We start from the raw sequence: 55441 nt of genomic DNA, 5'->3' as shown, positions 1-55441 counted from the left end.
GCTTTTCAGCGGCGAGGCCAAGTCGTTCGGCCGAAACTCGATAAAATGAAGGTAACTACGGTTCGGTCATTCCGCAAGTGGGCACGCGTCGCTGTTTTGATCAGGGTGCGGAGCATCGTTTCGCGCTACGCCGCCTCCGGAAACGCCACAGGCCCTACGCCGCCTTCTTGCTGTGCGCGAGCTGCGCCAGCTGCCGCATGATCTCCGTGGTGCCGGCGAGACGCTCCTCCGGCGTTTCCCAATCCTGTAGGAACACCACCTTCATGTCAGGCCGCACCTTCGCGGCCTGGCCGTGGCTGCGGATGAACGTCACCAGGCGATCGGGATGGGCAAAGGAATTGTCGCGGAAGGCGATGACGGCGCCCTTCGGGCCGGCATCGATCTTCCCGACATTGGCCTGGCGGCAGAATGCCTTGATCGCGGCGACCTTGAACAGATAGCGCACCTCGTCCGGCAGCACGCCGAAACGATCGCGCATCTCGGCGCCAAAATTCTCGATCTCCTCCTCGCTGTCGAGATCGGCGAGGCGCCGGTAGAGCGACAACCGCACCGAGAGATCGCCGACATAATCCTCCGGAATGAGCACGGGCATGCCGATCGTGATCGAAGGCGACCAGCGGTCGGCCGCGGGCTCGGAGACGCCGGCCTTGAGATTGACGATCGCCTCCTCGAGCATCGACTGGTAGAGTTCGAAGCCGACTTCCTTGATGTGGCCGGACTGCTGCTCGCCCAGGATATTGCCGGCGCCGCGGATATCAAGGTCGTGCGAGGCGAGCTGGAAGCCCGCGCCTAGCGTCTCCAGCGATTGCAGCACGGTGAGGCGACGCTCGGCCTGCGCGGTGATCTTCTGCTGCGCCGGCAGCGTGAACAGCGCATACGCCCGCAGCTTGGAGCGGCCGACCCGGCCGCGGAGCTGATAGAGCTGGGCCAGGCCGAACATGTCGGCGCGATGCACGATCAGCGTGTTGGCATTGGGGATGTCGAGGCCGGATTCCACGATCGTGGTCGACAGCAGGATGTCGAACTTGCCGTCGTAGAACGCGGTCATGATGTCCTCGATCACGGCGGGCGGCATCTGCCCGTGCGCGACCGCGACCTTCATCTCCGGCACGTTCTTGTCGAGGAAATCCTTGACCTCGGCGAGGTCGTCGATGCGCGGCACCACGTAGAACGCCTGGCCTCCGCGATAGCGTTCGCGCAGCAGCGCCTCGCGGATCATCAAGGGATCGTGCGGGGCGACGAAGGTGCGCACCGCGAGACGGTCGACCGGGGGCGAGGCGATGATCGAGAGCTCGCGCACGCCAGTCAGCGCCAATTGGAGCGTACGCGGGATCGGCGTCGCCGAGAGCGTCAGCACGTGCACCTCGGAGCGGAGTGCTTTCAGCCGTTCCTTGTGGGTCACGCCGAAGTGCTGTTCCTCGTCGACGATCAGCAGGCCGAGGTCGCGGAACTTGATCGATTTGCTGAGCAGCGCATGGGTGCCGACGACGATGTCGACCGAGCCGTCGGTGAGACCGTTCTTGACCAGATTGAGCTGCTTGGTCGGTACCAGCCGCGAGGCCTGCGCGACCTGCACCGGAAAACCCTTGAAACGCTCGATGAACGTCTTGTGGTGCTGGCGAGCCAGCAGCGTGGTCGGCACCACGACCGCGACCTGCTTGCCCTCGAGCGCCACCGCGAAGGCGGCGCGCAGCGCCACCTCGGTCTTGCCGAAGCCGACGTCGCCGCAGATCAGCCGGTCCATGGGACGGCCGAGCTCGAGGTCCTTCAGCGTGGACTCGATCGCGCCAAGCTGGTCCTCGGTCTCGTCATAGGGGAAGCGCGCGCAGAATTCGTCATAGAGGCATGGCTGCACCGGCAGCTTTGGCGCCTCGTGCAGATGCCGCTCCGCGGCGATCTTGATCAGCTCGCCCGCGATCTCGCGGATGCGGTTCTTCAGTTTTGCTTTTCGGGTCTGCCAGCCGGAGCCGCCCAGGCGATCGAGCTCGACCGTGGTCTGGTCGGAGCCGTAGCGCGACAACAGCTCGATGTTCTCGACCGGCAGGAACAGCTTTGTCTCGGCGGCATAATGCAGCTCGAGGCAGTCATGCGGCGCGCCGGCGACGTCGAGCGTCTGCAGGCCGATGAAGCGGCCGATGCCGTGATCGACGTGGACGACGATGTCGCCGGCGGCAAGGCTCGTCACCTCCGAGATGAAATTGTCGAGCTTGCGGCTCGCCTTGCGCGGCCGGACCAGGCGGTCGCCTAAAATGTCCTGCTCGCTGATCAGCGCGATCTCGTCGGTCTCGAAACCGCTTTCGAGGCCGAGCACAGCGAGCATGGTCTCGTTGCGCGGGGTCGCCTGCACCGTGCGCCAGCTGTTGACGCTGGTGGTGTGGGTCAGCTTGTGGTCGCGCAGCATCGAAATCATGCGGTCGCGCGAGCCTTCGCTCCACAGCGCGATCACGACCTTCTTGCGCTGGGCGTGCAGCGCCATCACGTGACTGACGACGGATTCGAACACATTGACGGTGGTGTCGTTGCGTTCGGGCGCGAAGTCGCGGCCCTTACGCGCACCGGCATCGACGACACTCGTACCATCGGCCGGAACCGAGAACTGCGTCAGCCGCACCAGCGGCATATCGCCTTCGCGCCTGGTCCATTCCTCGTCGGTCAAATAGAGCCTGTCAGGCGGCAGCGGCTTGTAGATGGCGCCGCCGCCCGGATGCTCCATCGCATCGCGGCGGGCCTGGTAATAGTCGAGGATCTGCTTGAAGCGCTCGCGGACGGCGTTCTCGGCCTGCGGCTCGATCGCGACGGCCGCGCCTTGCAGATAGTCGAACAGCGTGTCCATCCGGTCCTGGAACAGCGGCAGCCAGTGCTCCATGCCGGGATGGCGGCGGCCCTCGCTGACGGCCTCGTACAGCGCATCGTCGCGCTCGGGCGCGCCGAATTCGGCGACATAGCCCATGCGGAAGCGGCGGATGGTGTCGGTGACCAACTGGAATTCGGAGATCGGAACGAGGTCGAGCGCGCGCATGTCCAGCAGCGTGCGCTGGGTCTCGGCGTCGAAGGTGCGGATCGATTCCAGGCTGTCGCCGAAGAAGTCGAAACGCACGGGCTGGTCGAGACCGGCAGGAAACAGGTCCAAAATGCCGCCGCGCACGGCGTATTCGCCGGGTTCGCGCACGGTCGAGGAGCGGTTGTAGCCGTTGTGCTCGAGCCAGGCGATGATGGTGTTCATCGGCACGACGTTGCCGGGCGCGACGGACAGCGCCTGCGCCGCGACGAGATCGCGCGAGGGCACGCGCTGCACGGCGGCATTCACCGTAGTCAGCACAATCAGCGGCTTGTCGCTGCCGGTCAGGGACGCCAGCCGTGCCAGCGTGGTCAGGCGCTGGGCGAGGACGCCACCATGCGGCGAGACGCGGTCATAGGGCTGGCAGTCCCAGGCCGGGAAGGTCAGCACCGGCAGGTCGGGCGCGAAGAATTGGAGCGCGCGTTCGAGCTGCTGCATCCGCGGCCCGTCGCGGCAGATCACCGCGAGACTGACGGCCGGCTTCTTCGGCCGTGCCGCGATGGCGCGCGCGAGATCGGAGACGACGAGACCCTCGGCGCCCTCGGCGACATTGGCAAGCGTCAGCGCGCGGCCGGGCGTGAGCAGCTCGGCCGGAGATTTCATCCCCTGCTTCATACGTCGCTGTCCGCGATCGGGTAGGCCTTGATGCGGGCAAACAGCGCGCCGGTGACATCAGCCGGCAGCACCTTGTCGCCGATAATGGCGGCATAGAGATCGGGATCGTTGACCTCGAGCAGGATCTCGAGCTGCGTCAGTTCGTCATCGGACAGATTGCCGATCTCGGCATCCGCGAAGCGGCCGAGAATAAGGTCCATCTCGCGCGTGCCGCGGTGCCAGCAGCGGAACAGAAGCCGCTTGCGGCGGTCGTCCAGGCCGTTGCTCGATCGTGTCGTGCCCGTCATGTCTTTATTCCAGTCAAACGCCGAAAGCCCGGACGTGCCGGGCGGGGGTGGTATAACCACTCGGACCGTCCATGTCAGCCCTCGATTTATCATGGCCCGCTGCCCGCGCAGGGATGCGAAAAAAGACGTGGATGCCTTACATAAAGCCGGGCATGACGGGTCGAAACGATCCTAGATTCGCCTGATGCGCCCCAGCCTGCTCAATCCGCTGTTTGCCCCCGTGACCAGCCTGCCCGGCGTCGGTCCGAAGCAGGACAAGCTGCTGCAGTACCTGCTCAGCCGCAACGAGACGCCGCGGCTGGTCGATCTGTTGCTGCATTTGCCGAGCCAGGTCATCGACCGCCGCGCGCGGCCGAAGGTTCGCGACGCCGTTCAGGGAACCATGGTGACGCTGGAGGTCACCGTCGACCGCCACCGCCCGCCTCCGCCCCGCAATGCGCGCGCGCCCTACCTCGTCTACGCCAGCGACGACACGGGCGACGTCGTGCTGACCTTCTTCCGAGCCAAGCCAGGCTATATCGAAAAGCTGCTGCCGGTGGGCGAGAAGCGCTACGTCTCGGGCACGCTGCAGATGTATGACGGCATCCCGCAGATCGTGCATCCCGACCGGGTGCTGGACGAGGAGGCGGTTTCAAAACTCTCGGGCATCGATCCGGTCTATCCGCTGACGGAAGGGCTGGCGCTCGGCTCGCTGCGTCGCGCGGTCGCGCAGGCCCTGCAGAAGCTGCCGGCGCTGCCGGAATGGATCAGCCCCGAGGTGCTGCGCCGCTGCAGCTTCCCGCCGATCGCTGAGGCGCTCACCCGCGTGCATCAGCCGATCGAACTCAGCGACATTCTGCCTGACCAGCCGTTCTGGTCGCGCCTCGCCTTCGACGAACTCCTGGCCGGACAACTCGCGCTCGCCCTGATTCGCGCGCAATTGCGCCGCCCGGCCGGCGTGCGCAACGCCGGCGACGGGCACCTCCGCAACAAGATCATCGACGCCCTGCCCTATGCGCTGACAATCTCCCAGCGCGATGCCGCGGCGGCCATCGCCGAGGATCTGCAACAACCGGTGCGCATGCTGCGCCTGCTGCAGGGCGACGTCGGCTCGGGCAAGACCGTGGTCGCGCTGCTGGCCGCCGCCGCCGTCACGGAGGTCGGCAAGCAGGCGGCGCTAATGGCGCCGACCGAAATTTTGGCGCGCCAGCACATCAAGACCATCGCCCCGCTCGCCGAGCGCGCGGGAATGCGGGTCGCGATCCTCACCGGCCGCGAAAAGGGCAAGGAGCGGCGGGAGCTGCTGGCACAACTCGAAGCCGGCGAGATCGACCTGCTGGTCGGCACCCACGCGTTGATCCAGGACGATGTGATCTTCAACGACCTCGCGCTTGCCATCGTCGACGAGCAGCATCGTTTTGGCGTGCGCGAGCGGCTGGCGCTGACGTCAAAGGGCGCAGCCGTCGACGTGCTGGTGCTGAGCGCCACGCCGATCCCGCGCACGCTGGTGCTGACCTATTTCGGCGACATGGACATCAGCGAATTGCGCGAAAAGCCGGCCGGCCGCCAGCCGATCGAAACCCGCACCATATCGATGAGCCGTATCGAGGAGGTCACCGATAGCATCGGCCGCGCGCTTCTATCAGGCAAACTGGTCTACTGGATCTGCCCGCTGGTCGAGGAGTCCGAGGCCGAGGGCACTGAACACCTGACCAATGCGACCAAGCGTTTCGAAAGCCTGCAAAAGCGGTTTGGCGACCGCGTCGGCCTCGTCCACGGCCAGATGAAGGGTACCGAGAAGGACCGCGTGATGGGCCAATTCGCCGCCCACGAGATCGGCCTGCTGGTCGCGACCACCGTCATCGAGGTCGGCGTCGACGTGCCGGCGGCGACGATCATGGTCATCGAGAATGCCGAACGCTTTGGCCTCGCCCAGCTCCATCAATTGCGCGGCCGTATCGGCCGCGGCTCGGAGGCCTCGACCTGTCTCCTGCTCTACTCCGAGCCGCTTGGCGAGATGTCGAAGGCGCGGCTGAAAGTGATCCGCGAGACCACTGACGGTTTTCGGATCGCCGAGGAGGATTTGAAGCTGCGCGGCGAAGGCGACGTGCTTGGCGTGCGCCAGAGCGGCCTGCCCGGCTACCGCATCGCCCGCCCGGAGGTGCACGGCCAGCTCATCACGCAGGCCCGCGACGAGGCGCTCCGCATCCTGAAGGACGATCCGAAGCTCAAGGGCGAGCGCGGCGAGGCGCTGCGATCCCTGCTGTATCTGTACGAACGGGACGAGGCGATTCCGTTGATCGGAGCGGGTTAGCTGGCCGCTCTCTGCCGCCCAACCTCATAGGCCGCCACATGCGCGCGCGCTAAATTCAATAGCGGCGTATCGATACCCAGCGCACGAGCCCGGTTGGCCATATCGCCGAGGATATGTTCCGCCTCCGTCGCGGAGCCGCGCTCGATGTCCCGCAGCATCGACGCCTTGAGCGGAGAGTTCGCCGTTGTGAAAAGCTTCCGATCGAACTCGATGAACGGCGCTCGTGGCTCAAAACTTGAGGCCGTCGCCACGGCACAGCATTCCGCAAACAGACGGAAGATGGACTCCTCGCCCTTCGGCACCGTCAGAATGTCTCCGATGCTTGCACGCATCAGGCAGGTGATACCGGCGAGTGTGCTCAGCTGGACGAATTTCTCCCACATGTCCTGCATGATCGATTCGCTGGCGCGCACGTCGATACCGGGGATCTTGAGCAGTGACTGCAGCGCGAGCACGCGCTCACTGAACGATCCCTCGATCTCACCGAATACGATGGTCTGATTGGCCATGAACTGAACGACACGACCATCCGCATCGAGCCCGGCACTGACGTTCGCCAGCCCGCCGAGGACCTGCGCGGCGCCGAACCGCGCAGTCAGGGCGTCGATATGTTTCAACCCGTTGAGGATCGGCAAAATCATCGTGCTGGCGCCAACGGCCGGTGCAAACTCGCTCATCGCGTCATCGAGCGAGTAGGATTTTACGCCGACGAGCACGACGTCAAAGGGGTCCTTGAGATCGTTTGCGAGGACCAGCTTCGGCTGTACGGCAAAGTCGCCGTGCGGGCTCACGATCCTCAATCCATCGCGCCGCAATTGCTCCGCCCGCCCGGACCGCACCAGGAAGGTCACGTCAGCGCCCGCTCGGACCAGGCAAGCTCCGTAATAGCCTCCGAGCGCTCCCGCGCCGATCACCAGCACTCTCATTCGAACTCCCGCGTGAAATCACATGTCATGCTTCGCGCATTCAGCCATCGCCCACTTGGCAGGGCAAGCAGATTTCGCTTCAGCCCAGGCCCGCTTCAGTGCGGCGTCGACCTTCTCCTGAATGTACCAGCAAAAACCTGCCGTGCTCGGCTTCGGTCGCCTCGTTGGCGGGGAACATGCACTCGAGCCGTAGTTCCTCTGCAGTGACCGCCTGCGGCGTTCCGACCGTCGTGATCAAGGAGAAATAGTCCAGCGTCACACCGTCCTTGACGAAGGACAGCGGGATCATCGGCATCGCATCGGAGGCCGAGGGCGCACGCCATTCCGGCTTCACCCCGGGGTACTGCGACAATTCCTCCAGCAGCGCCTTCGTCCTGATATCGACGACGTGCCCGACCGCCTCGCGATACACCCGTGCGAGCAGTCCGCGGGCAGTCTGCGGCCAGTTCGCGATGAAGGGACGCATGCCGTCCGGATCGAACATGAGATGCAGCAGGTTTCGTGGCGTCGGCCGCGCCGACATGTCGACGAAGCAATTGAACAGAAGCGGCGCAGCCTCGTTGGTCATCAGCACGTTCCAATATCGGTCCATGACGATGGCGGGAAACGGCTCGTGCTGACGCAGCATGCGTCGCAGAGCATGGTTGATGCTCGTCATGGCCGGCGTGTCGAACGCTGGATCAGCATAGGACGGCGCGTAGCCGGCGGCCAGCAGCAGCTCGTTTCGCTCACGCAGCGGGACGTCGAGGGCTTGCGCAAGATCGAGCAGCATCTGGCGGCTCGGAACGCTGCGGCCGCTCTCGACGAAGCTGATGTGCTTCTGCGAAACACCGGCGTCGAAGGACAGGTCGAGCTGCGTCTTGCCGCGAATGTCTCGCCATTGACGCAGGAGAGCGCCCGCCGAATTGGCGCGTGTCTTGAGGGCGCTGGCCATCGCTTTCATGGTCGGTCGGTCCTTCCCGTCGATCTGCGGTATCGTCAACACCCATGGGCGGCGGTGCGTCGGTATACCCGAGGCGCCGCCGCCGCTAGTAGCAGGTTCGAGGCGATCAACCGAAGGCGACCGGGCCCATGGCGCCGACCCAGTGCCGTACCTTGGTAGCGTCCGTCTCGTCCATGTAGAAGAAGTGCGTCATCGTGGGATGCACCGCCTTCATCGAGGGATCATCGGGTGTCATGTCGACGACGCCGCGAAACACCTTCAGGGAGCCTGCATCCCAATATTCGGTGACGCGATGCAGCGCGGTGAAGCCGCTGTCGATGAAGGCCTTCAGATTGGCGCGGATCGCTTCCCGCCCCTTCCAATCGGCGACGCCGAGATTGCAGACGGCATCCTCCGCAAAACAGTCGAAACCTCGTCCGAAGGTCTTGTCGTCGATCTCCTTCCACATGTCGAGCAACCATCCCGGCGGCTCCGTTCGCGTAAACACGACTTGCATATCTCTCTCCTCATGCACCGACACACGCGCGACAGGAGGCTTGATAGGACGGCTTCCTGTCGGGTGAATAACGTGGAGAGTAGTCAAGCTGCGAATTGGCTCAATTACATCCGAGGTAATAAAGCGGGTTCAGAAGCCGTCCTCTTTCCCAGAGCCCGACTTTATGGAACCCTGCGGCAATGCGCCGGATCATCGTCGTTGGCTGCCAGGGTAGTGGAAAGACGAGCCTCTCCCGGAATCTCGGGCAAAGGCTTGGGCTGCCCGTGATTCATCTCGACGTGCTCTACTGGCGGCCGGGCTGGAAGCCATCCGACAAAACGAGCTTTCGAACGCGCGTAACTGACGCGATCGCGGGCGATGCGTGGGTTGTCGACGGCAGCTTCTCGGGACTTACCTTCGATCTCACGCTCGCGCGCGCCGATACACTGGTCGTCATCGACCGCCCGCGCTGGCTCTGCCAGTGGCGCATTCTCCTGCGCTCCGCCTTCGATCGCGACACAACACGGCCTGACCTCCCAGAGGGGTGCCCCGAACAATTCGACTGGAAACTGATGCGCGAGGCTTGGCGCTACGACACCGAGCGCGCGCCTGTCATCGAGGCCGAACGTGCGCAGTATGGCGCTGACGTCCCGGTCGTGCGATTGAGACGCGACCGGGACATCCAGGGTTTTCTGGATTCGGTGCACGGCATATGATCGACGGCCGTAATGTGAGACCGGACGATCAGGCTTTCTTCTGCGCGATACGCGCGGCGAATGCCTTCATCAAGTCGGCATCCGCCGCCTCGCCTTTCGCGTCCTCGGCGAGATGCTCGAACCAGCGCGCAAAGCCCTCGTAAATCTGGCTGGCCGGATGATCGGGTCCGAGGAAACCGGAAATCTCCCGCATCTCCGCGACCCAGCGATAGGCCTTCGGGATCATATCCGGCAGCGCGACTTCGAGCCGGGCAAGGACCGCGGGTTGGCTCATTGCGAGCTCGTCACGCAGCGCATCGGCCGCGCCCGCTTTCGTTGCCGCGACCACCATCGCCGCGCCGATGCCGGCGAGTCCCTTGACGATGCCGGCATAGGACATTTTCAAAGCCGAGGCTGCGCCGACCGGGCCCTCGACGATCCGCACGTCGAGCCCAAGGTCTTTGAGAACAGCGACGTCGCCGGCATGCTCGCCGGACATGTAGAAGGCCGGGCTCTTGCCGCCGGGCTGCGGCGGGAATCCGATGATGCCGGCATCGACGAATGGCGCCTGTGCCGAGCCGATGATCTCCTCGATCCTCATCACGGTATCGACGTTGACGGCGTTGCAATCGACCACGACCGGTTTCTTCTCGCGCCGGACGATCAGTCCCGCCAGCCGCTCGGCGAGCGCCACAGCTTCGCCCGGCGGCACGATCGAAAGGATAATGTCGGCGTCGGCGATCTCATCGTCCTCGGCGCCGATCATGCCGGCATCCGCCGCGCGCTTGCGCGTCGCCTCGCTCCGCCCTTTCAACGACGTCAGCACGCGCGCACCGTGCTCGCCAAGGCGGCGGGCCACGGCGCTGCCCATGGCACCGGGCGCGAGGATCGCAATGGTCTTTGACGTCGTTTTGGACATCATGCACTCCAGATCGAATCCGAGCGACGCGCTCAGTTCAACCGGAGACTAGCAGAGGACGCGGACGCCCGCGTCACCGGCGGCCATCCCTGGGAGGAATGGCTCTACTCCACCTTCGCAGGCTGGGCCTGGAGCGCCGAGGCGTTGGCAATGCGCGCGGCGTTCGCCATGCCCGCGAGCGCGGCGGCCTTCTTCGGGTCGGGCGTAGAGCCCGGCTGCACCACGCCAGCCGACATAATCAGGGTCGCGGCATCCTCGGTGCTCATGTCGACCTCGACGATCTTGCTCTTGGGGACGTAGAAGAAGAAGCCGGTGGTTGGGTTCGGCGAGCACGGCAGGAACACCGAGACGTGCTCCTCCTGACCCGGCAGGCTGCGAGAGACGTCCTCGTTCGGCGATTGCGAGATCAGCACGATCGACCACATGCCCGGCGAGGGAAACTCGACCAGGCCGACTTTGCGGAAGCTCGAGCCCTTGCCCGAGAACAGCGTCTCGAATACCTGCTTCAGGCCGCGGTAGATGGCGCGCACCGCCGGGATCCGGCCAAGGAAGGTCTCGCCGACATCGACCAGGGTCCGGCCGATGAGATTGGCCGCGAGGAAGCCGACCAGAGTCAGCGTGAAGAATGCGACAATCAGTCCCCAGCCGGGGATGACATACGGCATGTAGGTTTCAGGCCGATAGGCCAGCGGCACGAACGGCCGCACCACGCCATCAACCCAGGTGACGAACCACCAAACCAGATAAAAGGTGATCGCAACCGGTCCCGTCACCACGAGGCCGGTGAGGAAATAATTGCGGAAACGGCCCATCAGGCCGGTATGCGGTTCCGGCGCGGGATCAAGCGGCGCAGGCGCGTCGTCGCGGGGGGTCATTCGGGTTCCAGGTCGGTCGCAGCACACAAGCTAGGGTCTTCTAGCAGGTTTTGGAAGACCACGAAGCGACCGACCGATATCCCTTGTGTCTATTATCCCTTGTGCCTATTCCACGGTTGCCTATTCCACGGTCACCGATTTCGCGAGGTTGCGCGGCTGGTCGACGTCCGTGCCCATGACGACAGCCGTGTGATAGGCGAGCAGCTGCACGGGGACGGCATAAACCATCGGCGTAAAGGCTGCCGCCATATCAGGCATCACAATGGTGACGAGGGACTCGACGGTCGCCTCTTCCGCGCCTTTGGCGTCGGTCATCAGGATGATGTTGCCGCCGCGGGCGGCGACCTCCTGCATGTTTGAAACCGTCTTCTCGAACACGCGGTCGTAAGGCGCGATGACGACGACCGGCATGGTCTCGTCGATCAGCGCGATCGGGCCGTGCTTGAGCTCGCCGGCGGCATAGCCCTCGGCGTGAATATAGGAGATCTCCTTCAGCTTCAGCGCGCCTTCGAGCGCGAGCGGGAAGCTGGTGCCGCGGCCGAGATAGAGCACGTCACGCGATTTGGCGATCTCGCGTGCGAGCTTCTCGATCTGGGGCTCGGTGGTGAGCGCATCCGTCATCAAACGCGGGATCTCGACCAGGCCATGGACCAGCTTGGTCTCGTCCTCGTCGGACAGCTCGCCGCGGGCCTTGCCGGCCGCGATCGCAAGATTTGCCAGCACCATGAGCTGGCAGGTGAAGGCCTTGGTCGAGGCCACACCGATCTCGGGCCCGGCGAGCGTTGGCAGCACGGTCTCGCTCTCGCGCGCGATGGTCGAGGTCGGCACGTTGACGACGGCAACCGTGTGCACGCCCTCGGCCTTGGCATAGCGCAGCGCGGCCAACGTGTCGGCGGTCTCGCCCGATTGCGAGATGAAGATGGCGAGATCGCCCTTGCGCAAGGGCGCCTCGCGATAGCGGAATTCGGAGGCGACATCGACCTCGACCGGCACGCGCGAGAAGCGCTCGAACCAGTATTTTGCGACGAAACCGGCGTAGCTCGCGGTGCCGCACGCCGTGATGTTGATGCGCTGGATGTCCTTGAAGTCGAACGGCAGCTTGACCGGCAGCGACACGCGCTCGGTCGCCATGTCGACATAGCGCGCCAGCGTGTGGCCGACCACTTCAGGCTGCTCGTGGATCTCCTTCGCCATGAAGTGGCGGTAATTGGCCTTGTCGACCAGCGACGTCGAGGCCGCGTGTCTGATCTTGTCGCGCTGGACGGCATGGCCGTCCTTGTCGAAGATGTCGGCGCTGTTGCGGGTCAGCACGACCCAGTCGCCATCCTCGAGATAGCTGATCGTATCGGTGAACGGGCCGAGCGCGATGGCGTCGGAGCCCAGATACATCTCGCCGTCGCCATAGCCGATGGCAAGCGGCGGACCGTTGCGAGCGCCGATCATGAGGTCGTTGTCGCCGGCGAAGATGAAGCCGAGCGCGAAGGCGCCGCGCAGCCGCGCCAGTGCCAGCTTCACCGCCTCGACCGGCTTGTTGCCACGCGTGAGCAGATCGTCGACCAGATGCAGCACGATCTCGGTATCGGTCTCGGTGTGGAACACCGCGCCGTTCTTCTCGAGTTCCTGGCGCAGCTCGCGAAAATTCTCGATGATGCCGTTGTGGACGACAGCGACGCGCTCGGTCGCATGCGGATGGGCGTTGTTCACGGTCGGCTTGCCGTGGGTGGCCCAGCGCGTATGACCGATGCCGGTCGTGCCCTTCAGAGGCTCCGCTTCGAGCCGCTTCTCCAGATTCTTCAACTTGCCCTCGGCGCGGCGGCGCTCGAGGTGTTTGCCTTCGAGCGTGGCGACGCCCGCGGAGTCGTAGCCGCGATATTCAAGACGTTTGAGCGAATCCACCAATTGCTCTGCAACCGGTTCGCGCCCGAGAATGCCGACAATCCCGCACATGCGGCTCACTATCCCCCAAATCGTCGAAAAATCGCCTAAACGATACGCTCGGTTTTTAGCGAAGTTCCTAAACAACCAGATACTCAATATTTATTGCTGATTGAGACAGCGCCTCGTCACGCCTGCTTCGACTGCGTCGAATTGGCCGGCGTTAAACCGCGTCCGTTAACTTCTTGTCAACAAATTTGGCCAACGATTTCCCCTCCGGGAGATAAGGCCATGAAAGGCTCGTCCGACCGCAAAGGTCTGTCATCGACATTCGTGCACGCCAGCGAGACCACAGGCACGCACCTTGCGCATTGGCCACCGCCCCAGCGCGCCATGGAGCGAGGCAAGGAAAGTAAGCCTGTCCTCGCCACGCAGGCCACCGGCGAACCGGCAAAGCGCGCCAGGCCGCGCGGCTGGCGCTTGAAGCGAGCGATGTTCTCGGACGTCGCCGACGACGACTAGCGGTGCGCCTTACCATCCCAGCACCACGGCAAACACTCGGCCCTCGGCCGCTCATTTTTCCGGCTTCTTGCTGCGCGTCTTGATCTCGCGGTAGCGCGCAGCGCCGCCTTCCCTGATAGTCTGCGGGCTGCGCTCCAGCGCCATGGCATCGTCCGGCACGTCGCGCGTGATCACCGAGCCCGAGCCGATATAGGCGCGATTGCCGATCGTCACCGGCGCGACCAGCGAGGAGTTGGTGCCGACGAAGGCACCCTGCCCGATCACCGTCTTGTGCTTCTTGAAGCCGTCGTAGTTGCAGGTGATGGTGCCGGCGCCGATGTTGGAATTGGCACCGATGGTGGTATCGCCAATATAGGAGAGATGGTTGACCTTGACGCCGGCCTCCAGGGTCGCGGCCTTGGTCTCCACGAAATTGCCGATGCGCGCGCCGTCGCCGAGCGAGGTACCGGGGCGCAGCCGCGCATAGGGGCCGATCGAAACGTTCCTGCCGAGCGTGGTCTGCACGATATGCGAGAACGAGTGGATCACCGTGCCGTCGGCGATCGACACGCCGGGACCGATCACCACGAACGGCTCGATGGTGACGTCCTTGCCGAACACCGTGTCGGCCGCGAGAAAGACGGTCTCGGGCGCGATCAGCGTCACCCCGGCTTCCATCGCAGCCTTGCGCAGCCGTGCCTGCATCACGCTTTCGGCCTCGGCGAGCTGCGCTTTTGTGTTGATGCCGCGCACTTCGTCCTCGCTGGTTTCGATCACCACGGCATCCCATCCCTGTTCGCTGACAATGCCGACCGCGTCGGTCAGATAATATTCGCCCTTGGAATTCGCATTGCCGATCTTGTCGAGGATCGCCAGCGCGCGGCGTCCGTCGATCGCCATCACGCCGGCGTTGCACAGATCGATCTTGCGCTCCTCTGCGCTGGCATCGGCCTGCTCGCGGATCGCGACCAGGCGGTCGCCCTCGACGATGAAGCGGCCATAGCCGGTGGGATCGGCGGCGCGAAAGCCGAGCGCGGCGATCGCCGCGCCCTTGGCGAGCGGCGCGCGCAGCCGCGCGAAGGTCTCGGCCGAGATCAGCGGCGTGTCGCCGAACGCGATCAGCAGATCGTCGACACCCCGCGCAATGGCACCACGCGCCGACAGCACCGCATGCGCGGTGCCGAGCCGCTCGCCTTGCACGAAGGTGAGCGCGTCGGGGCGGATGCGCTTTGCTTCGTCCGCCACCGCCTGATGGTCGGGGCCGATCACCACCGCGAGCGAGGTACCGGTTCCCTTGGGTGCAGCGCCGAGCACGTGGGCGAGCAGGCTCTGGTGCGCGACCGGATGCAGCACTTTCGGCAGGCTCGATCGCATGCGCGTGCCTTCGCCGGCGGCGAGCACGATCGTGAGGCTGGAACGGGCGGTCATCGAAAATCCTGTCAGATACGGCCGAATCAGTTGGCGGCGGCAGGTCGATGCCGTCATGAGCTATCGCCTTGCTACCCCCGCAATCGCCCGGAATTCAAGTGCGACAAGGTTTTCCTGTTAATGTTCCCTGATTGATTCGGGGAAGCCGGACAGGGCTGGGCGCTTAAACGTACATGGCAAAGGATTCCGACCCACTGGCGGATGCCTTCGGCACCAAGGAGACCGGCGGGCTATTCTCCGGACTTGTGGCCGAGGAGAGTTCGTTCGATCGCAGCATGATGTGGCGGCTGGGCTCGTGGGGCGTGGCGGCCGTCGGCGCCGTGGTGATTGCCGTATTCGCCAACCAGGCCCAGCTCGGCTGGCGGCGCGACCAGGTCGCGTCGGCCGATCTCGCGCACCAGGCCGACCGGCTCCAGATGCTGACCAAGGAGAGCCAGAACGAGGCCCGCCGCCTCGCCTCTGCCATCGAGACACTGAACACCGATCGCGACCGGCTCTATTCGCGCGTCACCGTGCTGGAGCAAGGGCTCGATTCTGTCACCGGCGCCATCGCCAGGCAGACGACCACGCCGCCGCAGGCGTCCGCTGCGAAGCCGCAGGACGCGCCAGCTTTGGTCGGGCCGCCGGCGCCTAGCGTCGCGCCAGTCGCCTCGACACCAGCACCAGTCAGCGACAAGCCGCGCACCGAAGTTGCCAAGGACTCGCCGAAAGACAGCGCAAAGGAGCCGTCGGGCCCGCCGACGCAGAGCGCGGCCGCCGCCTCGCTCCTGTCGCACGCGCCGCTGACGACCTCGACACCGCCGATGCTTCCGCTGGTGCCGTCCAAGTCGATCATGGCGCCGCCCGATCCGGCCGCATCAAAACTGGTGCAGCCCGAGGCAACTGAGAAGGTTGCCGAGAAGAAGCCCGACCCGGCGCCCGCTCCGTTCGAAGTCGCTGCTGTGGCAGCGAAGCCGCCGGAGGCCGCCGAGAGCGAGGCTCCTGCGATTGCAGTCCAGCAGACGCGCTTTGCGATTGATCTCGGTGGCGCGAACTCGGTCGACGGCCTGCGTGCACTCTGGCGCGGACTGAGCAAATCCAATCCGGAGATCGCGGCGCTGCGGCCGATCATCATGATCAAGGAAGGCAACACTGGCCTCGGCATGCAGCTTCGCTTGGGAGCCGGCCCGCTGATCAACGCCGCCGCAGCAGCCAAGCTCTGCGCAGGCCTCGCCGAAAACGACCGCCACTGCGAGACCACCGTGTTCGACGGCCAGCGGCTGTCAATGCGCGGCGGCCAGGAAAAGGGACAAGAGAAGACTCAGGATCGAGTTCAAGAGAAGAACTCCGACAAGACCCAGGACTCGGTGCCGCAAGCCGACACCGCCTCGGCGCCCGCGCCCGCCGCCAAACCGGACAAGCGCCGCCACAGATATTCCTCAAAACGCTCCTCGAAGCGAGAGGAGCCCGCGCCTGCTCCTGCGGCTCCGCAGCCAGCCGCACAGGCGAAGCCGGAGACGGCGCCGGCGTCAGCGGGATCGACGTTGTCGTCGTTCTTCAGGCGATAAGCCTTGTGGACTGCGGGCAGGCGCCAATAATCGCTGTCAGTGGAAAATCGTTGCGTCATGCTCCGCTACCTGAGCGTGGATGACTTGCACACCGCCACAATGGCGCGCAGTTGCGCCACGATAGGCAGAAACTTCCACCTGCCCTGTTGCCCCCTCCCTTCATCCCGACCATATTGCGGCCATGACAAAAAAGCCCTTCCGCCTCACACCCTACCAGGTGCAGTTCCTGATCGTCGTTGGCTTCGCCAGCGTCGGCTATGCGCTCTATCTGCGCTACCTCGGAATCGAAAACTCGCAGGTCGGGCTCGCCTGCGACGCCGGACTTCAGACGCTGATCTGCAAGGCGCGCTCGGTCTCGACGGTGCTGTTCAAGAATTCGGTGTTCGGCATCGTCGCGCTGGTGGTAGCGACGCTGAATCTGATGCGGCCGTCGATCGTGCTCCTGACCGTCGGCATCATCGCCGCCGGCCTCGGCATCGTGCTCTACAATGTCGTGCTGTCGGGCCTGGCGATCGGCCTGTTCATTCTTGGATTTGCTCGGCCCGCGCCCGCCACATCGTGAGCGCGAACAACAAATAGATCGCGCAGGTCCACAGCGACTGCCAGTTGTCGCGGCCCTCGTTGAAGAGCACATAGGTCGCCGACAGCGTCAGCACGCCGGCAAATACCGACTCCGCGATCGGACGCTGGCCGATCTGCGGCCGGTTCAGCATCAACAGCGCGAACGGCACCACCGCCATCGTCAGCGAGGCATAGGGGAAATCCTTGTAGCGCGGATCGAACACGAAGCCGAGCGCGGTCTGCGCCGCGATCACCGCAGTCACCGCCAGCGTGAGGCCCAGCACGGCGGTGAGCTTCGACCATTTCCGGCCCTCGCGCGGGCCCAGCAGATCGAGAAAGGTCGGAAGACTGCGGCCGATCACCATCGCCTGCGCGCAGAAGATCGGCGACAGGATGCCGGCCGCGAGCAGCGCGCCCCACAGCAGCCAGCCGCCGATGCCGTAGCTCTCGTAGTACATCTTGTCGGCGCCGATCCCGAGCAGGATGCCCGCTGAGGTCGCCGAGATCGCCACACCGAGCCAAGCCGAGAAGCGCGGCGTCCAGGGCCTGCGCCGCAGCGTCAGGCCGGCGACCGCGAACACCAGCACGCAGAGGCCCATGCCCGCGCCCATGTACCATTTCCAGTACGGGAAATTGCTGATCGGCTCGCCAGGCGGGTATTTGAGGCTGCGGTGCACCGAGTCATAGAGCCCCCAATAACCGCCGACAGTGCCCTCCAGCTTGCGCTTCCACGGCTGGTCGTAGGACTCGATCAGATTGACGCGGAATTTCTGCTCTTTCGCGAGGGACAAAATCTCGGAGACGACGCGCGCCTGGTTGGTCCGCGACGGCAGCGCGCCTTCGCGCATGCGCCCTTCGCTCGGCCAGCCGGTTTCGCCGATCAATATCTCCTTGCCGGGAAACGCGACTGCCATGCGCTCGCGGATCGCCTCGACATGGCCGGCGGCGAATTTCGCCTTGACCGGGAAATCCTCCCAATAGGGCAGGATGTGGATCGTGACGAAGTCGACGGCGTCATAGACGTCGCGGTTCTTCAGCCAGAACTCCCAGACGTCGGCATAGGTGACGGGCACGCTGACTTGCGCCTTCACCGAGCGGATGATGGAGACTAGGTCCGCGGTCGTCATCTCGCCACGCAGCAGCACCTCGTTGCCGACGATGATGCTGGTGATGATGCCGGGGAAATCCTTGGAAAGGCGGACGGCGAGCGCGGCCTGCTCAAAATTCTTGGTGCGGTTGCTGGAGAGCCAGATCCCCTGCAGCAACTTCAGCCCGCCGATCCTGGCGGCGATCGCCGGCACCTGGTCGAGGCCGTTCTCCATCGAGTAGGTGCGGACACAGTCGGTGATCTCCTTGAGCTGGCGCAGGTCCTGCTCGATCTGATCGGCCTCGATATGGGTCCATGCGTTCAGCGGCGACTGCTCGCCGCGGAACGGCGCGTAGGAAACGCACTGAACCTTGTCGGCGGGATCGATCGGGGCGCGCGCGAGCGTGATCGGCGTGGCAAGCCACCACCACACGGCAGCAATCGCACCCAGTGAAACGAGCAGAAGCGCCAGTGGCGTACGAAGAGAAATCAGTTCCGTCCTCCCGCGAAGGGCCGTCGATTACCTGCTCGCACGCCATCTGCCAAGGGGGTGGCTCCGGTATGGATCGATCCCTCCCCTGAGGAATTTACCTGCGGCCGTTCGACAGAGGCCTAGGATCGTGACTTTGCTGGACAAAATTTGAAATTCAGGCCATGGAATCGAAAGGACTTTTCCGCCGCATTGGAGACCCATTTGGACGCCATCACCGGCGCGTCCGCGAGGTCCTGGCGCGGACGGTCAGTGAATATATTGGGGAATTCATGCGGCAACGGGTGTTCGAGTTACGAAATGCGGTCCTGCGGCAGTTCGCCGCCACCTTGGCCGTTACTTCCCTTCTCGTCATGGTCGGTCTCGGTGGCGCCTCCGCCCAGAGCGGCACGCCCGCCCCGGACCAGAGCAAGTCAGCCGCCCAGCCCGCCGACGCCGCCAAGGATGCCGCCCAGAACCAGCGTCGCACCGACGAGTTCGCCGAAGCAGCCCAGGTCATCAGCGGCCCGGCCGGCAACCCCGAATGCGTCTGGCTCGGCCGGCGCGTGATACGGCTGATGTGGCGGGACGACCTCGATACCGCATTCCGCCATCTCGACCTCTACGACCGCTTCGGCTGCCCTGGCGGCCACATCCAGGCCGCCTTCCGCTGCCTGACCCGCTTTGGCGGCCAGATTGATCCCAAGGTCGCCGAGACCCTGGACAGCCGTGTCCACGCTTGCTGGATCAACCCGGCCTCCCAGCCGCAGCAGGCGGCGGCCGCCGCGGCCTCGCAGCCCGCCGCGCCGACATCAGGCAATGCGCAACCGCAGCCGGCCGCGAGCCCCTCGCCGGCGGCAAGCCCGTCACCGGTGCCCTCGAAATAGCCGCGATTGTTTCAGCCTCCGTTCAGGAACGATCGGCGATAGAAGCAATTGGCACTGCTGCGTATTCCGAAATTTGCCACGCCCTCATACGGTCATGAGGCCATGACAGTTGTGAACCGCGCGGCAGAGGTATGCTCCATTTGCCGCGGACTTGGTCGGATCTCGGGGTCGGATCCGCTTCCCTGCCCCCTCAGCCCCTTTTGGTTTAGCCGCGATGCGGGTTGTCGCCGCCGTTCTGTTGCTTGTGTCCGCGCTTCACGCCGGACTCTGGGGAGTCTTGCGCGACAAGGAACCTGCGCCGGACTTTAGGGGCCTGTTACCCAGCCTGTCTTATACGCCGTTCGAACCGGGACATGCTGTCGACAACAACGTCGACCCCGACAAGATTCGTGCCGATCTGAAAAAGCTCTCGACCCTCACGCGTGCCATCCGCTCTTACTCCGCGACGGAAGGCAACGAGTTGGTGCCGCCGATTGCCGCCGAGTTCGGGCTCAAGGTCACGGTCGGCGCCTGGATCGGCAAGGACCCGGACCGCAACGAGCGCGAGATCAAGGCCGCCATTGAGCTCGCCCGCAAGAACAGCAACGTGAATGGCGTCGTGGTCGGCAACGAGGTGATCTACCGCGGCGAGCAGAAGGTCGAAGACCTCATCGAGATGATCAAGAAGGTCAAGGGCGCGGTCCGCGTGCCCGTGACGACCGGTGAGATCTGGAACATCTGGCGCGACAACCCCGACCTGGGCTCCAACGTCGATTTCATCGCCGCCCACGTGCTGCCTTACTGGGAAAATTTCCGCTCGGACCAGGCGGTCGACCAGGCCGTCGACCGCTACAATTTGTTGCGTAACCTGTTCCCCGGCAAGCGCATCGTGATCGCCGAGTTCGGCTGGCCGAGCGCGGGCTACAATCTGCGCAATGCCGACCCCGGTCCGTTCCAGCAGGCACTGACCTTGCGCAACTTCGTCAGCCGCGCCGATGCCATCGGCATGGAATACAACATCGTCGAAGCCATCGATCAGCCCTGGAAATATTTCGAAGGCGGCGTCGGTCCCTACTGGGGCATCCTCAACGCCAGCCGCGAGCCGAAATTCGCATGGACCGGCCCGGTGGAGAATCCCGACTATTGGAAGTCGATGGGTATAGCGCTGCTGGTCGGCGTCCTGTTGTCGCTGCCGATCCTGCGGCTGGAACAGCCGACGGCGAAGCAGGCGTTCCTGCTGTCGGCCGCCGCCAATGGCGTCGGCGCCTGGGCCGCCACCGTGTTCGCGTTCTGGAACGGGCACTATTTCATTTTCGGCTCGGCCTTCGCACTGACGCTGGGCATGATCCTGCTTGTTCCCCTCGTCCTCATTGCGATGGCGCGCATCGACGAGATCGCCGCCGTCGCGTTCGGCCGGCCGCCGCAGCGGCTGCTCACGAAGGGCAAACCGGTCGCGAACGTTCCCGAGAATTACTTTCCAAAAGTCTCGATCCACATCCCCGCTTATTTCGAGCCGGTCGAGATGCTCAAGCAGACGCTCGATGCGCTGTCGCGGCTGAACTATCCGAACTACGAATGCGTCGTCATCATCAACAACACGCCGGACCCGGCCTTCTGGCAGCCAATCCAGGACCATTGCCGCACGCTCGGTGAACGCTTCAAGTTCATCAACGCGGAGAAGGTGCAGGGTTTCAAGGCCGGCGCGCTGCGCATCGCGATGGACCGTACCGCCGTCGATGCCGAGATCATCGGCATCCTCGATGCCGACTACGTCGTCGATCCCGACTGGTTGAAGGACCTCGTGCCCGCCTTCGCCGACCCGCGCGTCGGTCTGGTGCAGGCGCCGCAGGAGCATCGCGACGGCGATCTGTCGATCATGCACTACCTCATGAACGGCGAGTATGCCGGCTTCTTCGACATCGGCATGGTCCAGCGCAACGAGACCAACGCGATCATCGTGCACGGCACGATGTGCCTGATCCGCCGCGCCGCGATGGACATGGCCGGCGGCTGGTCGAGCGATACGATCTGCGAGGACTCGGATCTCGGCCTTGCGATCCAGCAACTCGGCTGGACCACGCACTACACCAACCACCGCTACGGTCAGGGCCTGCTCCCCGACACCTACGAGGCCTTCAAGAAGCAACGCCATCGCTGGGCGTATGGCGGCCTCCAGATCGTCAAGAAGCACTGGCGGAACTTCCTGCCCGGAAAGAGTCGGCTGACGGCTGACCAGAAGCGCGAATATGGTCTCGGCTGGCTGAACTGGCTTGGGGCCGAAAGCCTCGGCGTGGTCGTGGCGCTGCTCAACCTCATCTGGGTGCCGATCGTTGCCTTCGCCGACATCGCCATCCCCGACAAGATTTTGACGCTGCCGATCATCGGCGCCTTCATCGTCTCGCTCGCGCACTTTTTGTCGATGTACCGTGCGCGCGTCGCGATCAAGCCCGGCCAGATGCTGGGCGCCATGATCGCGGCAATGAGCGTGCAATGGACGGTGTCGCGCGCGGTCGCGCAAGGACTGATCACCGAGCACATCGCGTTCGCGCGCACCTCCAAAGGTGGCCTGTCCCGGATGTCGATAGAGTTCCAGGCGTTCTGGGAGGCCGTGATCGGCGCCCTGCTCCTGATCGGCGCCGGCGTGCTGGTCGCCTCCAACAGCTATCGCCAGATCACCGAGATCTACATCTTCGCGGGCGTGCTGGTGCTGCAAAGCCTGCCGTTCCTGGCAGCGGTCGCCATCGCCATCCTCGAGCTCAGCCGCATCAACTCGTTCCAGTTCTGGCGCGACAGCGCGATCCGCACCGCCGAGCTGATCGGCTTGCGCCCCGTCGCGCTGCCGAACCCCGCCGGCACGCCGCAGCCGTTGCCGAACGAGGTCCGGCGCGAAGCGAACTGACGGCGAGACGACCTTGCGGCGCGGGCGAGGCCCTCGGCCGGTAAGCCATCCTCGCTCTTCGGCGTGGATGACGGTCCGCCAATCAAGTTGAAAATCCCGACTTAAGCCACGGAAGCGGCGAGCAAATCCCCGCTTCTGCCGCGAGTTTTGGCAGCCACCCCTGCTATTGACCTCCGCGCCCCATCCCCCTACACAGCGCGGGCCGAAAGCATGATCCGGAGAACAGCCGGTTTTCCCCGCGACGCAAGTAGAGCGTGGCAGCAAGACATGCTTCTCGAATGTCCGAACACGATGGCGATCTCTTTGAAAGCCATCAGCGGCCATGGGAGCGCGTAGCTCAGCCGGTAGAGCACGTGACTTTTAATCACGGGGTCCTGGGTTCGAGCCCCAGCGCGCTCACCAAGATAAATCAATGGCTGTTCGCGAGAGCAGATGAAAAGGCCCCGATTGCGACGGCGGACTACACCACGCCGCCGAAGTCGATGCCTTCCTTCGCAAGCTCCTCGGCTTCCTCGGCGGACTCTGTCGGCTTCGTTTCGAGATAGGCATGCTCAGACGCCGGTAGGACAGTGCGGATTTTCCCACCATCTGCCCGCGTGATGCGGGCAACCCAACGCCTGGGGCCGTGCTCAACGTGCTGGATATGGTACTGCTTGTACGTAATCATGACTCACGGACGCAACTGACGCTAGCGGAGGCTTCCTTTTTATCTGACAGGAAGCCGCCGGACAACGGTTTCCTAAAGCTAGGTTAAGACCCGCCAGCGTGAACGGGCGGGTCCCGAGAGCGTAGTGCGAACATCAGACAGCCGCCAGCCGCTCGATGTCGTGGAAGATCGATCCAGCCATTTTCTCTCCGCAACTGCTGCGGTCGAACGAAAAGACTTGACTGAGCTGGGGAGCGCGCCGGCGTGAACCGTTCAGCGATCATTCAGCCGCTCAGGCGTAGGCATACTGCGATTGGGAGACAATCCGATGATAGGTGCCGTTGTCGCAATCTTGCTGGCGCTACAGCTCGGTGAGGTTCATCAGGTTCAATACCGTGTCCCTGTACACCCGCCGCCGTGCGGCAACGGCTGGGACGTCGGTGCCCGCGACGGCATGTGCTACCCCAACGGCTATTTGCCACCGCAAGAACAGGCCGCACGGCAGTACTATCGTGGCGGTAGAGGCTATGGCCACTATCCCGTTCCTTGCGGAAACGGTGCCGATATCGATAGCCGCGACGGCCAGTGTTACCCGACCGGAACGGTTCCGCCGCAGTTGCAACAGGGCCGGCAAGGCTATTACGGCGATGATTACTACGAGCGCCGACCGAGGCGCCGTTACTATTGAAAGACCCACCAGCGTAAACCGGCGGGCCCTGGTAATCGCTTTAGCGATCAGCGGAATCAGGCGAGGTGACAGTGCAGCAGCACTGTCACCGTCATTCCGCAATTCCAAGTCTGGGTAAAAGGCCCCGCCGGCGCGAGCCCTCGGCCAAGTGAGCGCGGACATAGTCCCAGATGACTTGCCTGACCTATCTTCAGCTTTCCGGGGCCGAGATTGTAGCCGGCACACTCAAGGGAGCTCCTCCAACCGAAACGGGCCCCATAGATTTCGATTGTGGAGCCATCCGCTTGCGCATCGCCAGTCGATTGCGAGCGCGCCCTCTGGGGATGGAGGAGGTCATTTCCGACATCATTGCACTCTGCAGCGAGTCGATCTTCGCAATCAGCGTGGACAGCTGCGAAGATACCTTCTTCACATCGACCCGTTCGTCCGCTCTGTCGCAGCGAAAGCAGCACCATCGAATCCGCCTGCAGCACAGCCGCGTTTTGTTGCAATGCCTGGTTGCTCTCCTGCAGCGAAGCCGTGTGTTGCTGCTGGGTCGACTGAATATCCTTCAAGGCAGCGCCCCCCTCACCCCGGCCGAGTACGGGGTCCATGCGATAGAATTGCGGTAGCCCCTGCACCCATTTGAGCGCAGGACAGGCCCGACTTTTTCAGGTCAAGTTCCGGTTCTCCGAAGCAAATGCTTTGCTTCTCGATAATGGAGCGCCTGCCCGGAACCGCGACAAAGCTACAGACAACTCCCCCGAAACGTGTAGGATTCGAGAAAATCGGAGGAGCGGCATGTTTGAAATCAACGGTTTCGACACGGCAGGCATCGTCAGTCTCAAGCGGCTATCCCTCGCCGCCGCCCTCAAGAAGGCCCGAGAACTGATCGCGGACGGGTGCCGGGACGTTCAGATCGTTGATCCCGCAGGCCAAGTCTACACATCGTTTGAGGAAGAAGCCGCTTAATCGTCCCGCCTTAGGCACTTTTCAGAAAGCACCCGCCCATCCGATCGCGCTTCGCGTGCTCCGGCCGTGGCGGCGATCGACATGAAAAACCCCAGCGCCTGGTGGCTGCGCTGGGGCGTTTTCGAAATATAAATCGGTAAAGCAATGAGGCCTTCATAGCAGCGGTCTCGACAACCGCTTGTGAGCTGCTTCACACGGCTCGGCTGAACTTTTCACACCCCCGTGGCTATCCGCCCCGGCCGACGTTGGACGAGGCGTTATTGAGCCATCGCTCCGTTGCTTCATCGCTCCAGCCGGGGACCGCGAAGCGCGCGCGAGAATTCACGTCCGAGCGAGGACGATCGGCCGCAGGATGGCGTGTCGCAGGATTGCCCGCACGGGCGTGATGCACCGTTGCGGCGCTTGCAGACGTGCACAGCACGATCAAGAGGCCCATGGCCAAAACAGAGCGCATCGTATCGGCTCCCATCAAGCAACCGCTCGGGTCTATGTGATACGCCAACCGTCCAACCGCAATCCGACGCGGCTTCACAGCCAAGAGATGGAAGCGCGAGCCGACCTCCACTCCCGCGTGCCATGCCGTTGCCAATCAACTCGTTTGGGAGCACGCTGCCCCCAGGCGCGCAGACGCCACTCAGGGAGAAGCATATGAAGGAGCACGGCCTGGATAGTCGCCACCGGGACAAGGATGGCGCGATCAGCAAGAAGCACGGCAACACGCTGGTCGGCACGTTGCGCAAGATCTACGGAAAGGGTTTTGCCGCCGGTTATCCGGATACGACTGAACTCAATGAAGTGTTGCAACAATTGAACGAGACGTCGCTGAGCCAGTTGCGTCGCGATCACGACACCGGGCATCTCGGGCACAAGATCGACCACGTCCCGAAGTGACGGACTTCACTTAGCCAAACTTCAGGTAGTCGAAGCCGGCTCCACCAGCCGCTAGCGACCCTGCGCGGACAGGCCGCGCTGTCGGTCGTCTCACCGAACTTGCCGTTTGAGCCCTCGCCGCCCGAGCGCTAGCATGAGCCTTTTTCAGGAGGCTCATTTGAAACCGTTCATCTTCATCGCCGTGATTGCATTGCTTGCTACCGCTCCCGCCCGCTCGCAGGCCCTCGTCGATCCCAACAAGGTTGCTCCCGAATACCGCGAGGCGGCCGAGAAGCGGCGGGCCGAGCAGATGCGGCAGCGCGAATGCGCGCTAAAGGCAGATCTCGAGAAGGTGCTGCCGAGGGATCGCACCGTCTATCTCAACCATTGCCTGGACACGATAGCGGCCAAGCAATAGCGCCTGATCAAACGGCTTGATATCTCAGCTTGTGGCGACGGGCAGATGATGTTTGGCCGGCCAGGTTTTGCGAACACGGCCAGCACATTCGCGCCGGCTGCGGAAAGACCTGCCGGTGAAGTCCCGGAAGCATTCAAGCTTTCTTCAGACATTTGGGATCACCTGACGATCCATTTCCATCAGTCATTGTCGACCGCGGATGAGTTTCGTCCAGATTCAGTGCACGCGCTGCAAGACCGTATTCCGCGATCGCGCCGGACGGTTGCAGGACGGCTATTCCAGGCAATGTCCGAGCTGCGAGGTGGTGCTGTTCTTCGCGGAGGACTCGCCGAACCCTCAGGTCAAGCAGGCCATGAAGCGCGCGCGCAAGGCCCGCAAGGAGCAGCGCGAAACCGAAATGGCGAGGGCATCCGCGCCGCAGGCCCGTGTCAATTCTTCGCGGTCCCACGCCGGACGGACGCAGCAGCCGTCGGAGGACGAGGAGTAGCTTACGCCCGCCGGGGCTTCCTCGGAAACAGGCGGTCGCGGATATAGCGCGAGGTCGGCGTCAGGCGGATGCCGCGCGGCTTCTGCCAGGCGGCGCGGTCGAGCTCGTTCTTGTCGCCGATCGCGAGCCTGCCTTTGGCCCCCTTCGCGATGAAGATCGCATCGCTCATCTTGCGGCCGGAGCGCTTGTTCCTGGCCGTCACTTCCTTCCAGAGGCTAATCCGGCCGAGCTTCAGTTTGGGCAGCTCTTCCTTGATCTCCCGCCGCAGGCAGTCCTTGTCGGACTCGCGCGCGCGCTTGCGGCCGCCCGGGAACATCCACAGCCCGTCCGACCGGCGTCTGACCAACAATACCTTGCCGCGCTTGGCGGCTACCAGCTTGGAAGACTTCGCCATTTCCGCCGTAATCGAAAACAGAATCGGACCCATGGTAACTTGTCTAGTCGAATAGACAAGTTCAGCCCGCCGCTTGATCACAGGCCGCTGGACCCTCAGGTCCGACGGGTTACGGCAGGCCGATCGCGCCGTTCGAGGCCCGAGATCAGGCCTCGTCCGCCTTTTGCCCCGCTCTTTCCCCTGCCCCTGCCCCCGCCTCTGCCCGGTCCTCCGTCCTGATCCAGGCCATCATCATCTCCCAGGCCACGGACAGGATGATCGGCCCGATGAACAGGCCGACGATGCCGTGGGCGAGCGTGCCGCCGATCACGCCGACGAAGATCACGATGGTCGGCGTGGTCAGGCCGCGCCCCATGACGAGCGGCTTCAACATGGTGTCGAGGAAGCCGACGAGGACGAGAAACACGGTGAGCAGCAGCGCCGTGGTAACGTCCTTGGCGGTCCAGATCCAGATGATCACCGGCAGCAGCACCAGAAAGGCGCCGATCTGCACGATCGAGAGCAGCAGCACGATGAAGGCGAGCAGGCCTGCGCTCGGCACGGCGGCGAGCTTGAAGCCGATTCCGGCCAGCAGCGCCTGCACGATCGCGACGCCGATCACGCCCTGCGCCACGGCGCGGATGGTGGCGCCCGCGAGTCCCAGGAAATGCTCGCTCTGCTCGGGCACGATGCGAAACAGGAAGCCGCGGCCGGCCGCAACCAGCCGCGGCCCGTGCGGAAACAGGAAGCCGGCCACGAACACCGAGACCAGGAACTGCAGCGTGCCGACGCCGGCGTCTCCCGCGAGTCCAAGCAACGGTCCCGCCAACGGCTGGAGATACGGCGCCACCTCGTGCAGCACCGCGCGGATGTTGTTGTAGGTCTGCTCCCAGAGGTCGAATAGCCAGGGGCCAATGAGCGGCCACGACTTGAGCCGCTCGGGCGCCGACTGAAGCGCGAGGTCGCCGGTGCCGAGCTGGCGCGCCAGCTCGCGCACGCCATCTACTGCGCTGATGCCGAGCCAGGTCGCAGGGCCAATGACGATGCCGAGCGTGATCAGGGTCAGGATCGCCGCTGCGGTCTTGGGCCGGCCGCCGAGGATCTTGGCGACCCAGCTGAAGGCCGGGTAGAACGCGACCGCGAGCACGCCGCTCCAGGCAAGGATCGGCACGAAGGGGCGGATGATCAGGAAGGTCCAGATGATCAACAGGCCGAGCAGGCCGACCCGGATCACGAGCTGGATGATGTCCTCGCCCGTCAGGAGTTGACGGAGACTTTTCACGGGCACGGCTTTCCTTGCGGCATTGACGCGGGTTCCGGCACTTGCTCGGTCCAGCGTTATTGCCAGCCGCGCATCCGGCGTCAAGACGACCGGTCCAGCCCGAGCCTGGCGATTAGGAACGCATCGGGCCATTCGGCATTCCGAGAGCATGGCGCGCCGTCCCAGAGATCCTGTCGCACACACGGGAATTCACCGCGGCATCCACTTTTCGCTGAAGCGAAACGCCGCACCGGGCTATTGGCGCTACGCCTATGCCGTCGGCGACAGGGCCCGCTCCGGGCGAAGGCGGTTTGGCTAACGACGATTAACCGGATTTCGGCCGGCGGGTTTACGCCGATGCAAAGCCGTGCACCTACGCTTTCATTGAGATCCCCCAAACCACTTTCGGTGCAATGGCCAACAGCATCTGGACGATTGAAGAATTCACCTGCGCGGGTTGCAGCATGAACTACACCGCGACGAGGGAAGAGCACGCCGAAGCGCATTCCGGCAGCTTCAAGTGCAGCATCTGTAGCGGCGTGGTGCACACCTGGTCCGGCAAGCATCATTTCTTTGGCTGGGAAGCGGTGAAGACCAAGCCGCCGGTGTTCGGAAGGCGCTGGGCAGACGTGGGGCGGTAGGTTGAAACGACGAACCCTTTGAAGCAGTCGCGTTACGCCACTCAAACGTGTTCCTGGCGGACGCAGCCCGCTACTGCCGTCAACGCTGCCTGCGCGAAGTGCGGCTTCTGCTGCTCCGCCGCAACGGATAAACTCCCCTTCCCCGCAACCGAAGCCGACACGCAATGACCGCAGCTTTCGTTCCCCAGATCGCCCTCTACCGCACCTGGCTCGCCGAGCAGCGCGGCCTCACCTTCGCCAGCTACGAGGACATGCGGCAATGGTCGGTGCGCGATCTCGACGGCTTCTGGCGCAGCATCTGGGACTATTACGATCTGCAATCGCCGACGCCGTTCCAGGCCGCCATCACCGAGCGCAAGATGCCCGGCGCGGTCTGGTTTCGCGGCGCCCAGGTCAACTATGCCCGGCAGGTGTTCCGTCATGTGGACGCGGCCGACGCCGCCGGCCTGCCCGCGATTGTCAGCAGCGGCGAGGACGGCAAGCTTAAAGAGACGAGCTGGCCGGAGCTGCGGCGCAAGGCGGCAGCGCTCGCGCTGCATCTGAAAGAAGAAGGCATCAAGCCCGGCGATCGCGTGGCTGCCTACCTGCCCAACATCCCCGAGACCATCATCGCATTCCTGGCGAGCGCCAGCATCGGCGCGATCTGGAGCGTCTGCGCGCCCGATATGGCGGCACCCGCCGTGATCGACCGCTTCAAGCAGATCGAGCCGAAAGTGCTGATCGCCTGCGACGCAGTCACCTATGCCGGCCGACTGCACGATCGCAAAGACATCCTCGCCGAGCTGCGGCGATCGCTGCCGACGGTCGAGCACGTCATCCTGCACAGCGAGGCCGTCGCGCCCGCAGCGCCGGACGCCCTGCTCGCCGATATCCTTGCAAGGACAAGTGCGGCGATCGACACGTTCGAACCGGCCTGGCTGCCGTTCGACCATCCGCTCTGGATCGTCTATTCCAGCGGCACCACGGGCCTGCCGAAGCCGATCGTGCACGGCCATGGCGGCATCGTCATCGTGGTGCTGGCGCTGCTGGGACTGCACAACGATCTCGGCTGCTCCTACCACGAGAACTCGTTCGGCGAGCGCTATCACTGGTACAGCTCGACCGGCTGGATCATGTGGAACAGCCAGGTCGGCGGCCTGCTCAACGGCACCACCTGCTGCATCTTCGACGGCAGTCCCGGCGGCGCCAGGGAGAAGCCGGACTGGACCACGCTGTGGCGCTTCGTTGCGCAGTCGAAAGCGACCTTCTTCGGTGCGGGCGCGGCGTTCTTCGCCAACTGCGCCAAGGCCGAAATCGACCTCGCCGCCGGTGATCTGTCGCGATTGCGCTGTCTCGGCTCGACCGGTTCTCCGCTCAATGCCGACACGCAAGCCTGGTTCAACAACCGCTTCGCGGCGCTCTCGAAGACCAACGGCAGCAAGGCCCAGGCCGATATCTGGTGGGCCAACATCTCCGGCGGCACCGATTTCGCAGGCGCCTTCATTGGCGGCAACCGCGAACTGCCGCAGACGCCGGGCGCGATGCAGTGCCGTCTGCTGGGTGCTGCCGTGGAGGCCTTCAGCGAACAGGGCCGCGCCGTCATCGACGAGGTCGGCGAGCTCGTCTGCACCGAGCCGATGCCGTCGATGCCGCTCTATTTCTGGAACGACAAGGGCGATGCGCGCTATCGCGCAAGCTATTTCGAGACCTATCCGGACAATTTCGACGGCAGCGGCCGCGGGCCGGTGTGGCGGCACGGCGACTGGCTCAAGGTCGACCCGGACGGCTCCTGCATCATCTATGGCCGCAGCGACGCCACGATCAACCGGCACGGCCTGCGCATGGGTACGAGCGAACTTTACTCCGCGATCGAAGCCTTACCGGAGGTGCTCGACTCGCTCGTCGTCGATCTCGAATATCTCGGCCGCGACAGCTACATGCCGCTGTTCGTCGTACTGCGCGACGGCGTCGCCTTCGACGGCGCGATGCGGGCGAGGATTAACAAGGCGATCGAGGCTGGCCTCTCCCGGCGATTCCTGCCGAACGAAATTTTCGCAGTCGCCGAGATTCCGCGCACGCTCTCGGGCAAGAAGCAGGAGCTGCCGATCAAGAAGCTGCTGCTCGGCCAGCCCGTCGAAAAGGTCATCAACAGGGAGGCGATGGCCAATCCCGCCTGCCTCGACTGGTATCTCGCCTTCGCGCGCGACTATCTGGCGCGAACCGGGGCCTGAAGGGAGATCGCCGCAATTGCGCCGATGCCGTTTGGACTCCGTTCACCGATCGCCGCTAGAGCAGGATGGATCTTCCGAAAACGAACGCGCGCCATGGCCGACCTCAACGCCGTCCTCACCAGGCTCAACGACCGTCTGCTCCGCCTCGAAGGCGAGCTGTTCGTGCTGCGCTCACTGGCGCGCGCGACGCTGACGGCGGGCGACGAGCATGCGGCGCGGATGCGCAAGCTGGTCGAGGCCGCAAAGGTCGCGCTTGACGACGAGGCCGCGCGCGCCCTCGACAAGCCGACGCGCAAATATGTCGATGCGGCGACCGCGCTGGTGGAGGAATTGCTGGTCGAGCCGACCACGGCACGGCCGTTGTTCACCGTCATCGACGGCGGCCGGCGCGACTGAGCGCGTCAGATCGGATGCGTCGCGCCGAGGTCCGCGGATTCAGCCTTGAGCCGGCTGAGGCCCGCCTCGATGATCGCGATCTCATCGTCGATCTGACCGATCGGCAGGCTGAAATCGTAGCCGGACCTGCTCTTCAGGTCGACCGCGAGCCGCTGTCTGTGCATCATCAGCTGGTCGAGGCCGCGCCGGTTCTTCAGTCGGACATAGACGTCGACGATCTGCTCAATCGCGCTCGGCATGAAATCGGTCCCGGCAAAAAAGCCCGCACGACGCACCACGCCGGCGGGACAATTTCGGTGTCGCGGTACGCAATACAAATCCGCGACGGATTCGTCGATACGCCAAGCTGGTTGAGATCGTATTACCGTCCGATGCTTTCGTGATGGCCCAGCACGAAAAAGCCGCTGGCGATCATGCCAGCGGCCAAAGCCGGGTTCGAAAACGGATACGGGTTGAAATTTCGCCAGCCCCGGTCGGTCCATGTTCTATCGGCAAACCGGGGTCCTCTATGTTAAAAACGACACACAGGAACCGGCATATTCATCACTTGCCGTCCGAGCGTGGCGGCGCGGCAACGCTAGTCCGTGACGCAGAAGTATGGACGCGGCAGCCCTGCGGTAGGCGCTGTAGCGGTAATACGGCCGGTACGCGTAGCCGCGATAAAGTGCCGGCGGCTCTAAAAGTTGGTCACCGGCCCTTCCGCGCAGCCATAGGTGTCCCAGGTCGGGCCGATGAAGGGCGCCACCCCAACCTCAGGCGGGACCGCCGGATAGGGTGGTCCGCCGGCGCGCGCCGGAGTGGTCGCGATCAGTGCCGCGAGAATGACAAGCCACGCACTTCGCATGCGCTCGCTCCAAGCCGGTGCCAAGCGCCCATGGAAGCACCGGACCGGCCGGCTCCGCAATCGACGAATTTATCGCGCATCTGGGCCCCGGTGCATTGTTGATAACCGGCGCAAACGCCGCGCGGGTGGTGACAGGACGTCCGGACATGGTATCGGGGGATGACGCAGTTGCGAGACGGATCGGACCCCCATGCGCATTACCCTCGTCGGCTCCCGCCATTTCGGCGTGACCACCCTGAACATGTTCCGGGAGCACGGTGTCTCGATCGTTCGGGTCGTAGTGGCCGACGCGGAGGATCGCCTCGCCGCGACAGCCCGGGCGGCAGGCATCGACGTCATGGTCCAGGCCGACCCCAAGCTGGTGGTGGCCTCCGAGATCGCCCCCGACACCGATCTGATCGTCACTGCGCACAGCCATGCCCGGATCGGCAAGGACGCGCTCGCCGCGGCGAAGCTGGGCGGGATCGGCTATCATCCCTCGCTGCTGCCGCGCCATCGCGGCAAGGCCGCCGTGGAATGGACTATCAAGGAAGGCGATCCGATCGCCGGCGGCACGATCTATCACCTCGCCGACCGCATGGACGCCGGCGCCATCGCCGCCCAGGAATGGTGCTTCGTCAAGAAGGGCGAGACGGCACGGGAGCTGTGGGAGCGCGCACTTGCCCCGCTCGGGCTCAAATTGCTGGCCGACGTGATCGACTATGCCAAGGTCCACAAGGCGCTGCCGTCCAAGATTCAGGACGAGCAGTTCGCGACCTCGGCGCCAGCTCTTTCCTGAGTCGCTCTCCTGACGTTTACCCTTAACGTGAAGGGGCGTTGATTCTGCTTCGAAAATTGCAGCCGGAAATGCAAATAAACCATTGTTTCCACTGGAACAATTTTCGATTTGGCATTGCAACAAATTTCCGTCACATTTGGTCCCAATAAGCGTCAGTATATCAGACAGATTCAAGGACCAAATTCATGCGTTTTGCTCGCATTGCGGCGTTCTGTGCCGCCTCAGTTATCACCCTCGCCGCGCCCGCTTTCGCCCAGACCCCCTATGACGGCAACTGGCAGGTCACCATCGTCACCAAGAGCGGTTCCTGCGAGCCGACCGCAAGCTCGTTGCTGACGGTTGCCGACGGCAGGATCAGCGCCCCCGGCGCTAACGTTTCCGGCACCATCGGCCGGGAGGGTCTTGTGAAAGTTTCGATCAATGGCGCATATGCCAACGGTCAACTCAGCGGCAACGCCGGATCGGGAAAGTGGAATGGAGCATCTGCAGGCATACCGTGCAGCGGGCGATGGCAAGCATCGCGCCAATAAGCAATTCGGGACCACCGGCCTAAGCCGGCGGCTTCTGATCGCGGCCGCCGTTTTATTTGCGGCAGGCATTGCGATCTCTGAGAGCAAGGCGCAGTCCGGCCCGTTCGCCCCGCTTGCGGGCAGCTGGAGTGGCTCCGGCACGGTCACCCTGGATGACGGCTCGAGCGAGCGGATTCGCTGCCGGGCCAAATACATCCCGATCGGACCGACGATGGAGATGGCGCTGACCTGTGCCAGCGACGCCTACAAGTTCAACCTCGGCGCCAGCGTCAGGGCTGAAGGCAGCGCCATCGCCGGCAGCTGGTCCGAGGCCAGCCGCAACATCTCTGGCTCGCTTTCGGGCCGCGGCGCCGGAGGAAACTACGAGTTGGTCGCCTCCGCCGCCGGCTTCAACGCCAACATCTCGCTGAAGACGATCGGCAACAAGCAAATCGTCACGATGCGCGCCGACAGCCAGTTCCGCGGCGCCAACATCTCGCTGACGCGCTAAGCCGATACAAGCAAATTACAATCGACCCGGCGACCTCGCCGGGTCGTTTTTTTATGCGTTCGGCACGAACGCCGTGACCTCGATCTCGACCTTGGCCCGGTCGTCCACGAGACCGCCGATGTAGAGCAAGGTCGAGGGCGGGAAATTGCGCCCCAGCGTTTCCTTCCAGGCCGCGCCGATGCCGGCCCCGGCTGCCTCATATTCGCTGCGGCTGGTCAGGTACCAAGTCAGGCGGACGATGTGCTCGGGGCCGGCGCCGGCCTCGCCCAGGAGCTTGATGATCCGCTTCAGCGCGGCCCCGACCTGCGCCGCCATGTCAGGCGCGTAATTGCCGGTCTCGTCGCCGCCGGTCTGCCCGGCCAGCACCACCCAGCGGCCCGGCCCCTCGGCCACGACACCATGGGAAAAGCCGCGCGGTTTTTTCCACTCGGCCGGCTGCAATATCTGCATGAGCGAAGCCCTTCCGTTTTTAGTCCTTGGTCGCTGATGCCTTAGCACGCCGCCCTGCATCGCTGCATCCGCAGATTTGGCCGTTGCAAACGGCGGCGATGTCGCCGATACCGGCCCTCCCTCAGGACCCTCGCCTCCCACACCAGCGCCGATGAACACGACACCGTCCAAAACGATGGCTGCCCTGTGGATGGCCGGCTGGCTGTCGCTGATGCTGGTCATGGCGGTGGCCGGGCGCGAGACCACGCGCGAGCTGAATGTTTTTCAAATCATGGAAGTGCGCTCGGTGATCGGGTTCACGCTCCTCCTGCCGATCATCTACCGGGCCGGAGGCTTCAAGGCGGTCGCGACCAAGCGCCTGCCCCAGCACCTCGCGCGCAACGGGGTCCATTATTTCGCACAGCTCGGCTGGTTCTACGCACTGACGCTGATCGGAATCGGCCAGGTGGTGGCAATTGAATTCACCATGCCGATCTGGACGGCGCTGCTGGCCGCAACTTTCCTGTCCGAACACATGAGCGTCTGGAAGATCGCCGCCATCGCGCTCGGCATCGTCGGCGTCGTCATGATCGTGCGGCCCGCCACCGGCGAGATCAATCCGGGCCAGTTGATCGCGCTGGGGGCCGCGATCGGCTTCAGCATCTCCATGATATTGGCGAAATCGCTGACCCGGACGGAGAGCGCATTGTCGATCCTGTTCTGGATGATTGTGGTGCAGTTTGTCGTGGGCCTGCTGCCGACGCTCTATGTCTGGACCTGGCCGTCGGCCTCGCTGTGGGGCTGGCTCTTCGTCATCGGCGTGTGCGGCACTTTTTCGCACTACTGCCTCGCCAGCGCGCTCAGGTACGCAGATGCGACCATCGTGGTGCCGATGGACTTTTTGCGGGTTCCACTCACGGCAACCGTCGGCTGGCTGCTCTATTCGGAGCGGCTCGATGCCTGGACCGTATTCGGCGCGGCGCTGATCCTGTGCGGTAATCTCCTGAATTTGAAGCCGGCTTCAGCAGTTCCCGCCCGCGCGCAGTGAACCTCGCCCGGCCTCGCGCGACAAAACAAAGTGGCCGTGTGATTTGGATCACGTTGGACGGGCATTCGCTCATGCAACAGTCCGCCGCCAAGCAACGGGTGACGGTCGTTTTGCTTGCACGGAGCCGGGCGATTTCGTGTAGGTTTGCTGCCAATTTGTTGCTGCCTGCAATTCGATTCTGTTGGGGATTTCAGATGCGCACTCTCACCCTCCTCGCTTCGCTGATGTGCATGGCGTTGTCGGTCAGCGCCGCGAAGGCCGACCGCCGTGTTGCCTTCGTCGTCGGCAACGGCACCTACAAGAACGTCGCGCAATTGCCGAACCCGCCGATCGACGCCAAGGCGATGGCGGCGACGCTGCGCAATGTCGGCTTCGATGTGATCGAAGGTTCGAACCTCACCCGCGACCAGATGACGGAGAAGCTGCTGGACTTCGGCCGCAAGGCGCAGGGCTCCGATGTCGCAGTGTTCTATTATGCCGGTCACGGCATCGCGGTCGGCGGCTCCAACTATCTCCTGCCGGTTGACGCCGACATCAAATCGGAGATGGACGTCAAGCTCGGTGCCGCCATCAACATCGACCTGACGCTGGAGCAGACCATGGGCGACGCCAAGGTCAAGCTCGTCTTCCTCGATGCCTGCCGCGACAATCCGTTCGCTGCCAAGATCAAGTCGAACTCCGCGACCCGCAGCGTCAACGTGCAGAGCGGTCTTGCCGAGATGAAGTCCGGCGAAGGCACGCTGATCGCGTTCGCCACCGGCCCGGGCCAGACCGCGCTCGACGGCCAGGAGGGCAACAACAGCCCGTTCACCCGTGCGCTGATCGACAACATCACCAAGCCTGGTATCGAGATCCAGCAGGCGATGACGTCGGTGCGCGCCCAGGTCAACGAGGAGACCCACAAGGGTCAGCTGCCCTGGGGCCACACCAATCTGATTGGCGCAGTGTATCTCAACCAGGCGCCCACGACCCAGGTTGCCAATGCGGCACCGACGGCGGCTGGCGTCGTGCCTGCGGCGACCGGCGGCAATTCGGACGGTGTCGAGCTCGAATACTGGCGCTCGGTCAAGGAGAGCAACAAGCCGGAAGAACTCAACGCCTACCTCTCCGCCTACCCAAACGGCCAGTTCAAGGCGCTGGCGCTGGCGCGGCTCGCCGCGATCAAGAGCGGCCCGTCGACGACGACCCGTAACCTGAACGCCGGTGTCGATCCCGCGACCTTCACCGACGACGCCAGCCAGCTGACCGAGGACCAGATCGGCCTCGACAAAGGTCAGCGCCGCGACGTGCAGCGCCGCCTGACGGGGCTCGGCTTCGACATCAAGGTCACCGGTGCCTTCAGCGACGACACCCGTACGGTGCTCAAGCGCTGGCAGGCGGCACGTGGCTATCCGTCGACCGGCTATCTCAACAAGCTCCAGCACAAGGCCCTGCTGTCCGAGATCGTGGCCACCACGCCGACGGCGAGCGACGAAAGCGCGAAACCAGCCCGGCGCGCCAGCGCCCCTGCCCCGAGCGCACCGGCCCAGCATCGCAGCGGCGGCGGCGATCCCGGCGCGGCCTTCGTCGGCGGTGTCGTCGGCGGCATGATGGGCGGCATGTTCCGCCGCTGAGGCGAGGACCCGATCGCAAGCACAAAAGCCCGGTTCGCGCCGGGCTTTTTCGTTGCGAGTCCCTCAGCCAGCTGGCGCCTACTTCCCAGCGGCTTTCCGCAACGCGTCGTTGATGCGGTCCTGCCAGCCGGGTCCACCTGCCTGGAAATGCTCCAGCAGGTCCTGATCGATCCGCAGCGTGACCTGCTCCTTGACCCCCGGTGCTACGTTCTGCTTCGGCGGCGCCACTGCGACCTTGGTCGTCACCTTCTTGAACGCCGCCTCGGCCTCGGTCCTGGCATCGCCGAGCGTGCGCGGCCGCCTCGGTGGTTGATCAGCCATGTCCTAGATTCCCTCAAACAGTGCCGTCGAAAGATACCGCTCGGAGAAGGACGGCACTATAGCCAGGATGGTTTTTCCCGCAGCTTCCGGCCGCTTGCCGATCTGTAGCGCAGCCGCAATGGCAGCGCCGGAGGAGATGCCGCCAGGAATACCCTCATGCCGCGCCAGCGCGCGGGAGGCCTCGATCGCCGTCGTCGAGTTGATCTTGACGATCTCGTCGATCACAGAACGGTCGAGGATGTCGGGCACGAAGCCGGCGCCGATACCCTGGATCTTGTGCGCCGTGTGCTGGCCGCCCGACAGTACCGGACTTTCCTCGGGCTCGACCGCGACCACCCGCAGCGAGGGCTTGCGCGGCTTGAGCACCTGGCCGACGCCGGTGATGGTGCCGCCGGTGCCGACGCCAGCGACGAAGAAATCGATATTGCCGCCGGTGTCGTTCCATATCTCCTCCGCGGTGGTACGGCGATGCACCTCGGGATTGGCGAGATTCTTGAACTGCTGCGGCATCACCGAATTCGGCGTCGTCTTCAACAGCTCTTCGGCCGTCGCGATCGCGCCCTTCATGCCCTGCGCCGCCGGTGTCAGCACGAGCTCAGCGCCGAGAAAGGCCAGCATCTTGCGCCGTTCGATCGACATCGACTCCGGCATGACCAGCTTGAGCCTGTAGCCGCGCGACGCCGCGACGAAGGCCAGCGCGATGCCGGTATTGCCGGAGGTCGGCTCGATCAGCACGGTGTCGGGCTTGACGATGCCGGCCTTCTCCATGGCGATGATCATGGCCGCGCCGATGCGGTCCTTCACGCTGGCGGCCGGATTGAAGTATTCAAGTTTTGCCAAAATGGTCGCGTTGACGCCGTGCATGGCCGGCAGCCGTCGCAGGCGAACGACCGGCGTGTCGCCAAAAGCATCGACGATCGAGTCGTAGATCCGGCCGCGGCCGGGTTGGTGCGCTGCACCCGTGCTGGACGATGCGTCCATGATGAACTCCGTGTGACGACAATTTGCGCTTCTGTCGCGTCTCTTGCGCAGTTACAGACAGCCTGCGACGACAGGCAAGCGACATTGCGGCAACATGTTAAATACGCTGCATCGCAAAATCGCGTGAGCTTTAATTATCAGAAAACCAACGCATTTGTGTTGCGACCTCGTCAACTGATTCTGCTTATGTTAGACTTACGTCTCGAAGCAGGAAGGTCACCACGATGTCAGCAGTCGCTGAAGTGTTGTCGACCGTCACACACCACCGCTATCCGCGTTGTAGCGCGTTGCCTACCTGTCCCGTCTGCGCCGACTCCATGGTCGCAGCCGAAGCTTCAGCGTATGTGTCGGACCACGTGATCAGCTATCTCTGGACCTGCGACAATTGCGGCTATGGCTTCGTGACCAAGCACGCCGTCAAGCAACATTTCGTGTGCAACTGACCCTGTGCAGTCGAGCTAGCGCGGGGCGATGTCGCCCCTCGCCCAGTCCTCGCGCGTACGCTGATAGAATTCCTCGAACGTTCCCCGTGCGACCGCGTCCCTGATGCCCTGCATCAGGAACTGGTAATAAGCGACATTGATCTCGGACAGCAGCATCGCACCCAGCGTCTCGCCCGACTTGACGAGGTGGTGCAAATAGGCGCGCGCGTAGGTGCGCGCCGACGGCCACGAGCTCTCTTCGTCGAGCGGACGCGGATCGTCGGCATGGCGGGCGTTGCGCAAATTCACCTGGCCGAAGCGTGTGAACGCAACGCCATGCCGGCCATTGCGCGTCGGCATGACGCAATCGAACATGTCGATACCGCGCTTGACCGCCTGGAGCATGTCGTCCGGCGTACCGACGCCCATCAGATAGCGCGGCCGCTCCCTCGGCAGCAGCGGCGCGGTCTCGTCGATCATCGCCAGCATCACGGCCTGCGGCTCGCCGACGGCGAGGCCGCCGATCGCATAGCCGTGGAAACCGATCTCGATGAGGCCCTGCGCACTGGCATGGCGAAGCTGCGGTATGTCGCCGCCCTGCACGATGCCGAACAGCATGCAGCCCTCGGGCGCGCTCTCGAAGGCGCGCTTGCTCCGCTCGGCCCAGCGCAGCGACAATTGCATCGCGCGGTCGATGTCGGCGCGCTCGGCGGGCAGCCGCACGCATTCATCCATCTGCATGGCGATGTCGGAGCCGAGCAAACGCTGCACCTCGATCGAGCGCTCCGGCGACAACTCGACCTTGGCGCCATCGATATGCGAACGGAATGTGACGGCGTGCTCGCTGACCTTGCGCAAATCCGCCAGCGACATCACCTGGAAGCCGCCGGAATCCGTCAGCATCGGGCCGTTCCAGCCGGTGAATGTCTGCAAGCCGCCCAGCGCCGCGATCCGCTCCGCGCCGGGACGCAGCATCAGATGATAGGTGTTGCCGAGCACGATGTCGGCACCGGCCTCACGCACCTCGCGCCAGTGCATGCCCTTCATCGCGCCGGCGGTCCCGACCGGCATGAAGGCGGGCGTGCGCACCACACCGTGCGGCGTGGTCAGGCGGCCGGTGCGCGCGGCGCCATCGGTGGCGAGCAGTTCGAAATGATTGGGCAGACCGGTGTCAGGACGATTCATGAGGGTGCTTATTGCGTGTCGGAGCAGGCCGATCAACCCGCTCGGGCGTTGCTTGCGCCGGCTTGTGCATCAGACTGGGACACGCCGGGCACGGATATTTGGGACACGGATATTTGCACCCGCATCCCTTGTTAAACAAAACGATACAGTGTAGTTTTATCTGGGGTTGGACGAGCTGCCGCGGCGATGTTGCCGGCGGCGGTAGATGCGTGATCGCCAGCCACCGACAATGCCCTTCCCTTCAAGTTCGACTGAGATGTCCGGCCCCTCGCTTGGCTGGACGAGGCAGACAGGCGCCCGCCTGATCGGATTCCTGGTCCTGACGTGCAGCCTGGCGCTCGGCGCCTGCACCTCCCTGCCCCGCACGCCCTATACCGCCGCTGAAGCCAGCACCTCGCGGGTGCTCGATATCGACGGCCTCCGGCGCTACGCCGACGAACCCATCACGAAATTCAGCTTCGAGAAGGACACCGGCACCGCGACGAAGTCCTACCTGGCTCTGTCTGGCGGCGGCGCCGATGGCGCCTACGGCGTCGGCGTGCTCAACGGCTGGACTGCGGCCAGAACCCGTCCCGCCTTCTCGGTCGTCTCGGGTGTGAGCACCGGCGGCCTGATTGCGCCCTTTGCGTATCTCGGCCCGCAATATGACGACACGCTCAAGGAGGTCTACACCAGCGGTATCGCGGAGAGCCTGTTGAGCGATCCCAGCATCATGCGCGTGCTGTTCGGATCCGGCCTGTTCGGCAACACGCGGCTGCGCGAGCTCGTCGCACGCTATGTCGGGCCGGAGATCATGGCGCAGGTCGCACGCGAAAACGCCAAGGGCCGCAGGCTGCTGATCGTGACGACCGATCTCGACACCCAGCGCACCGCCATCTGGGACATGGGCAAGATCGCCGCAGTCGGCACGCCCGACGCGCTAAAGCTGTTTCGCGACGTGATGGCGGCCTCCGCCAGCATCCCCCTGGTGTTTCCGCCGATCATGATCGACGCCGAAGGCCAGGGCCGCCGGTTTCAGGAGATGCATGTCGACGGCGGCGTGACGGCCCCGGTGCTGACGCTGCCGGAAGCCCTGCTTTTCCAGGGCAGTCGCCTGCCCGGCACTGCGAAATTAGACATCTACATCCTCGTCAACAAGAAGATCGAACGCAACTTCGAGCTCGTCTCCAACAGCACCATCGACGTCGCCTCACGCAGCCTGTCGTCGATCACCCAGTCCCAGACCCGTTCGATCATCTTCTCGACCTATGATTTCGCCAAGCGCAACCGCCTGGGTTTCCATCTCTCCTACATCGCGCGCGACTATCCCGCGCCGGTCTCGGAAGGGTTCGACACCGCCTATATGCGGGCGCTGTATCAGTACGGATATGAGAAGGCGGCGGCTGGCCAGGCCTGGACTTCGACGCTTCCGTGAGGCCCTCACGGAGGAACGAGGTCGTACCGAGACCGTTGACGATACGACCAATTCGGCCAGATTGGCGATGACGCCCCGGCTGCTGCGCGTTATAGAGCAATGATCGATGTCAGGAACGCGCAGGAATCATCGGGCATGGGATTGACTGCGACCAAGACAAGACCGGCAGCGCCCCGGCGCGAGGTGCCGAAATCGCGTGGCGGCCGGCCGACCAAAAGTGCAGCGATCGAGCGGGATCAACGGCTGATCGAGGTCGCCACCCGCCTGTTCCTGGATCGCGGCTTTGACGCGACCTCGCTCGATGCGGTCGCGGAAGCAGCACGCGTCAGCAAACCCACGGTTTATTCCCGTTACGGCGACAAGCGCGGCCTGTTCGCGGCCGTGCTGAGGCGCGAAATCGCGCGCTGGCTTGCGCCGCTGTCGGCAGCCGCCGAGACGCAGATCAGCAGCGCCTCGGACATTTCGGTCGAGCAGCGGCTGGTCGCGATCGGGCGCGAGATGCTGACATTCACCTGCGGTCCCGACGCCGTCGCCTTCAGCCGCATGATGACGTCACAGGCCATCAACTTTCCCGATGTCGCCAAGCTCGGCAAAGAGGAAGGCTGGCTCAAGGCCGTCGCCACCACGGCGCGCTTCTTCGACCATCTGATGGCGCAAAGTGCGCTCGACGTCGACGACACCACCATCGCGGCCGAGGTGTTCCTCGACGTCGTGGTCGGTCACAATCATCGCCTGGCGACGTTTGGAACGCCGCCGGAGATGAAGGTCGCGGAAAAACGAATGCGCGCTGCGATCAAGCTGTTTTTGGCCGGTGCGCTCGGACCGGCGGACCGCGTCCAGAGCGCTGCCAAGAGCACGCAGCGGCGGCGTCCGTCCCGCTGACAATTCCGTGAGGTTGCGATCTTTTCCGAGTGGACCCGCGCCCGCGTCGTTGACCAAAACAAAACGATACGGTATGGTTTAATTATAGGGCGATGCGGATCGCTTTTTCACCAGCCCCAAAGAGATCCGCACCGCTTCGATCGCCGCGGCGGGTACAGCCCGTCACGACGCTCAGCGGCCGACCGATGCCCAAGGTCGGCCGCAAATTCTTTACGATCATCCGGCAGACTCGCTGGCCGAGGGTTTCGAGCATGACGACAGCCAAACCATGGACCTCGGGATTGCTTGCGATCGCCCTGTCCGCACTCCTCCTTGCAGCGCCGGCGCGGGCGATCGTGAGCACGGGCACGCCGACCGCGCTTCACGGCGAGACAGATGGTGACGCCGAGGCCGATCGCCAAGCGGTCAGCCGCGAGATCGAGCGCTTCCGCAGCTCGTCAATCTCGATCAGCCAGGCCATGGCGATTGCGGAATCCCGCCACGCCGGTGCCACCACGGCGGATGTGAGTTTCGACGGAGCCTCCGGCGTGCCGGTCTACCGGGTGAAGACCCTGCACAACGACCGGATCTGGCGCCACACCATCAATGCCGCGACCGGCGAACTCGTCGGCGGCGAAGCTGCCCTCCCCCTCGCCGAGCTCGATCTCGACGACCGCAGCAACCTCGCGGCGCTCGGTGCCATCAAGCACCGCCTTGCGGATGCCGTGCACGTCGCCGAACGTGCGGCCTCCGGCAAGGCGATCAGCGGCGGGCTGGTGCGCGAAGGCGGCCGGCTGAATTTTGCGATCGTCGTTATCAGTGGCGACAACCTCAAGGAGGTCATCCTCGAACCGCCGGGCGCCCGAACCAGATAGCGGCGGCCCCAATCCCGCCGAAAAACCATTGACGACCGCAAGACTCTCCCCCATAAGTCGCCGCCATGTTCACGACCACCAAACGCACGACTAAAACCACCACGGCCTTCGGGGCCCGGGGAGGCGTGCGCGTGTAGTCGTCGACTAGAACGCAATCCACTCTACCGAAGCCCCGCCCTCGTTGGTCCGGGGCTTTTTTGTTGTCTAAATTCTCAATTCAATGGAGGACAAAGTGAGTAACGATCCCGTCGTCGCGATTGTCGGCGTCACCGGTGCGGTGGGCGCCGAATTCATCGCCACCATGGACAAGCGCGGCTTTCGCGTCGGCAAGCTCAAGGCGTTGGCAAGCGCCCGCTCGGCCGGCAAGACGGTGTCGTTCCGCGGGCAAAAAATCCTCATCGAGGAGCTGACCGAGCGCGCCTTCGAAGGCGTCGACATCGCGCTGTTTTCCGCCGGCGGCAGCATCTCGAAGAAGTTCGCTCCCACCGCTGTCAAGGCAGGCGCCGTCGTGGTCGACAACTCCTCCGCCTTCCGCATGGACCCGAACGTGCCGCTGGTGATTCCGGAGGTCAACGGCAACCGCATCCGCGACCACAAGGGCATCATCGCCAACCCGAACTGTGCCGCAATCACCGCGCTGGTGCCGCTGTGGCCGATCCACCAGAGCAACCGCATCAAGCGCGTGATCATCTCGACCTACCAGGCCGCAAGCGGCGCCGGTGCCGCCGCGATGGAGGAGCTCGTCGTATCCACCCGCGCCAATCTCAACGGGCAGGCCTACACGCCCAAGGTGATGCCGCATCCCTACGCCTTCAACCTCTTCAACCACAACACGGCGATCGATCCTGACACCGGCTACAACGACGAAGAGACCAAGGTCATCAAGGAAACCCGCAAGATCTTCGAGGACGACAAGATCGCGATCGGCATCACCTGCGTGCGCGTGCCGGTCCTGCGGGCTCATTGCGAGGCCATCACCTTCGAATGCGAGAAGCCGATCAGCGAAGACCAGGTCCGCGCCATCATGGCGCAAGCGCCCGGCGTGAAGCTGGTCGACGACCGCGTGAAGAACTACTTCCCGATGCCGATCGACGCCTCGGGCCAGGACGACGTCCTGGTCGGCCGGATCCGCAAGGATCTCAGCGACCCCTCTGGGCATTCGATCTCGATGTTCGTGGCGGCGGATCAGCTGCTCAAGGGCGCCGCGTTGAACGCGGTGCAGATCGCGGAGCTGTTGCCGCAGCGGGTGATGGCGTAACGGGTACGTCGGGTGGGCACGGCGCTACGCGCCTTTGCCCACCTTACGGCTCTGCCCGAAACAACAAACACGCATCCCCATACGAATAGAACCGGTAGCCATTCGCGATCGCATGCGCATAGGCCTGCTGCATCGCCTCAAGCCCCGAAAATGCCGACACCAGCATGAACAGCGTCGACTTCGGCAGATGGAAATTGGTCAGCATGATATCGACGGCGCGGAAGCGATAGCCGGGGGTGATGAAGATCGACGTCTCGGCGGCGAACGGCTGAATGGCGCCATCCGCGCTGGCTGCGCTTTCGAGCAGCCGCAATGACGTGGTGCCGACCGCGATGATACGGCCACCATTGCTCTGCGCGGTGTTGAGATTTCCCGCCGTCTCGGCCGAGATCGTGCCCCACTCGGCATGCATCTTGTGGCCTTCGGTGTCGTCCACCTTCACCGGCAGGAACGTCCCTGCTCCGACATGCAGCGTGACGCGGTTGATGCCGACGCCGCGCGCGTGCAGCGCCTGCTCCAGCGCCGGCGTGAAATGCAGGCCTGCTGTCGGCGCGGCAACGGCGCCTTCATTCGCCGCGAACATGGTCTGGTAGTCGGCGAGGTCCTGATCATCCGGCGTGCGTTTGGAGGCGATGTAGGGCGGCAGCGGCGGGCTGCCGAGATCGGCGATGGCTTGATCCAGTATCGGGCCGTGGAACGAGAATGACAGCGTCACCTCGCCTTCGCTGCCCTTGGCCTCGACCTCGGCGTCGAGATGGCCGAGCAGGCAGACCTTGCCCTCATTGCCGAAGCGAATGCGGTCGCCGGGGGTGAGTTTCTTGGCGGGCTTCACCAGTGCCTGCCAGCGCGAACCGTCGACGCGCTTGATCAGCGTCGCCTCGATCTTCGGCTCGGTCTCGCGGCCGATGCGGCGGCCCTTCAATTGCGCCGCGATCACCTTGGTGTCGTTGACGACCAGCTGGTCGCCCGGCTTCAGCCATTGCGGCAGGTCGGCGATGACACGGTCGCGCAGCGTGCCGTGATCGACAACCAGCATCTTCGCGGAGTCGCGCGGGCTCGCCGGGCGCAATGCGATGCGCTCGGCGGGCAGGTCGAAATCGAAGAGATCGGTCCGCATGTCGGGTTCAGCGCCACATAGTCACTCCTCATCCTGAGGAGCGCGGAACGCGCGTCTCGAAGGATGAAGGCCCCGCTGCTGCAGCTTGGCCTTCATGGTTCGAGACGGCGCTACGCGCCTCCTCACCATGAGGGAAACGCCTACGCCGCGTCAGCGGCCATCCGCGCCTTGACGATCTTGTCGGGGTTCTGCACGGGCTCGCCGCGCTTGATCTTGTCGACGTTATCCATGCCCTCGGTGACCTTGCCCCACACCGTGTACTGGTTGTCGAGGAAGCGGGCGTCGTCGAACACGATGAAGAACTGGCTGTCGCCGGAGTCGGGGCTCGCTGCACGGGCCATCGAGGTGACGCCGCGCACATGCGGCTCCTTGCTGAACTCGGCCTTCAGCTTCTGGCCGGAGCCGCCGGTGCCGGTGCCCTGCGGGCAGCCGGTCTGCGCCATGAAGCCGTCGATCACGCGATGGAACACGATGCCGTCGTAGAAGCCTTCGCGCACGAGCTCCTTGATGCGCGCGACGTGGCCGGGCGCGAGGTCAGGCCGCATCTCGATGGTGACGGGGCCCTGGGTGGTCTCGAGGATCAGGGTGTTTTCGGTCGCACTCATGCTCGTCTCTCTTGGGTTGGGGGTGAAGTCTTCCGGTTGCGAAACTGGATCGCGAATGGACGCCCCGCAGCGGCGCCGGCCATCGCATCGGTAAATGGCATCGGCGTGCAGCGTTGCAATGCCTCCATCACCGCGACCCGGTATTGCAGCCGGTCATCGTCGGAGGCCTCCGCGGATTCATAGGTAATCCTCGGATGGCCCAGAATGTTTCCAGCCCGGTTAAAACTCACGACGACGGTGATGTCGATGGGACGGGCCTTGGCGACAGGCGGCGGCTTCCAGCAGGTGCGCAGATGCCGGAAGATGTCCTGGATGGTGTTGACCTCGGCGTCCCCGGCGGCCGCTCCGGAGACGCCGAGCAGCAGCACCGCGGCAACCAGCAGGAGCTTGCCAGCGCAGCGCGCCATCGTCTCTCCTACTTGATGTCGGAAGCGACCTGCACCTTCACCATCTTGTCGGGGTCGGTGACGGTGCCGCCGCTTGATCCGGGAGGCGCCTTCTTCAGCTTGTCGACGACGTCCATGCCCTGCACGACCTCGCCGATCACGGTGTACTGGTTGTCGAGGCTGCCGCCGTCCGCGAACATGATGAAGAATTGCGAGTTGGCAGTGTCGACGCTGTCGCCGCGCCGCGCCATCCCGACGATGCCGCGGGCAAAATGCACCTTGGAGAATTCCTGTTTCAGATTCGGATATTTCGAGCCGCCGGTGCCGTTGAATTTCTCGCCGTCGCCGGTCTGCGCCATGAAGCCGTCCATGACGCGGTGGAACGGCACGTTGTTGTAATAGCCCTCGCGCGCGAGCTGCTTGATGCGCTCGGCGTGCTGGGGCGCCAGATCCGTCCGCAGCTTGATGACGATGCGGCCCTTGGTGGTGTCGATGACGATGGCGTTGGCCTTGTCGAGGCCCGCCGGCAAGGCTTGCGCGAAGGCCGGCACCGCGAACAGAACCGCGGCAAGAACAGCGAGAATTCGGATCATGATAACTCCGGATCAGAGATGAGAGAGGAACGCGCCGTTATCAGGCGAATTTTGCCTTGAGCTGTGCTGCAACCAGCGGCGGGACGAAGGCCGAGACGTCCCCACCCATGGCGGCGATCTGGCGCACCAAAGTGGCGGTGATCGGGCGGACCATCGGAGAGGCCGGCAGGAAGACCGTATGCACCTCGGGCGCCATGGCCCCGTTCATGCCGGCGAGCTGCATCTCGTAGTCGAGGTCGGTGCCGTCGCGCAGGCCCCGAATCATGATGGTCGCACCGTGCTTGCGCGCCGAGACCACCGACAGATCGTCAAACGTCACAGCCTCGAGCACGCAGCCGGCCTGGGCCGCCACCGGCCCGCAGACGTCATGGAGCATCTTGAGCCGCTCCTCGGTCGAGAACAGCGGCTTCTTGCCGGGATGCACCCCGATTGCGACAACGAGCCTGTCGCACAGCGACACGCTGTGCCGGACCACGTCCAGATGGCCGTTGGTGATGGGGTCGAAGGAACCTGGGTAGTAGGCAATGCGCGGCATGGTCACGTCCTACCGCGCCCGGCCCTGGCCGGCAAGCCGGGCGGGTTCCCTGGCCATTTCCTGCCCATTTTCCGCAAAATGTCCCTCCGGCCATGTCGACGATGGCCGGTTTGTTTCGTCCTGAGGGCGGCCACGAAACCAAAGGACGCGCGAACGAAACCATTTCCCACAGCCGCGAAGACGTCCGGAAACTTGGTCATGGTTACCAATCCAGCCAACGAAATGACGGGCCGCACACTGGGCGTAGCGGCCACAGCACAGGGGACTGTCAATGATCAAGGCTCTTTCAGCGATCGCCATCTCTGCGTGTGTCGCTGCCGCTCTCACCCTCCTTCCCGGCTTCGCCCCGACCGTCGAGGCCAGCGTGCCGCAGCCGCTCGCCAAGAGCGACCGGCTCGATATCCGCGCCATCGGCAAGGACTGCTCGCAGCAGGCCTGGCCGAATTTCGAGGCCTCCTGCCTCCGCCAGGTCGGTACCAAAGCCAACATCCGCGAGGCTCGCCTCGTGACCGCCGACCGTACCCCGTAGTCGGGTCTGTCAGCTTCGCGTCACAAACCCCGATATAAAGCCCAAAGATGATATAAAGCCCAAAGATAATGAAGATGGATATTTGCGACGTCCCGTCGCAGACTGGCTGATGCTCGCGCCCGTCGGAATGGCCCGACGGGCGCGATCCCATCGGGGGTCGACCTTGTCCAGTACGCCCGCAGTCGCCTCCGGCCATCATCCTGCCCCTGTGCCGATCGCCATGACCATGGGGGCCCTCGGGGTGGTCTATGGCGATATCGGCACCAGTCCCCTCTATGCCCTGAAGGAAGCCGCCAAGGCCGCCGCCCACGGCGGCGCAGTGACCAACGATGCTGTTCTGGGCGTTGCCTCGCTGATCCTCTGGGCGCTGCTGCTCATCATCTCGCTGAAATATGCGCTGCTGATCCTGCGTGCCGACAACCGCGGCGAAGGCGGCATCGTCGCGCTGCTGGCGCTGCTGCACGCGCGCAACGCCCAACCCGGCACCTGGCGCGCCCATCTGCTGGTCGTCGGCCTCGTCGGCGCTGCGCTGCTCTACGGCGACGGCGCGATCACGCCCGCGATCTCAGTGCTCAGCGCCATCGAGGGCCTCAAGGTCGACGCCCCCTCGCTGGCGCCCGTCGTGGTGCCCGTCACCATCGTCATCCTGGTTGGCCTGTTCATAATGCAGAAGCAGGGCACCGGCTTCATTGGCCGCATCTTCGGACCGGTGATGCTGGCCTGGTTCTTCGTGCTGGCCGCGCTCGGCATCCACGGCATCGTCAAGGCGCCGGCGGTGCTGGCGGCGCTCAGCCCGCTCTATGCGTTCGAATTCCTGATCCACCAGGATTTCCATGTCTCGTTCGCGATCCTCGGCGCGGCCTTCCTCGCGGTGACCGGCGGCGAGGCCATGTATGCCGACATGGGGCATTTCGGCCGCCTGCCGATCCGGCTGGCCTGGTTCGCGATCTGCCTGCCCGCGCTGGTGCTGAACTATTTCGGCCAGGCCGCGCTCTTGATCACCGACCCCACGATGATCGAAAATCCGTTCTTCCAGCTCTGCCCCGACGCCCTGCACTATCCGCTGGTGGCGTTCTCGGCGGTTGCGACGGTGATCGCCTCGCAGGCGATCATCTCCGGCGTGTTCTCGCTGACCCAGCAGTCGATCCAGCTCGGCTTCCTTCCGCGCATGCAGATTCGCCACACCACGAGTGACGCGATCGGCCAGATCTACGTGCCCCTGGTGAACTGGCTGCTCGCCGCCGCAACGCTCGGCGCGGTCCTGAGCTTCGGCACCTCGGAGGGGCTCGCCGGCGCCTATGGCATCGCGGTGTCGCTCCTGATGGCGATCACCACGCTGCTCGCCGCCCTGGTCGCGATCCAGTGGGGCTATTCGCCGTGGCTGGTGCTGCCTGTGAACGGCTTCTTCTTCGTGATCGACCTGATCTTCTTCTCGGCCAACTCAATCAAGCTGTTCGAAGGCGGCTGGTTTCCGCTGCTGCTCGCGGCCCTCGTCGCCTTCCTGATGCTGACGTGGCGCGCCGGCGTGAAGCTGGTCGAGGCCGCGCGCGGAAAACTGCGCCAGCCCGAGGAGGATCTGATCGAGACGGCGGTCAACAAATGCAGCGCCCGACTGCCCGGGACGGCTGTGTTCCTGGCGTCGGCGCCGCGCGGCGTACCGCTGGCGCTGACCCAGTTCGTCAAGCACAACCACGTGCTGCACGAGCGTATCGTCCTCGTCACCGTGCTGATCGAGGAGCTTCCGCATATCACTGACGAGGACCGTACCGAGGTGATCGAGATCATCCCCGGCATCACCCGCGTCATCCTGCATTACGGCTTCATGCAGAACCCGACGATCTACGAAGGACTGACCCTCGCCTGCCGCCACGGCAAGCTGTCCGGCATCGACCTCTCCGACATCACCTATTATGTCGGGCGCGAGACCATCATCCCGCGCGAGGACGTCCCGGGCATGTGGGTCTGGAGAGAAACCCTGTTTGCCTTCCTCCAGCGCAACGCCGAACGCTCGGCCGCATTCTTCGGCGTGCCGACCAAGCAGGTGGTGGAGTTCGGGACGGAGCTGGAGATTTAGCGCGATCTAGTTGCCCCGATGGAGCGCAAGTGTAATCCGGGATTCCGAACGTTCGGCAACTTGCATTCCCGGATTGCGCCATCGGTCGGCGCTTCGCGCCGACCTCCTGCTCGATTCGGGCTACGCATCACTCCCCGTTTGCACCATTCCCGCTCTCGGCCTCTTCCGTAATGTGCTCGACCGAGACGACATGCTCGTCCTCGGCGGTGTCGAACACGATCACGCCCTGCGTTGAGCGGCCGGCCACGCGGATACCTTCGACCGGGCAGCGGATCAGCTGGCCCTTGTCGGTGACCAGCATGATCTGGTCAGCCTCTTCCACCGGGAAGGAGGCCACGAGGTTGCCGTTGCGGTTGTTGACGCTCATGGCGACGATGCCTTTGCCGCCGCGGCCCGTGGTGCGGTACTCGTAGGACGAGGTCCGCTTGCCGTAGCCATTAACGGAGACGGTCAGCACGACCTGCTCGGCCGCCGACAGCTCGACATAGCGCTCCTGGGCGAGCTGGTAGCTGCCCGAGGTCTCCTCGGCCTCGGCATCCACTGCTGCTTCCTCAGTCGCGGCTTCGCCGACGACTGCACGGCGCATCTTCAGGTACGCCGAGCGCTCGTCCGATGAGGTCTCGACATGGCGCAGAATCGCCAGCGAGATCACCTTGTCGCCCTCGCCAAGCGCAATGCCGCGCACGCCCATCGAGGTACGCCCGGTGAACACGCGCACGTCAGTGACGGGGAAGCGGATGCACTGGCCGCCGGCGCCGGTCAAAAGCACGTCGTCGTGCTCGGTGCAGATCTGCACGTCGACGATAGCTTCATTTTCGTCGAGCTTCATTGCGATGATGCCGGAGCGGCGGACGTCGACGAAGTCGGACAGCTTGTTGCGCCGGACGTTGCCGCCTGTCGTGGCGAACATCACGTCGAGGTTGCCCCAGGTGGACTCGTCCTCCGGCAGCGGCATGATGGTGGTGATGCGTTCGCCCTGCTCCAGCGGCAGGATGTTGATCAGCGCCTTGCCGCGCGCATTCGGCGCGGCCATCGGCAGGCGCCAGACCTTTATCTTGTAGACCTGGCCGCGCGAGGAGAAGAACAGCATGGGCGTGTGCGTGGAGGCCACGAACAGACGGCTGACGAAATCCTCGTCGCGGGTCTGCATGCCGGCGCGGCCCTTGCCGCCGCGGCGCTGCGCGCGATAGGCCGACAGCGGCACGCGCTTGACGTAGCCGGCGTGGGAGACGGTGACGACCATGTCCTCGCGCTGGATCAGGTCCTCGTCCTCGACCTCGCCTTCCTGCTCGATGATGACGGTGCGGCGCGGGGTGGCGAACTCGGCCTTCACTTCGGCGAGCTCGGTCTTGATGATGCCCAGCACGCGGTCGCGCGAGCGCAGGATGTCGAGATAGTCGGCGATCTCACCGGCGAGCTTATCGAGCTCCTCGCGGATTTCGTCACGGCCGAGTGCGGTGAGGCGCTGCAGGCGCAGGTCGAGAATGGCCCTCGCCTGCTCCATCGACAACCGGATCGTGCCGTTCTCACTGATGCGGTGGCGCGGATCGTCGATCAGCGTCAGCATGTCTTCGACGTCCCGGGCCGACCAGTCGCGCGACATCAGGGTGTCGCGGGCGGTGGTCGGGTCGGGCGAAGTCCGGATGACGCGGATCATTTCGTCGATATTGGCGACCGCGATCGCCAGACCGACCAGGATATGGGCGCGATCGCGCGCCTTGGCGAGCAGGAACTTGGTGCGCCGCGTGACGACCCGCTCACGGAAGTCGACGAAGATCGCCAGCAGGTCCTTCAGATGCATGATCCGCGGACGGCCGCTGTCGAGCGCCACCATGTTGACGCCGAAGCTCGTCTGCAGCGGGGTGAATCTGTACAGCTGATTCAGCACCACATCCGGCACGGCATCGCGCTTCAATTCGATGACGACGCGGTAGCCGTCGCGATCCGATTCATCGCGCAGGTCGCCGATGCCCTCGATCTTCTTTTCCTTCACCAGCTCGGCGATGCGCTCGACCATCGTCGCCTTGTTCACCTGGTAGGGAATCTCGGTGATGATGATCGCCTCGCGCTCCTTGCGGATGGTCTCGATCGCGACCTTGCCGCGCATCATGACCGAGCCGCGGCCGAGGTGATAGGCGGCACGGATGCCCTGCCGTCCGAGGATGACGCCGCCGGTCGGAAAATCCGGCCCCGGCACGATGTTGATGAGCTCGTCGATGGTGAGCGCGGGGTTGTCGATCAACGCGACGCAGGCGTCGATGACCTCGCCGAGATTGTGCGGCGGGATGTTGGTGGCCATGCCGACCGCGATGCCGCCGGCGCCGTTGACGAGCAAGTTCGGGAACTTGGCCGGCAGGACCGACGGCTCGGTCTCGTTGTTGTCGTAGTTCGGCTGGAAGTCGACGGTGTCCTTGTCGATGTCGGCCAGCAGAGCCAGCGCCACCTTCGTCAACCGGGCTTCCGTGTAACGATAGGCAGCCGGGGGATCGCCGTCGACCGAGCCGAAATTGCCCTGGCCGTCGATCAGCGGCACGCGCATGGAGAAGTTCTGCGCCATCCGGACCATGGCGTCGTAGATCGACTGGTCGCCATGCGGATGATATTTACCGATGACGTCGCCGACCACGCGGGCGGACTTGACGTACTTCTTGTCGGGCGTGTGCCCCTGCTCGTTCATCGAGTACAGGATGCGGCGATGCACCGGCTTGAGGCCGTCGCGGGCATCAGGCAGCGCCCGCGCCACGATCACGCTCATGGCGTAATCGAGATAGGACTTCTTCATCTCCTCGAAGATGGAGACAGGGCGAATATCCGAGGGTTGCGCCGGCTGGTCGCCGGGCTTGTCGTCGTCGTCAGCCAAGGGGAAATCCGGTGAGGTTTTATCTGGGAATCATATAGCGCATCGAGGCTCGGATAACCACCCTTGCGAGGCTTGGGCAAGCGCTTTTTCCGCCTATTTTTCCAATAACTTAAGCCCTTGCGAGCCATGTCTCGGACAGCCGCCACATCGACCTTGCGAAATCGCCTGGAACACCTGGAACACCTGGAAAACCGTGCGGCGAACGTGCCCGTCAGCGCGCCTGCCGAGACGCAAATCCGAGCTCAACCCAAACATGAAGCGGGCCCGGAAATCCCGAGCCCGTCCTGCCGATTAGCGAGATTTGCTGACACGACACGAGAAGCGCCGCCCCATCCGGCCGGCGCGTCGGCATCGTGCGATACGCCGCGTTCTTGGAACGGGATCGCTCAGAACGGGATATCGTCGTCCATGTCGTTGTTGCGGCCACCGCCGCCGGCGGCAACGGGGCGGCGCGGCGCGCTGCTGACCGGACCCGATGAGCCGAAATCGCCGCCCGGCTCGTCGCCGAAGCTGCCGGCTCCGCCGCCGCCGCTGCGACCGTCCAGCATCGTCAGCGTCGAGTTGAAGCCCTGAAGCACGACCTCGGTCGAGTACTTCTCGACGCCACTCTGGTCGGTCCATTTGCGGGTCTGGAGCGCACCCTCGATGTAAATCTTGGCGCCCTTCTTCAAATACTGCTCGGCGACCTTGCAGAGCCCTTCATTGAAGATCACGACGCGGTGCCACTCGGTCTTTTCCTTGCGCTCGCCGGTCGCCTTGTCGCGCCACGTCTCCGAGGTGGCGACGCTCAGATTGGCGATCGGCCGCCCGTCCTGGGTGCGGCGGATTTCAGGATCCTTGCCGAGATTTCCAACCAGAATAACCTTGTTGACGCTTCCCGCCATCGCCGCTCTCCACTCCGAATGCCACTGAATTTGAATGCCACTGAATTTCACGAGGCGGGGCCGCGCCCGCGGCCTCTGCCACCCTGCTGAGGACCCTATACGCTCGCAAGGGACGCTCAGCCCATGATCCCTCCGGTTATCCCCAAATATAGCATCTATTTGGATCTCGTTCCAGATTTGTTCCTGCAAACCCGGCATTCGGTCGCTCGCGGATGCTTTATCTGCAGAAGCGTTGGATGGAACCTTTGTAGGTTCCCGTCCGAAGAGCAGAACAACTTAACATTCAGCAAGTTATTGGCGCTTTCACCGCCTGCCATTGTTGCATCCGGGCGACGGACTCTGCCGTTCGATGGAGCTACCGTGGCCTCGGACTTAGTTCATATGGGCGTCACGCCTGATCAGCCGCTTCGGATCAACAAGAAGCGACGAACCTGGGGAGACTGGCAATGAATAAGCTTGTGTTTGGCGCAATCGGTGCCGTGGCGTTGGGCGTATCGGCTCCCGCAAGCGCGGCAGATCTGGCGGCGCGTCCCTACACCAAGGCTCCGGCGCCGATGGTTGCAACCATCTATGACTGGAGCGGCTTCTACATCGGCATCAACGGCGGCGGCGGGTCAAGCCACAAGTGCTGGGACTTCGTTACGCCGGTGACCGGTACATTGGTCGGCGAAGGCTGTCACAATGCGACAGGCGGCACAGTCGGCGGGCAGATCGGCTATCGCTGGCAGACGGCCAGTTGGGTGTTCGGCTTTGAAGGCCAGGGCAACTGGGCCGACTTCCGGGGCGACAACGTGAGCACACTGTTTCCGGGCACCGCTTTGGTGACCGGTGATCGCAACCGTTCTCGCATCGATTCTTTCGGGCTCATCACCGGTCAGGTCGGTTACGCCTGGAACAACGTGCTGCTCTACGTGAAGGGCGGCGGCGCCGTGGTCGGTGATAAGTACGACGTCTATGCCGCCGCAGGTACGCCCGGCGCGGGTACGTTGCTGGCTTCGGCGCGTGAAACTCGCTGGGGTGGGACGGTTGGAGCCGGCTTGGAGTTCGGCTTCGCACCAAACTGGTCGCTGGGCTTTGAGTACGACCACATCTTCCTTGGCAATCGCACGATCGGCTTCACAACGCCCGCGGGCGCAACATTCGGAAGCGACCGAATTAGCCAGGATGTCGATATGGGGCTTGTCCGCTTGAACTATCGCTGGGGCGGTCCGGTCCTCGCGAAGTACTGATCCAACTGACATCATTCAAGAACTCCAAGGCCGGCCTTCGCGCCGGCCTTTTCGTTTCCGTTCCCCGACGGGAATAACAGGTCAACAAGTGCTCCATTTTCAGGCTGCTGTGGCCGGCGGGACACACAACTTGCGGCTTTAGTGGTGTAAGAGTGACATCAGTTGGACGAGAGTGTCCGATGCCTTTCCCGAATAGGGAGGGCAACAGAAACTGGGGACTGGGATTAGGGTCTGTTGGGATTCAGGATTCTCATCGGGGCTTGGTTGTGATTCAAGCTTGGGATGGACCGATTCGTTTTGACTGACGCCCAATGGGCGAA

General features: G+C 64.1%; 54 protein-coding genes, 1 tRNA gene and 1 pseudogene. 28 read left to right on the top strand and 28 right to left on the bottom strand.

What is annotated here, in order from left to right:
• Positions 1-154: 154 nt before the first annotated feature.
• A complete protein-coding gene (mfd, locus tag ABIB06_RS28955; protein WP_354047822.1) occupies positions 155-3673 on the bottom strand; it encodes a transcription-repair coupling factor in 3519 nt (1172 codons plus the stop codon).
• A complete protein-coding gene (locus tag ABIB06_RS28950; protein ID WP_247346849.1) occupies positions 3670-3960 on the bottom strand; it encodes an FAD assembly factor SdhE in 291 nt (96 codons plus the stop codon). The genes mfd and ABIB06_RS28950 overlap by 4 nt, the downstream gene beginning before the upstream one ends.
• Positions 3961-4144: 184 nt before the next feature.
• Between ABIB06_RS28950 and recG the strand changes: the two genes are divergently transcribed.
• The gene (gene recG / locus ABIB06_RS28945; protein ID WP_354047824.1) at positions 4145-6253 is read left to right on the top strand and encodes an ATP-dependent DNA helicase RecG; all 2109 of its coding nucleotides are present in this window, start codon (positions 4145-4147) and stop codon (positions 6251-6253) included.
• Here recG and panE read toward each other — a convergent pair.
• The 3 genes from panE to ABIB06_RS28930 all read right to left on the bottom strand — a co-directional run bounded on the left by panE (position 6250) and on the right by ABIB06_RS28930 (position 8618).
• Positions 6250-7179: a 2-dehydropantoate 2-reductase gene (panE, locus tag ABIB06_RS28940; RefSeq protein ID WP_354047826.1), complete on the bottom strand. Its 930-nt coding sequence runs from the start codon at positions 7177-7179 to the stop codon at positions 6250-6252. The genes recG and panE overlap by 4 nt on opposite strands.
• A 79-nt stretch (positions 7180-7258) precedes the next feature.
• Positions 7259-8122, bottom strand: a complete 864-nt coding sequence (locus ABIB06_RS28935) for a helix-turn-helix domain-containing protein (protein ID WP_354047828.1) — start codon at positions 8120-8122, stop codon at positions 7259-7261.
• Between the two features lie 106 nt (positions 8123-8228).
• The gene (locus ABIB06_RS28930; protein WP_354047830.1) at positions 8229-8618 is read right to left on the bottom strand and encodes a nuclear transport factor 2 family protein; all 390 of its coding nucleotides are present in this window, start codon (positions 8616-8618) and stop codon (positions 8229-8231) included.
• A gap of 179 nt (positions 8619-8797) precedes the next feature.
• Here ABIB06_RS28930 and ABIB06_RS28925 point away from each other — a divergent pair, with 179 nt between their 5' ends.
• Entirely contained in the window at positions 8798-9313 is a 516-nt protein-coding gene (locus tag ABIB06_RS28925; RefSeq protein WP_354047832.1) for a P-loop NTPase family protein, read from the top strand.
• Positions 9314-9341: 28 nt separating this feature from the next.
• Here ABIB06_RS28925 and ABIB06_RS28920 read toward each other — a convergent pair whose 3' ends face one another.
• The 3 genes from ABIB06_RS28920 to glmS all read right to left on the bottom strand — a co-directional run bounded on the left by ABIB06_RS28920 (position 9342) and on the right by glmS (position 13033).
• On the bottom strand, positions 9342-10211 hold the full coding sequence (locus tag ABIB06_RS28920; RefSeq protein WP_354047834.1) for an NAD(P)-dependent oxidoreductase: 870 nt from the start codon (positions 10209-10211) through the stop codon (positions 9342-9344).
• 104 nt (positions 10212-10315) lie between these two features.
• Complete coding sequence (locus tag ABIB06_RS28915) at positions 10316-11086, bottom strand: DUF502 domain-containing protein (protein ID WP_247346839.1); 771 nt, start codon at positions 11084-11086, stop codon at positions 10316-10318.
• Positions 11087-11206: 120 nt separating this feature from the next.
• Positions 11207-13033: a glutamine--fructose-6-phosphate transaminase (isomerizing) gene (gene glmS / locus ABIB06_RS28910; RefSeq protein WP_247346837.1), complete on the bottom strand. Its 1827-nt coding sequence runs from the start codon at positions 13031-13033 to the stop codon at positions 11207-11209.
• A gap of 219 nt (positions 13034-13252) precedes the next feature.
• Between glmS and ABIB06_RS28905 the strand changes: the two genes are divergently transcribed.
• Positions 13253-13483, top strand: coding sequence for a hypothetical protein (locus ABIB06_RS28905; RefSeq protein ID WP_354047837.1), 231 nt, complete (start codon positions 13253-13255; stop codon positions 13481-13483).
• A 51-nt stretch (positions 13484-13534) separates the two neighbouring features.
• On the opposite strand, the gene glmU is transcribed toward ABIB06_RS28905, so the two are convergent.
• Positions 13535-14890: a bifunctional UDP-N-acetylglucosamine diphosphorylase/glucosamine-1-phosphate N-acetyltransferase GlmU gene (gene glmU / locus ABIB06_RS28900; RefSeq protein WP_354047839.1), complete on the bottom strand. Its 1356-nt coding sequence runs from the start codon at positions 14888-14890 to the stop codon at positions 13535-13537.
• Positions 14891-15063: 173 nt separating this feature from the next.
• Here glmU and ABIB06_RS28895 point away from each other — a divergent pair, with 173 nt between their 5' ends.
• Together ABIB06_RS28895 and ABIB06_RS28890 are read left to right on the top strand one after the other, a co-directional pair.
• On the top strand, positions 15064-16437 hold the full coding sequence (locus tag ABIB06_RS28895) for a hypothetical protein (protein WP_354047841.1): 1374 nt from the start codon (positions 15064-15066) through the stop codon (positions 16435-16437).
• Positions 16438-16618: 181 nt separating this feature from the next.
• Entirely contained in the window at positions 16619-16999 is a 381-nt protein-coding gene (locus tag ABIB06_RS28890) for a hypothetical protein (RefSeq protein WP_247447232.1), read from the top strand.
• Here ABIB06_RS28890 and ABIB06_RS28885 read toward each other — a convergent pair.
• Positions 16959-18518, bottom strand: a complete 1560-nt coding sequence (locus ABIB06_RS28885; RefSeq protein ID WP_247447231.1) for a glycoside hydrolase family 17 protein — start codon at positions 18516-18518, stop codon at positions 16959-16961. The two genes, ABIB06_RS28890 and ABIB06_RS28885, sit on opposite strands and share 41 nt — an antisense overlap.
• Positions 18519-18847: 329 nt before the next feature.
• Between ABIB06_RS28885 and ABIB06_RS28880 the strand changes: the two genes are divergently transcribed.
• From ABIB06_RS28880 to ABIB06_RS28870, 3 genes are all read left to right on the top strand, one after another.
• Complete coding sequence (locus ABIB06_RS28880; protein WP_354047845.1) at positions 18848-19441, top strand: beta-1-3, beta-1-6-glucan biosynthesis protein; 594 nt, start codon at positions 18848-18850, stop codon at positions 19439-19441.
• A gap of 214 nt (positions 19442-19655) precedes the next feature.
• Positions 19656-22319 (top strand): glycosyltransferase, encoded by a 2664-nt coding sequence (locus ABIB06_RS28875; RefSeq protein ID WP_354047847.1) that lies wholly within the window; start codon positions 19656-19658, stop codon positions 22317-22319.
• Between the two features lie 326 nt (positions 22320-22645).
• Positions 22646-22721, top strand: a tRNA-Lys gene (locus ABIB06_RS28870).
• Between the two features lie 58 nt (positions 22722-22779).
• Here the strand turns inward: ABIB06_RS28870 and ABIB06_RS28865 are convergent.
• Positions 22780-22986, bottom strand: coding sequence for a hypothetical protein (locus tag ABIB06_RS28865; RefSeq protein ID WP_247447229.1), 207 nt, complete (start codon positions 22984-22986; stop codon positions 22780-22782).
• A gap of 857 nt (positions 22987-23843) precedes the next feature.
• A pseudogene (locus ABIB06_RS28860) lies at positions 23844-24213 on the bottom strand (hypothetical protein); the annotation flags it as partial.
• 220 nt (positions 24214-24433) lie between these two features.
• Between ABIB06_RS28860 and ABIB06_RS28855 the strand changes: the two are divergent.
• The 4 genes from ABIB06_RS28855 (at position 24434) to ABIB06_RS28840 (ending at position 26379) form a co-directional block, all read left to right on the top strand.
• A complete protein-coding gene (locus tag ABIB06_RS28855) occupies positions 24434-24604 on the top strand; it encodes a hypothetical protein (RefSeq protein WP_354047851.1) in 171 nt (56 codons plus the stop codon).
• Between the two features lie 648 nt (positions 24605-25252).
• On the top strand, positions 25253-25495 hold the full coding sequence (locus tag ABIB06_RS28850) for a hypothetical protein (protein ID WP_247343353.1): 243 nt from the start codon (positions 25253-25255) through the stop codon (positions 25493-25495).
• Between the two features lie 157 nt (positions 25496-25652).
• Positions 25653-25892, top strand: coding sequence for a hypothetical protein (locus tag ABIB06_RS28845; RefSeq protein ID WP_354069831.1), 240 nt, complete (start codon positions 25653-25655; stop codon positions 25890-25892).
• Between the two features lie 199 nt (positions 25893-26091).
• Positions 26092-26379, top strand: coding sequence for an OapC/ArvC family zinc-ribbon domain-containing protein (locus ABIB06_RS28840; protein ID WP_247447225.1), 288 nt, complete (start codon positions 26092-26094; stop codon positions 26377-26379).
• A 1-nt stretch (position 26380) separates the two neighbouring features.
• Here the strand turns inward: ABIB06_RS28840 and ABIB06_RS28835 are convergent, their stop codons facing one another.
• Both ABIB06_RS28835 and ABIB06_RS28830 read right to left on the bottom strand, forming a co-directional pair.
• Positions 26381-26773 (bottom strand): NUDIX hydrolase, encoded by a 393-nt coding sequence (locus tag ABIB06_RS28835; RefSeq protein WP_354047855.1) that lies wholly within the window; start codon positions 26771-26773, stop codon positions 26381-26383.
• 145 nt (positions 26774-26918) lie between these two features.
• On the bottom strand, positions 26919-28034 hold the full coding sequence (locus tag ABIB06_RS28830; protein ID WP_354047857.1) for an AI-2E family transporter: 1116 nt from the start codon (positions 28032-28034) through the stop codon (positions 26919-26921).
• A gap of 392 nt (positions 28035-28426) precedes the next feature.
• Here ABIB06_RS28830 and ABIB06_RS28825 point away from each other — a divergent pair, with 392 nt between their 5' ends.
• The 3 genes from ABIB06_RS28825 (at position 28427) to ABIB06_RS28815 (ending at position 31260) form a co-directional block, all read left to right on the top strand.
• Positions 28427-28654 (top strand): hypothetical protein, encoded by a 228-nt coding sequence (locus tag ABIB06_RS28825; protein WP_354047859.1) that lies wholly within the window; start codon positions 28427-28429, stop codon positions 28652-28654.
• Between the two features lie 164 nt (positions 28655-28818).
• On the top strand, positions 28819-30864 hold the full coding sequence (locus tag ABIB06_RS28820) for an acetoacetate--CoA ligase (protein ID WP_354047861.1): 2046 nt from the start codon (positions 28819-28821) through the stop codon (positions 30862-30864).
• Positions 30865-30957: 93 nt separating this feature from the next.
• Positions 30958-31260: a hypothetical protein gene (locus ABIB06_RS28815; protein WP_247447221.1), complete on the top strand. Its 303-nt coding sequence runs from the start codon at positions 30958-30960 to the stop codon at positions 31258-31260.
• A 5-nt stretch (positions 31261-31265) separates the two neighbouring features.
• On the opposite strand, the gene ABIB06_RS28810 is transcribed toward ABIB06_RS28815, so the two are convergent.
• Both ABIB06_RS28810 and ABIB06_RS28805 read right to left on the bottom strand, forming a co-directional pair.
• The gene (locus tag ABIB06_RS28810; protein WP_354047863.1) at positions 31266-31499 is read right to left on the bottom strand and encodes a hypothetical protein; all 234 of its coding nucleotides are present in this window, start codon (positions 31497-31499) and stop codon (positions 31266-31268) included.
• A gap of 437 nt (positions 31500-31936) precedes the next feature.
• Positions 31937-32104 carry a hypothetical protein gene (locus ABIB06_RS28805; protein WP_247447219.1) on the bottom strand — a complete coding sequence of 56 codons (168 nt, stop codon included), beginning with the start codon at positions 32102-32104 and terminating at the stop codon, positions 31937-31939.
• Between the two features lie 190 nt (positions 32105-32294).
• Here ABIB06_RS28805 and ABIB06_RS28800 point away from each other — a divergent pair, with 190 nt between their 5' ends.
• The 3 genes from ABIB06_RS28800 to ABIB06_RS28790 all read left to right on the top strand — a co-directional run bounded on the left by ABIB06_RS28800 (position 32295) and on the right by ABIB06_RS28790 (position 33902).
• Positions 32295-32882: a formyltransferase family protein gene (locus ABIB06_RS28800; RefSeq protein ID WP_247343382.1), complete on the top strand. Its 588-nt coding sequence runs from the start codon at positions 32295-32297 to the stop codon at positions 32880-32882.
• 185 nt (positions 32883-33067) lie between these two features.
• Positions 33068-33412, top strand: coding sequence for a hypothetical protein (locus tag ABIB06_RS28795; protein WP_247447218.1), 345 nt, complete (start codon positions 33068-33070; stop codon positions 33410-33412).
• Positions 33357-33902 (top strand): hypothetical protein, encoded by a 546-nt coding sequence (locus ABIB06_RS28790; RefSeq protein WP_354047865.1) that lies wholly within the window; start codon positions 33357-33359, stop codon positions 33900-33902. The genes ABIB06_RS28795 and ABIB06_RS28790 overlap by 56 nt, the downstream gene beginning before the upstream one ends.
• A 51-nt stretch (positions 33903-33953) precedes the next feature.
• Here ABIB06_RS28790 and ABIB06_RS28785 read toward each other — a convergent pair whose 3' ends face one another.
• Positions 33954-34352 (bottom strand): RidA family protein, encoded by a 399-nt coding sequence (locus ABIB06_RS28785; RefSeq protein ID WP_354047867.1) that lies wholly within the window; start codon positions 34350-34352, stop codon positions 33954-33956.
• 151 nt (positions 34353-34503) lie between these two features.
• Here ABIB06_RS28785 and ABIB06_RS28780 point away from each other — a divergent pair, with 151 nt between their 5' ends.
• Together ABIB06_RS28780 and ABIB06_RS28775 are read left to right on the top strand one after the other, a co-directional pair.
• Positions 34504-35379, top strand: coding sequence for a DMT family transporter (locus ABIB06_RS28780; protein ID WP_247343393.1), 876 nt, complete (start codon positions 34504-34506; stop codon positions 35377-35379).
• Positions 35380-35573: 194 nt separating this feature from the next.
• Positions 35574-36992 carry a caspase family protein gene (locus tag ABIB06_RS28775; protein ID WP_354069834.1) on the top strand — a complete coding sequence of 473 codons (1419 nt, stop codon included), beginning with the start codon at positions 35574-35576 and terminating at the stop codon, positions 36990-36992.
• Positions 36993-37070: 78 nt separating this feature from the next.
• On the opposite strand, the gene ABIB06_RS28770 is transcribed toward ABIB06_RS28775, so the two are convergent.
• Positions 37071-37313: a BrnA antitoxin family protein gene (locus tag ABIB06_RS28770; RefSeq protein WP_354047869.1), complete on the bottom strand. Its 243-nt coding sequence runs from the start codon at positions 37311-37313 to the stop codon at positions 37071-37073.
• A gap of 3 nt (positions 37314-37316) precedes the next feature.
• Positions 37317-38294, bottom strand: coding sequence for a cysteine synthase A (gene cysK / locus ABIB06_RS28765; protein ID WP_354047871.1), 978 nt, complete (start codon positions 38292-38294; stop codon positions 37317-37319).
• 224 nt (positions 38295-38518) lie between these two features.
• Here cysK and ABIB06_RS28760 point away from each other — a divergent pair, with 224 nt between their 5' ends.
• Positions 38519-38737 (top strand): hypothetical protein, encoded by a 219-nt coding sequence (locus ABIB06_RS28760; RefSeq protein ID WP_354047873.1) that lies wholly within the window; start codon positions 38519-38521, stop codon positions 38735-38737.
• Between the two features lie 15 nt (positions 38738-38752).
• Here ABIB06_RS28760 and tgt read toward each other — a convergent pair whose 3' ends face one another.
• A complete protein-coding gene (tgt, locus tag ABIB06_RS28755) occupies positions 38753-39901 on the bottom strand; it encodes a tRNA guanosine(34) transglycosylase Tgt (protein WP_354047875.1) in 1149 nt (382 codons plus the stop codon).
• A gap of 256 nt (positions 39902-40157) precedes the next feature.
• On the opposite strand from tgt, the gene ABIB06_RS28750 reads away from it, so the two are divergent.
• Positions 40158-41315 carry a patatin-like phospholipase family protein gene (locus tag ABIB06_RS28750; protein ID WP_354047877.1) on the top strand — a complete coding sequence of 386 codons (1158 nt, stop codon included), beginning with the start codon at positions 40158-40160 and terminating at the stop codon, positions 41313-41315.
• Positions 41316-41450: 135 nt separating this feature from the next.
• Complete coding sequence (locus tag ABIB06_RS28745) at positions 41451-42197, top strand: TetR/AcrR family transcriptional regulator (RefSeq protein ID WP_354047879.1); 747 nt, start codon at positions 41451-41453, stop codon at positions 42195-42197.
• An 82-nt stretch (positions 42198-42279) separates the two neighbouring features.
• On the opposite strand, the gene ABIB06_RS28740 is transcribed toward ABIB06_RS28745, so the two are convergent.
• Positions 42280-42450, bottom strand: coding sequence for a hypothetical protein (locus ABIB06_RS28740; RefSeq protein WP_247446644.1), 171 nt, complete (start codon positions 42448-42450; stop codon positions 42280-42282).
• Here ABIB06_RS28740 and ABIB06_RS28735 point away from each other — a divergent pair.
• Together ABIB06_RS28735 and ABIB06_RS28730 are read left to right on the top strand one after the other, a co-directional pair.
• On the top strand, positions 42449-43051 hold the full coding sequence (locus tag ABIB06_RS28735) for a PepSY domain-containing protein (protein ID WP_354047881.1): 603 nt from the start codon (positions 42449-42451) through the stop codon (positions 43049-43051). The two genes, ABIB06_RS28740 and ABIB06_RS28735, sit on opposite strands and share 2 nt — an antisense overlap.
• 220 nt (positions 43052-43271) lie before the next feature.
• Positions 43272-44309: an aspartate-semialdehyde dehydrogenase gene (locus ABIB06_RS28730; RefSeq protein ID WP_354047883.1), complete on the top strand. Its 1038-nt coding sequence runs from the start codon at positions 43272-43274 to the stop codon at positions 44307-44309.
• 43 nt (positions 44310-44352) lie between these two features.
• On the opposite strand, the gene queA is transcribed toward ABIB06_RS28730, so the two are convergent.
• The 5 genes from queA to coaD form a co-directional block, all read right to left on the bottom strand.
• Positions 44353-45426, bottom strand: a complete 1074-nt coding sequence (gene queA / locus ABIB06_RS28725) for a tRNA preQ1(34) S-adenosylmethionine ribosyltransferase-isomerase QueA (protein WP_354047885.1) — start codon at positions 45424-45426, stop codon at positions 44353-44355.
• A gap of 140 nt (positions 45427-45566) precedes the next feature.
• Positions 45567-46031, bottom strand: a complete 465-nt coding sequence (locus tag ABIB06_RS28720; RefSeq protein WP_354047887.1) for a peptidylprolyl isomerase — start codon at positions 46029-46031, stop codon at positions 45567-45569.
• On the bottom strand, positions 46028-46438 hold the full coding sequence (locus ABIB06_RS28715; RefSeq protein ID WP_354047889.1) for a UCP034077 family protein: 411 nt from the start codon (positions 46436-46438) through the stop codon (positions 46028-46030). Before ABIB06_RS28715 ends, ABIB06_RS28720 begins: the two co-directional genes overlap by 4 nt.
• Before the next feature lie 8 nt (positions 46439-46446).
• Entirely contained in the window at positions 46447-47010 is a 564-nt protein-coding gene (locus tag ABIB06_RS28710) for a peptidylprolyl isomerase (protein WP_279663703.1), read from the bottom strand.
• A gap of 40 nt (positions 47011-47050) precedes the next feature.
• A complete protein-coding gene (coaD, locus tag ABIB06_RS28705) occupies positions 47051-47545 on the bottom strand; it encodes a pantetheine-phosphate adenylyltransferase (protein WP_354047891.1) in 495 nt (164 codons plus the stop codon).
• A gap of 271 nt (positions 47546-47816) precedes the next feature.
• Between coaD and ABIB06_RS28700 the strand changes: the two genes are divergently transcribed.
• Complete coding sequence (locus tag ABIB06_RS28700; protein WP_247343440.1) at positions 47817-48074, top strand: hypothetical protein; 258 nt, start codon at positions 47817-47819, stop codon at positions 48072-48074.
• A gap of 220 nt (positions 48075-48294) precedes the next feature.
• On the top strand, positions 48295-50148 hold the full coding sequence (locus ABIB06_RS28695; RefSeq protein ID WP_354048043.1) for a potassium transporter Kup: 1854 nt from the start codon (positions 48295-48297) through the stop codon (positions 50146-50148).
• A gap of 127 nt (positions 50149-50275) precedes the next feature.
• Here the strand turns inward: ABIB06_RS28695 and gyrA are convergent, their stop codons facing one another.
• Both gyrA and ABIB06_RS28685 read right to left on the bottom strand, forming a co-directional pair.
• Positions 50276-53008 carry a DNA gyrase subunit A gene (gene gyrA, locus ABIB06_RS28690; RefSeq protein ID WP_354047893.1) on the bottom strand — a complete coding sequence of 911 codons (2733 nt, stop codon included), beginning with the start codon at positions 53006-53008 and terminating at the stop codon, positions 50276-50278.
• 386 nt (positions 53009-53394) lie between these two features.
• Positions 53395-53892, bottom strand: a complete 498-nt coding sequence (locus ABIB06_RS28685) for a single-stranded DNA-binding protein (RefSeq protein WP_354070314.1) — start codon at positions 53890-53892, stop codon at positions 53395-53397.
• A 446-nt stretch (positions 53893-54338) separates the two neighbouring features.
• On the opposite strand from ABIB06_RS28685, the gene ABIB06_RS28680 reads away from it, so the two are divergent.
• On the top strand, positions 54339-55121 hold the full coding sequence (locus ABIB06_RS28680) for an outer membrane protein (protein WP_247446636.1): 783 nt from the start codon (positions 54339-54341) through the stop codon (positions 55119-55121).
• Positions 55122-55441 lie beyond the last annotated feature (320 nt).

Source organism: Bradyrhizobium sp. LB8.2 (genome assembly GCF_040548035.1).
Taxonomy (GTDB): Bacteria; Pseudomonadota; Alphaproteobacteria; order Rhizobiales; family Xanthobacteraceae; genus Bradyrhizobium.
This window is presented reverse-complemented; position numbering and strand designations above follow the sequence as displayed.

Bases quoted from the DNA above. Each gene is read 5' to 3' on its own strand.
- mfd (WP_354047822.1), bottom strand. From the start codon at position 3,673: ATGAAGCAGGGGATGAAATCTCCGGCCGAGCTGCTCACGCCCGGCCGC.
- ABIB06_RS28950 (WP_247346849.1), bottom strand. From the start codon at position 3,960: ATGACGGGCACGACACGATCGAGCAACGGCCTGGACGACCGCCGCAAG.
- recG (WP_354047824.1), top strand. From the start codon at position 4,145: ATGCGCCCCAGCCTGCTCAATCCGCTGTTTGCCCCCGTGACCAGCCTG.
- panE (WP_354047826.1), bottom strand. From the start codon at position 7,179: ATGAGAGTGCTGGTGATCGGCGCGGGAGCGCTCGGAGGCTATTACGGA.
- ABIB06_RS28935 (WP_354047828.1), bottom strand. From the start codon at position 8,122: ATGAAAGCGATGGCCAGCGCCCTCAAGACACGCGCCAATTCGGCGGGC.
- ABIB06_RS28930 (WP_354047830.1), bottom strand. From the start codon at position 8,618: ATGCAAGTCGTGTTTACGCGAACGGAGCCGCCGGGATGGTTGCTCGAC.
- ABIB06_RS28925 (WP_354047832.1), top strand. From the start codon at position 8,798: ATGCGCCGGATCATCGTCGTTGGCTGCCAGGGTAGTGGAAAGACGAGC.
- ABIB06_RS28920 (WP_354047834.1), bottom strand. From the start codon at position 10,211: ATGTCCAAAACGACGTCAAAGACCATTGCGATCCTCGCGCCCGGTGCC.
- ABIB06_RS28915 (WP_247346839.1), bottom strand. From the start codon at position 11,086: ATGACCCCCCGCGACGACGCGCCTGCGCCGCTTGATCCCGCGCCGGAA.
- glmS (WP_247346837.1), bottom strand. From the start codon at position 13,033: ATGTGCGGGATTGTCGGCATTCTCGGGCGCGAACCGGTTGCAGAGCAA.
- ABIB06_RS28905 (WP_354047837.1), top strand. From the start codon at position 13,253: ATGAAAGGCTCGTCCGACCGCAAAGGTCTGTCATCGACATTCGTGCAC.
- glmU (WP_354047839.1), bottom strand. From the start codon at position 14,890: ATGACCGCCCGTTCCAGCCTCACGATCGTGCTCGCCGCCGGCGAAGGC.
- ABIB06_RS28895 (WP_354047841.1), top strand. From the start codon at position 15,064: ATGGCAAAGGATTCCGACCCACTGGCGGATGCCTTCGGCACCAAGGAG.
- ABIB06_RS28890 (WP_247447232.1), top strand. From the start codon at position 16,619: ATGACAAAAAAGCCCTTCCGCCTCACACCCTACCAGGTGCAGTTCCTG.
- ABIB06_RS28880 (WP_354047845.1), top strand. From the start codon at position 18,848: ATGCGGCAACGGGTGTTCGAGTTACGAAATGCGGTCCTGCGGCAGTTC.
- ABIB06_RS28875 (WP_354047847.1), top strand. From the start codon at position 19,656: ATGCGGGTTGTCGCCGCCGTTCTGTTGCTTGTGTCCGCGCTTCACGCC.
- ABIB06_RS28865 (WP_247447229.1), bottom strand. From the start codon at position 22,986: ATGATTACGTACAAGCAGTACCATATCCAGCACGTTGAGCACGGCCCC.
- ABIB06_RS28855 (WP_354047851.1), top strand. From the start codon at position 24,434: ATGTTTGAAATCAACGGTTTCGACACGGCAGGCATCGTCAGTCTCAAG.
- ABIB06_RS28850 (WP_247343353.1), top strand. From the start codon at position 25,253: ATGAAGGAGCACGGCCTGGATAGTCGCCACCGGGACAAGGATGGCGCG.
- ABIB06_RS28840 (WP_247447225.1), top strand. From the start codon at position 26,092: ATGAGTTTCGTCCAGATTCAGTGCACGCGCTGCAAGACCGTATTCCGC.
- ABIB06_RS28835 (WP_354047855.1), bottom strand. From the start codon at position 26,773: ATGGCGAAGTCTTCCAAGCTGGTAGCCGCCAAGCGCGGCAAGGTATTG.
- ABIB06_RS28825 (WP_354047859.1), top strand. From the start codon at position 28,427: ATGGCCAACAGCATCTGGACGATTGAAGAATTCACCTGCGCGGGTTGC.
- ABIB06_RS28820 (WP_354047861.1), top strand. From the start codon at position 28,819: ATGACCGCAGCTTTCGTTCCCCAGATCGCCCTCTACCGCACCTGGCTC.
- ABIB06_RS28815 (WP_247447221.1), top strand. From the start codon at position 30,958: ATGGCCGACCTCAACGCCGTCCTCACCAGGCTCAACGACCGTCTGCTC.
- ABIB06_RS28810 (WP_354047863.1), bottom strand. From the start codon at position 31,499: ATGCCGAGCGCGATTGAGCAGATCGTCGACGTCTATGTCCGACTGAAG.
- ABIB06_RS28805 (WP_247447219.1), bottom strand. From the start codon at position 32,104: ATGCGAAGTGCGTGGCTTGTCATTCTCGCGGCACTGATCGCGACCACT.
- ABIB06_RS28800 (WP_247343382.1), top strand. From the start codon at position 32,295: ATGCGCATTACCCTCGTCGGCTCCCGCCATTTCGGCGTGACCACCCTG.
- ABIB06_RS28795 (WP_247447218.1), top strand. From the start codon at position 33,068: ATGCGTTTTGCTCGCATTGCGGCGTTCTGTGCCGCCTCAGTTATCACC.
- ABIB06_RS28790 (WP_354047865.1), top strand. From the start codon at position 33,357: ATGGAGCATCTGCAGGCATACCGTGCAGCGGGCGATGGCAAGCATCGC.
- ABIB06_RS28785 (WP_354047867.1), bottom strand. From the start codon at position 34,352: ATGCAGATATTGCAGCCGGCCGAGTGGAAAAAACCGCGCGGCTTTTCC.
- ABIB06_RS28780 (WP_247343393.1), top strand. From the start codon at position 34,504: ATGAACACGACACCGTCCAAAACGATGGCTGCCCTGTGGATGGCCGGC.
- ABIB06_RS28775 (WP_354069834.1), top strand. From the start codon at position 35,574: ATGCGCACTCTCACCCTCCTCGCTTCGCTGATGTGCATGGCGTTGTCG.
- ABIB06_RS28770 (WP_354047869.1), bottom strand. From the start codon at position 37,313: ATGGCTGATCAACCACCGAGGCGGCCGCGCACGCTCGGCGATGCCAGG.
- cysK (WP_354047871.1), bottom strand. From the start codon at position 38,294: ATGGACGCATCGTCCAGCACGGGTGCAGCGCACCAACCCGGCCGCGGC.
- ABIB06_RS28760 (WP_354047873.1), top strand. From the start codon at position 38,519: ATGTCAGCAGTCGCTGAAGTGTTGTCGACCGTCACACACCACCGCTAT.
- tgt (WP_354047875.1), bottom strand. From the start codon at position 39,901: ATGAATCGTCCTGACACCGGTCTGCCCAATCATTTCGAACTGCTCGCC.
- ABIB06_RS28750 (WP_354047877.1), top strand. From the start codon at position 40,158: ATGTCCGGCCCCTCGCTTGGCTGGACGAGGCAGACAGGCGCCCGCCTG.
- ABIB06_RS28745 (WP_354047879.1), top strand. From the start codon at position 41,451: ATGGGATTGACTGCGACCAAGACAAGACCGGCAGCGCCCCGGCGCGAG.
- ABIB06_RS28735 (WP_354047881.1), top strand. From the start codon at position 42,449: ATGACGACAGCCAAACCATGGACCTCGGGATTGCTTGCGATCGCCCTG.
- ABIB06_RS28740 (WP_247446644.1), bottom strand. From the start codon at position 42,450: ATGCTCGAAACCCTCGGCCAGCGAGTCTGCCGGATGATCGTAAAGAAT.
- ABIB06_RS28730 (WP_354047883.1), top strand. From the start codon at position 43,272: ATGGAGGACAAAGTGAGTAACGATCCCGTCGTCGCGATTGTCGGCGTC.
- queA (WP_354047885.1), bottom strand. From the start codon at position 45,426: ATGCGGACCGATCTCTTCGATTTCGACCTGCCCGCCGAGCGCATCGCA.
- ABIB06_RS28720 (WP_354047887.1), bottom strand. From the start codon at position 46,031: ATGAGTGCGACCGAAAACACCCTGATCCTCGAGACCACCCAGGGCCCC.
- ABIB06_RS28715 (WP_354047889.1), bottom strand. From the start codon at position 46,438: ATGGCGCGCTGCGCTGGCAAGCTCCTGCTGGTTGCCGCGGTGCTGCTG.
- ABIB06_RS28710 (WP_279663703.1), bottom strand. From the start codon at position 47,010: ATGATCCGAATTCTCGCTGTTCTTGCCGCGGTTCTGTTCGCGGTGCCG.
- coaD (WP_354047891.1), bottom strand. From the start codon at position 47,545: ATGCCGCGCATTGCCTACTACCCAGGTTCCTTCGACCCCATCACCAAC.
- ABIB06_RS28700 (WP_247343440.1), top strand. From the start codon at position 47,817: ATGATCAAGGCTCTTTCAGCGATCGCCATCTCTGCGTGTGTCGCTGCC.
- ABIB06_RS28695 (WP_354048043.1), top strand. From the start codon at position 48,295: ATGACCATGGGGGCCCTCGGGGTGGTCTATGGCGATATCGGCACCAGT.
- ABIB06_RS28685 (WP_354070314.1), bottom strand. From the start codon at position 53,892: ATGGCGGGAAGCGTCAACAAGGTTATTCTGGTTGGAAATCTCGGCAAG.
- ABIB06_RS28680 (WP_247446636.1), top strand. From the start codon at position 54,339: ATGAATAAGCTTGTGTTTGGCGCAATCGGTGCCGTGGCGTTGGGCGTA.